General features: G+C 46.2%; 54 protein-coding genes, 1 pseudogene and 1 other annotated feature (1 of these 56 cut by a window edge). Of the genes and pseudogenes, 8 read left to right on the forward strand and 47 right to left on the reverse strand.

Going from position 1 to position 57,671, the window contains the following annotated elements:
* From Psch_RS07100 to Psch_RS07160, 13 genes are all read right to left on the reverse strand, one after another.
* Nucleotides 1–419, reverse strand: the 5' portion of a protein-coding gene (locus Psch_RS07100) for a Pvc16 family protein (RefSeq protein ID WP_190239660.1). The gene continues 250 nt to the left of window position 1, outside the view; the window shows 419 of its 669 coding nt (coding positions 1–419); its start codon is at nt 417–419; the stop codon falls past the left edge of the window.
* Between the two features lie 68 nt (nt 420–487).
* Complete coding sequence (locus Psch_RS07105; protein WP_190239661.1) at nt 488–2,704, reverse strand: hypothetical protein; 2,217 nt, start codon at nt 2,702–2,704, stop codon at nt 488–490.
* A 21-nt stretch (nt 2,705–2,725) separates the two neighbouring features.
* Nucleotides 2,726–4,873 (reverse strand): AAA family ATPase, encoded by a 2,148-nt coding sequence (locus Psch_RS07110; protein WP_190239662.1) that lies wholly within the window; start codon nt 4,871–4,873, stop codon nt 2,726–2,728.
* A gap of 314 nt (nt 4,874–5,187) precedes the next feature.
* Nucleotides 5,188–6,387, reverse strand: coding sequence for an Acg family FMN-binding oxidoreductase (locus Psch_RS07115; protein WP_190239663.1), 1,200 nt, complete (start codon nt 6,385–6,387; stop codon nt 5,188–5,190).
* Nucleotides 6,384–7,052: a TetR/AcrR family transcriptional regulator gene (locus Psch_RS07120; RefSeq protein ID WP_190239664.1), complete on the reverse strand. Its 669-nt coding sequence runs from the start codon at nt 7,050–7,052 to the stop codon at nt 6,384–6,386. The genes Psch_RS07115 and Psch_RS07120 overlap by 4 nt, the downstream gene beginning before the upstream one ends.
* Before the next feature lie 265 nt (nt 7,053–7,317).
* Nucleotides 7,318–8,679, reverse strand: a complete 1,362-nt coding sequence (locus Psch_RS07125; RefSeq protein ID WP_243124041.1) for a VanW family protein — start codon at nt 8,677–8,679, stop codon at nt 7,318–7,320.
* Nucleotides 8,680–8,685: 6 nt separating this feature from the next.
* Entirely contained in the window at nt 8,686–9,486 is an 801-nt protein-coding gene (locus tag Psch_RS07130; protein WP_190239666.1) for a PRC-barrel domain-containing protein, read from the reverse strand.
* A gap of 16 nt (nt 9,487–9,502) precedes the next feature.
* On the reverse strand, nt 9,503–10,423 hold the full coding sequence (locus Psch_RS07135; protein WP_190239667.1) for a hypothetical protein: 921 nt from the start codon (nt 10,421–10,423) through the stop codon (nt 9,503–9,505).
* 458 nt (nt 10,424–10,881) lie between these two features.
* On the reverse strand, nt 10,882–11,478 hold the full coding sequence (locus tag Psch_RS07140) for a TetR/AcrR family transcriptional regulator (protein WP_190239668.1): 597 nt from the start codon (nt 11,476–11,478) through the stop codon (nt 10,882–10,884).
* 220 nt (nt 11,479–11,698) lie between these two features.
* Entirely contained in the window at nt 11,699–13,693 is a 1,995-nt protein-coding gene (locus tag Psch_RS07145; protein WP_190239669.1) for an oxidoreductase, read from the reverse strand.
* Between the two features lie 502 nt (nt 13,694–14,195).
* Nucleotides 14,196–16,727, reverse strand: coding sequence for an AMP-binding protein (locus tag Psch_RS07150; RefSeq protein ID WP_190239670.1), 2,532 nt, complete (start codon nt 16,725–16,727; stop codon nt 14,196–14,198).
* A 48-nt stretch (nt 16,728–16,775) separates the two neighbouring features.
* Nucleotides 16,776–17,050 (reverse strand) — a binding site (T-box leader).
* A gap of 131 nt (nt 17,051–17,181) precedes the next feature.
* On the reverse strand, nt 17,182–17,628 hold the full coding sequence (locus Psch_RS07155; protein ID WP_190239671.1) for a hypothetical protein: 447 nt from the start codon (nt 17,626–17,628) through the stop codon (nt 17,182–17,184).
* 243 nt (nt 17,629–17,871) lie between these two features.
* Complete coding sequence (locus Psch_RS07160) at nt 17,872–18,762, reverse strand: LCP family protein (RefSeq protein WP_190239672.1); 891 nt, start codon at nt 18,760–18,762, stop codon at nt 17,872–17,874.
* A 61-nt stretch (nt 18,763–18,823) separates the two neighbouring features.
* Here Psch_RS07160 and Psch_RS07165 point away from each other — a divergent pair, with 61 nt between their 5' ends.
* On the forward strand, nt 18,824–19,693 hold the full coding sequence (locus tag Psch_RS07165; protein WP_190239673.1) for a DegV family protein: 870 nt from the start codon (nt 18,824–18,826) through the stop codon (nt 19,691–19,693).
* Between the two features lie 182 nt (nt 19,694–19,875).
* Here Psch_RS07165 and Psch_RS07170 read toward each other — a convergent pair whose 3' ends face one another.
* The 6 genes from Psch_RS07170 to istA all read right to left on the reverse strand — a co-directional run bounded on the left by Psch_RS07170 (nt 19,876) and on the right by istA (nt 26,694).
* Nucleotides 19,876–20,457: a PadR family transcriptional regulator gene (locus Psch_RS07170; protein ID WP_243123970.1), complete on the reverse strand. Its 582-nt coding sequence runs from the start codon at nt 20,455–20,457 to the stop codon at nt 19,876–19,878.
* Nucleotides 20,458–20,712: 255 nt separating this feature from the next.
* Complete coding sequence (gene tnpC, locus Psch_RS07175) at nt 20,713–22,344, reverse strand: IS66 family transposase (RefSeq protein ID WP_190239674.1); 1,632 nt, start codon at nt 22,342–22,344, stop codon at nt 20,713–20,715.
* A 119-nt stretch (nt 22,345–22,463) separates the two neighbouring features.
* Nucleotides 22,464–22,820 carry an IS66 family insertion sequence element accessory protein TnpB gene (gene tnpB, locus Psch_RS21380; protein WP_282432438.1) on the reverse strand — a complete coding sequence of 119 codons (357 nt, stop codon included), beginning with the start codon at nt 22,818–22,820 and terminating at the stop codon, nt 22,464–22,466.
* Nucleotides 22,811–23,122 (reverse strand): IS66 family insertion sequence element accessory protein TnpA, encoded by a 312-nt coding sequence (tnpA, locus tag Psch_RS07185; protein ID WP_190239676.1) that lies wholly within the window; start codon nt 23,120–23,122, stop codon nt 22,811–22,813. The genes tnpB and tnpA overlap by 10 nt, the downstream gene beginning before the upstream one ends.
* A 1,293-nt stretch (nt 23,123–24,415) precedes the next feature.
* Nucleotides 24,416–25,162, reverse strand: a complete 747-nt coding sequence (gene istB, locus Psch_RS07190; protein WP_134220419.1) for an IS21-like element helper ATPase IstB — start codon at nt 25,160–25,162, stop codon at nt 24,416–24,418.
* Complete coding sequence (gene istA / locus Psch_RS07195) at nt 25,156–26,694, reverse strand: IS21 family transposase (RefSeq protein ID WP_134220420.1); 1,539 nt, start codon at nt 26,692–26,694, stop codon at nt 25,156–25,158. The genes istB and istA overlap by 7 nt, the downstream gene beginning before the upstream one ends.
* Nucleotides 26,695–26,767: 73 nt before the next feature.
* Between istA and Psch_RS07200 the strand changes: the two genes are divergently transcribed.
* Together Psch_RS07200 and Psch_RS07205 are read left to right on the forward strand one after the other, a co-directional pair.
* Nucleotides 26,768–28,114, forward strand: coding sequence for a radical SAM/SPASM domain-containing protein (locus Psch_RS07200; RefSeq protein WP_243123971.1), 1,347 nt, complete (start codon nt 26,768–26,770; stop codon nt 28,112–28,114).
* A 107-nt stretch (nt 28,115–28,221) separates the two neighbouring features.
* Nucleotides 28,222–28,875, forward strand: a complete 654-nt coding sequence (locus Psch_RS07205; RefSeq protein ID WP_243123972.1) for a cell wall hydrolase — start codon at nt 28,222–28,224, stop codon at nt 28,873–28,875.
* Between the two features lie 100 nt (nt 28,876–28,975).
* On the opposite strand, the gene Psch_RS07210 is transcribed toward Psch_RS07205, so the two are convergent.
* From Psch_RS07210 to Psch_RS07280, 15 genes are all read right to left on the reverse strand, one after another.
* The gene (locus Psch_RS07210; protein WP_190239678.1) at nt 28,976–29,101 is read right to left on the reverse strand and encodes a class I SAM-dependent methyltransferase; all 126 of its coding nucleotides are present in this window, start codon (nt 29,099–29,101) and stop codon (nt 28,976–28,978) included.
* Between the two features lie 111 nt (nt 29,102–29,212).
* On the reverse strand, nt 29,213–29,629 hold the full coding sequence (locus tag Psch_RS07215; protein WP_190239679.1) for a PIN domain-containing protein: 417 nt from the start codon (nt 29,627–29,629) through the stop codon (nt 29,213–29,215).
* Nucleotides 29,616–29,912, reverse strand: coding sequence for an AbrB/MazE/SpoVT family DNA-binding domain-containing protein (locus Psch_RS07220; RefSeq protein ID WP_190239680.1), 297 nt, complete (start codon nt 29,910–29,912; stop codon nt 29,616–29,618). The genes Psch_RS07215 and Psch_RS07220 overlap by 14 nt, the downstream gene beginning before the upstream one ends.
* Before the next feature lie 63 nt (nt 29,913–29,975).
* Nucleotides 29,976–30,128, reverse strand: a complete 153-nt coding sequence (locus Psch_RS07225) for a hypothetical protein (protein WP_190239681.1) — start codon at nt 30,126–30,128, stop codon at nt 29,976–29,978.
* 184 nt (nt 30,129–30,312) lie between these two features.
* Nucleotides 30,313–32,358 carry a (Fe-S)-binding protein gene (locus Psch_RS07230; protein ID WP_190239682.1) on the reverse strand — a complete coding sequence of 682 codons (2,046 nt, stop codon included), beginning with the start codon at nt 32,356–32,358 and terminating at the stop codon, nt 30,313–30,315.
* Nucleotides 32,359–32,416: 58 nt separating this feature from the next.
* Nucleotides 32,417–33,622 (reverse strand): electron transfer flavoprotein subunit alpha, encoded by a 1,206-nt coding sequence (locus Psch_RS07235; protein ID WP_190239683.1) that lies wholly within the window; start codon nt 33,620–33,622, stop codon nt 32,417–32,419.
* Nucleotides 33,623–33,636: 14 nt separating this feature from the next.
* Nucleotides 33,637–34,422, reverse strand: coding sequence for an electron transfer flavoprotein subunit beta/FixA family protein (locus tag Psch_RS07240; RefSeq protein WP_190239684.1), 786 nt, complete (start codon nt 34,420–34,422; stop codon nt 33,637–33,639).
* 138 nt (nt 34,423–34,560) lie between these two features.
* Entirely contained in the window at nt 34,561–34,704 is a 144-nt protein-coding gene (locus tag Psch_RS07245; RefSeq protein ID WP_190239685.1) for a hypothetical protein, read from the reverse strand.
* 694 nt (nt 34,705–35,398) lie between these two features.
* Complete coding sequence (locus Psch_RS07250) at nt 35,399–36,307, reverse strand: bifunctional cobalt-precorrin-7 (C(5))-methyltransferase/cobalt-precorrin-6B (C(15))-methyltransferase (RefSeq protein ID WP_190239686.1); 909 nt, start codon at nt 36,305–36,307, stop codon at nt 35,399–35,401.
* Between the two features lie 68 nt (nt 36,308–36,375).
* The gene (locus tag Psch_RS07255) at nt 36,376–37,314 is read right to left on the reverse strand and encodes a thiamine pyrophosphate-dependent enzyme (protein WP_190239687.1); all 939 of its coding nucleotides are present in this window, start codon (nt 37,312–37,314) and stop codon (nt 36,376–36,378) included.
* Nucleotides 37,311–38,501: a pyruvate ferredoxin oxidoreductase gene (gene porA / locus Psch_RS07260; RefSeq protein WP_190239688.1), complete on the reverse strand. Its 1,191-nt coding sequence runs from the start codon at nt 38,499–38,501 to the stop codon at nt 37,311–37,313. Before porA ends, Psch_RS07255 begins: the two co-directional genes overlap by 4 nt.
* Nucleotides 38,498–38,806: a 4Fe-4S binding protein gene (locus tag Psch_RS07265; protein ID WP_190239689.1), complete on the reverse strand. Its 309-nt coding sequence runs from the start codon at nt 38,804–38,806 to the stop codon at nt 38,498–38,500. Before Psch_RS07265 ends, porA begins: the two co-directional genes overlap by 4 nt.
* Nucleotides 38,803–39,387, reverse strand: a complete 585-nt coding sequence (locus Psch_RS07270; protein ID WP_190239690.1) for a 2-oxoacid:acceptor oxidoreductase subunit gamma family protein — start codon at nt 39,385–39,387, stop codon at nt 38,803–38,805. The genes Psch_RS07265 and Psch_RS07270 overlap by 4 nt, the downstream gene beginning before the upstream one ends.
* A gap of 425 nt (nt 39,388–39,812) precedes the next feature.
* Nucleotides 39,813–40,508 (reverse strand): zinc-binding dehydrogenase, encoded by a 696-nt coding sequence (locus Psch_RS07275; protein ID WP_190239691.1) that lies wholly within the window; start codon nt 40,506–40,508, stop codon nt 39,813–39,815.
* Complete coding sequence (locus Psch_RS07280) at nt 40,509–40,721, reverse strand: hypothetical protein (protein WP_190239692.1); 213 nt, start codon at nt 40,719–40,721, stop codon at nt 40,509–40,511.
* 128 nt (nt 40,722–40,849) lie between these two features.
* Here Psch_RS07280 and Psch_RS07285 point away from each other — a divergent pair, with 128 nt between their 5' ends.
* The 4 genes from Psch_RS07285 to Psch_RS07300 all read left to right on the forward strand — a co-directional run bounded on the left by Psch_RS07285 (nt 40,850) and on the right by Psch_RS07300 (nt 44,384).
* Nucleotides 40,850–41,341 (forward strand): MarR family winged helix-turn-helix transcriptional regulator, encoded by a 492-nt coding sequence (locus tag Psch_RS07285; protein WP_190239693.1) that lies wholly within the window; start codon nt 40,850–40,852, stop codon nt 41,339–41,341.
* Between the two features lie 110 nt (nt 41,342–41,451).
* Nucleotides 41,452–42,624: an ArsA family ATPase gene (locus tag Psch_RS07290; RefSeq protein ID WP_190239694.1), complete on the forward strand. Its 1,173-nt coding sequence runs from the start codon at nt 41,452–41,454 to the stop codon at nt 42,622–42,624.
* A complete protein-coding gene (locus Psch_RS07295) occupies nt 42,621–42,851 on the forward strand; it encodes a hypothetical protein (protein WP_190239695.1) in 231 nt (76 codons plus the stop codon). Before Psch_RS07290 ends, Psch_RS07295 begins: the two co-directional genes overlap by 4 nt.
* A gap of 63 nt (nt 42,852–42,914) precedes the next feature.
* Nucleotides 42,915–44,384 (forward strand): DUF4153 domain-containing protein, encoded by a 1,470-nt coding sequence (locus tag Psch_RS07300; protein WP_190239696.1) that lies wholly within the window; start codon nt 42,915–42,917, stop codon nt 44,382–44,384.
* 302 nt (nt 44,385–44,686) lie between these two features.
* Here Psch_RS07300 and Psch_RS07305 read toward each other — a convergent pair whose 3' ends face one another.
* The 13 genes and pseudogenes from Psch_RS07305 to Psch_RS07365 form a co-directional block, all read right to left on the reverse strand.
* Entirely contained in the window at nt 44,687–45,196 is a 510-nt protein-coding gene (locus Psch_RS07305; protein ID WP_190239697.1) for a VapA/VapB family virulence-associated protein, read from the reverse strand.
* A gap of 324 nt (nt 45,197–45,520) precedes the next feature.
* On the reverse strand, nt 45,521–45,823 hold the full coding sequence (locus Psch_RS07310) for a hypothetical protein (RefSeq protein ID WP_190239698.1): 303 nt from the start codon (nt 45,821–45,823) through the stop codon (nt 45,521–45,523).
* A complete protein-coding gene (locus Psch_RS07315) occupies nt 45,820–47,205 on the reverse strand; it encodes an S-layer homology domain-containing protein (RefSeq protein ID WP_190239699.1) in 1,386 nt (461 codons plus the stop codon). The genes Psch_RS07310 and Psch_RS07315 overlap by 4 nt, the downstream gene beginning before the upstream one ends.
* Before the next feature lie 361 nt (nt 47,206–47,566).
* The gene (locus Psch_RS07320) at nt 47,567–48,397 is read right to left on the reverse strand and encodes an endonuclease VIII (protein ID WP_190239700.1); all 831 of its coding nucleotides are present in this window, start codon (nt 48,395–48,397) and stop codon (nt 47,567–47,569) included.
* A gap of 85 nt (nt 48,398–48,482) precedes the next feature.
* A complete protein-coding gene (locus tag Psch_RS21645; RefSeq protein WP_427910077.1) occupies nt 48,483–48,695 on the reverse strand; it encodes a GNAT family N-acetyltransferase in 213 nt (70 codons plus the stop codon).
* 34 nt (nt 48,696–48,729) lie between these two features.
* Complete coding sequence (locus Psch_RS07330) at nt 48,730–49,053, reverse strand: cupin domain-containing protein (RefSeq protein WP_190239702.1); 324 nt, start codon at nt 49,051–49,053, stop codon at nt 48,730–48,732.
* A 92-nt stretch (nt 49,054–49,145) separates the two neighbouring features.
* Nucleotides 49,146–49,652, reverse strand: coding sequence for a hypothetical protein (locus Psch_RS07335; protein ID WP_190239703.1), 507 nt, complete (start codon nt 49,650–49,652; stop codon nt 49,146–49,148).
* 120 nt (nt 49,653–49,772) lie between these two features.
* Nucleotides 49,773–50,114 (reverse strand): hypothetical protein, encoded by a 342-nt coding sequence (locus tag Psch_RS07340; RefSeq protein WP_190239704.1) that lies wholly within the window; start codon nt 50,112–50,114, stop codon nt 49,773–49,775.
* A gap of 54 nt (nt 50,115–50,168) precedes the next feature.
* Nucleotides 50,169–50,369, reverse strand: a pseudogene (locus Psch_RS07345) (IS110 family RNA-guided transposase); the annotation flags it as partial.
* A 374-nt stretch (nt 50,370–50,743) separates the two neighbouring features.
* The gene (locus Psch_RS07350; RefSeq protein WP_190239705.1) at nt 50,744–53,158 is read right to left on the reverse strand and encodes an ABC transporter permease; all 2,415 of its coding nucleotides are present in this window, start codon (nt 53,156–53,158) and stop codon (nt 50,744–50,746) included.
* Nucleotides 53,155–53,838 (reverse strand): ABC transporter ATP-binding protein, encoded by a 684-nt coding sequence (locus Psch_RS07355; RefSeq protein ID WP_190239706.1) that lies wholly within the window; start codon nt 53,836–53,838, stop codon nt 53,155–53,157. The genes Psch_RS07350 and Psch_RS07355 overlap by 4 nt, the downstream gene beginning before the upstream one ends.
* 69 nt (nt 53,839–53,907) lie before the next feature.
* The gene (locus Psch_RS07360) at nt 53,908–55,164 is read right to left on the reverse strand and encodes a sensor histidine kinase (RefSeq protein ID WP_190239707.1); all 1,257 of its coding nucleotides are present in this window, start codon (nt 55,162–55,164) and stop codon (nt 53,908–53,910) included.
* Nucleotides 55,146–55,832 carry a response regulator transcription factor gene (locus tag Psch_RS07365; protein ID WP_190239708.1) on the reverse strand — a complete coding sequence of 229 codons (687 nt, stop codon included), beginning with the start codon at nt 55,830–55,832 and terminating at the stop codon, nt 55,146–55,148. The genes Psch_RS07360 and Psch_RS07365 overlap by 19 nt, the downstream gene beginning before the upstream one ends.
* Nucleotides 55,833–56,046: 214 nt before the next feature.
* Here Psch_RS07365 and Psch_RS07370 point away from each other — a divergent pair, with 214 nt between their 5' ends.
* Complete coding sequence (locus Psch_RS07370) at nt 56,047–57,438, forward strand: hypothetical protein (protein ID WP_243123973.1); 1,392 nt, start codon at nt 56,047–56,049, stop codon at nt 57,436–57,438.
* Nucleotides 57,439–57,671 lie beyond the last annotated feature (233 nt).

Below are 57,671 nucleotides of genomic sequence, written 5' to 3' on the forward strand. Positions count from 1 at the left end.
TCCGCGGGCACTGGGTCCGGATCGTAAACCTGGCGCGGCGTCAGCGACTCCGTCTCCAGGGCCGGCAGAAGGCCTGTCACCTCATATAACATGGTGTGCTCCTCCAGCGTCGGCTCCACCCCGTGAGCAATGTCAGGAGAGGTAAGGTCCCAGGCCGTGATCAGATAATGACAATCCACCCAACGCGGCGCCGGGATCTCGCTGACAACCCCGTTCCTGACCTCACGCAGGCCTTCGTTCGTCCGTTTGCCGTGATTTTCACGCAAATCCACCAGGTAGATATTGAGCGCGCGTTTATGTATGCCGCTCACATAATTGCGCCAGTTTTCGTCGGGCGGCTCGAAGCCGATCTGCTCCGTCTCCAGCTTGAGCTGTTTCTCGAATAATTTGCGTAGATATAGATTGAAATGGCGGATCACGCAATGTCCCTCTTTCTCCTGGTCTATAGCATCGATCGGATTGAGAGGCCGGTTTCTTCATCAGAGCCTCACCATGACGGCAACCCTAGACGGAGCCTCCATTCCTTGGTCATCTGCAGGCGGAGCAACTCGTCAATCCGGGCCTGGATGATTTGCATTATCTGTTTTTCCTTAGCTATTTGCTGCGCTAAATAAGCAGGATCCGCCTTGCCACCGCTTTCGGATTTGGCCCACTCCTCGTAGGATAAATCTCCGCGTGACTTATTGACCTTTTCACTTACCAACTCAAGGTTCTCAGGCATATTTTCGATTTCAAATTTGGCAGTTTCGCTATTGAGTTTTGCGAACCCCGGCAAGTCACGAATTTTACGAATAGGGAAGATATGATCTTCATTGATACTGGTAACGGTTTCGCCGGGAAACGCCGGATCAGGATCATCAACCTTGAGACTATTCTTTGTCAATGACGGCATGGCGCGGCGTCTAAAGGCGTCAGAATTCTCCCGGTGCGCCTTCCAATCTTTTTGCTCCCTCAGGTCGTGCATCTGCTCTTCCCGGCCGGGGGGCCTCTGCTTGCCGGGAGGATTGTATGGTTCATAAGCCGTATTCTCGACTTCTCCCGACTTGATCATTGCGCCGGCGGCAACTCGTTTCTTTGTAGCGAGTCCTGTTTGTTCGAGTTCGGCCTTCCTGGGCGTGCCCTTAACTTCGCCCTTTTTTGATCCGGGTTTTCTAAAATCACCTGCCGCCTTAGGCTCGATCTCAGGCTGGCCCGGGCCGGGCTTAGGTGTTCCAACTTCTAATTGTTTAAGCGCCGTCCACTGCTGACTTGCTTCTTGACTTGTTTGGAATGAAGTCGCTGCAGGCGCCTCAGGGATAGCCTCAGAATAAGCGGTTGATTCTTTTGGCGATGTGAATGATGATTTCGTCTGTGCCTGGACTTCAGCAATCCATTCCTGGTGTGACTGGAGCGGCATCTCAGCGGGCGCATCAGGGAGCGCCTCAGAGTGAGCGATTGGCTCTTTTGGTGATTTAAATGATGATTTCGTCTGCGCCTGAACTTCAGCAATCCTCTCCTGGTGTGACTGGAGCGGCATCTTGGCAGGCGCCTCAGGTAAGGATACAGGTTCCCGCCCCCTGCCGGGCTTTGCCTTGCCACGTGTCAAAAAACCCAAGAAAAGCTGGAGCAGGCCTCCTTTGATTGCATTATCCACAACCGTCTTCACAAATGATTCTTGCGACGGCTGTCCGGTGAGGTTGTTGAGGGTGACCTCGACTGCCGTTGTAATTGGAGTTGTTGCAACACCACCAGCGAAGAATTCTATGAGGAATTGCTGTCCTTTACTAAGGAAAACTTGCGGGGTCAGATCAATGGCGTCGACACCCAAACGTTCAGCAAGATTGGCAATCTGGTCCTTAGACATACGCGACACAGCGATACGGCCAAAGTACCTGGCCGCATATTTTGTAAACACCCCGCCAGTAAAAGCACTGACAAAACCATTTACAGCATCCTTACCGCCACGGATGAGGACTGCCCTATCAAAGTCGCCCACCTTGCGTGACCCGGCAAACATCTCACCAGTTTGGCTTGCGGTTTCCTGAACCAGTCCATACGTGCCGGCGCCAACACCAACAACCGCGGAAGTACCCAAAACAGTAAGTCCGGCGCCTGCGGCAGCGCCACCAGTGGCAATAGTGGCAGCAATAGCGCCGGCTGCGGCAGCGACCTTCAGACCAGTCGTCGAAATTTCGGCGCCGCCGGTAACCCCTTCGAGGTATTCATTGAGCTCCGTGTCCGCTTTGGTGAACTCACCGGCGAGGTTCTGGAGCGTATGTGCGGCTCGCATTACGTCGCCCGATGTGAGCCAGTGCCGGACCTCTTTGAGCAGCCGCTCCGAAGTGTTCCAAATAGTCTTCTCAGGGATATTTAAGCGACGCAACCCCTTACCTTGAAACACCCCCGCCGCACTGCCGACCTGCTCCGAAAACCACGATACAGCCCATTGATCCCGGTTAATTTTCTCCTGTTCGTCACGCCGCGCTTTTGCCGCTTCCAGTTGATAAGCCAGTTGGTTGGCTGCTTGGCGGATCTGTTCCAGCGCTGCATTCACATCCGCTTCCAACAACCGGCTCACCGCCCTATTGCCGGCCATATGCTGCAAGTCCATAATATCCGCATAAGGCTCGAGCGACTCAAGTCGACGAAACGGTTCCGGGGCGCGTCCCGCAACCTTCCCATCGTTTTTTTCTTTTTCCGGTTTCGCGAAAACAGGTCCTGCCATAGTAACTAACTCCCGTTGCCGTTATTGCAGTGATTTCCGCTCGCCATAAAGCTCGGTCTCAGACAGAGTCTTGCCCATCTTCTGGTACTCACGCTGCGTGGCCCGGAAAAGGTGTTCCATAGCTACTGCGCTGCCATCGGCGGCAGCCAGGAAGGAAGCCGCCAGGGCGATGTTCTTGATATTCCCGCCGCTCAGCTTGAATTGCCGGGCCAGGAATTCCAGGTCTACATCGACGGCTAGCGGAGCTGCCGCCGGCCAGACGCCGGTCCAGATACGCCGGCGGCTTTCTTCATCGGGAAACGGAAAATGGATGGTAAAGGACATCCGCCGTACAAAGGCGTCGTCCAGGTTCTGGCGCAGGTTGGTGGCCAGAATGGTTATACCCTCGTATTGCTCCATCTTTTGCAGCAGGTACGATATTTCGATATTCGCATAGCGGTCATGGGCGTCCCGCACCTCGGAGCGCTTGCCGAACAGCGCGTCCGCCTCGTCAAAGAAGAGTATTGCGTTGGCGCTTTCCGCACCGGTGTAGATCCGGTCAAGGTTCTTCTCCGTCTCTCCGATATATTTGCTCACCACGCCGGACAAATCGATCTTGTAAAGGTCAAGTCCAAGCGCATTGGCGATGATCTCGGCGGCCATGGTTTTACCCGTGCCGGACGGGCCGGAAAACATGGCGTTTACACCCTTGCCCAGCGACAGTTTCCGATCGAAGCCCCACTCGCCCAGCACCCGGTGACGGTATGCGACCCGCCGGCACATCTCGCGCAGTTGGGTCATGGTATCCTGAGGCAGCACGATGTCATCCCAGGTATACCTGGTGTCAACCTTTGGAGCCAGCGCTGCCAGCTCGTGTCCGGACTGGGCGCGCGCCGCGGTGAAAATATCCCTTAAGGCCGGCTTGTCGTTGATAATGTCCTTGTGATCGCCTGCCGTCACTGCGGCGGCATTCCACCGGGCGCGTTTCTTGGCGGACGTCACCGCGGACATTATTTGGCGCCGCGTCAGCCTGAAGCGATCCGCCAGAGCATCGAGTTCGCTTTCATCCAATAAAATATTTTCTGCCGTGAGGCATTCGTTCCAGCAATTGCGCCGGCGGCCGAAATCTGAGATGGTGAAAGGCACCGTTATCACCCCTCCCGGCCCGAACCCGTGCTGTACCCATGGTTTTGTTCCGGTGAGGACAGTGACGCCTGAGTCCCCTGCCAGCGATTTAAGCAAAAACCTGCAAGCCGCCGCATTTTCATCGCTGAATAATGCGTCCGTTTCATCCAGGCAGAGTATGGCATCCTTGAACCATGCCTCGCGAAACAGTATCCTGAGCAGCTTCCCGAAGCTGGTCTCCCTGTACGGAATAGTGTACAGGTCGGCGACCAGCAGGGACTTGCCTGTTTCAAAGGCCAGCGCTTCCGCGGTCATCCTTTTGCCTGCGCCCCGGGGCCCCTGGAAATAGAGGTGTAATTGCTGCCGTTTCTGAAGGGCATGGGCCGTAAGAGAAAGCAAAGCGCGTTTCGACTCGCCGGCCAAAGGCGTATTATCCATCCCGCAAGCCGGGTATATCAATTCACAGAAAGGAGCTAACCGTGAATCCAATCCATCCTGGAAGAGAAGCAGATTTATGATTTGCTCGTCGAGTGTGATGTAATGTGACAGGAGGGACGGCTGGAGATGATTGGGTTCCGCTATCAGGTGAATCAGGTTCTTTCCGACAAGGGGAGAATCAGGCGCAAAATGGGCGCGTCTCTCGATCTTCTCCTCCGCTGTGGTACACAGCAGGTTGAGCGCCAGATCGACGCTTGCCTTACGGCGGGCCACATTATCCTGGAGATAGGCGTAGAGGCGCTCATAACGCGCGTCCAGCTCGGGCGCGAGCGCGATGATGATAATATCCAGGTCAAAATGGGTAAGTCCGAAGGCTTCTTTCAGCCACGCCATACGAGAACCTTCCATAAACGACTGGGGTTGAGAACCCCCGATATGTTCATCCCCGCACCAAAGCAGCGGCGCTCCCGGCTCACGGTCAAGCAGACGCCTTACTTCATCCCGGTTGATGTAAAGTCCCCGGTAGGGATCGGCGGCCGCCTGGGGTCCATAAGCAGCCTGAGCCAGGTCTGCTGCTTTCTCGATCACCCGATCGAGCCTGCGTAAAGGTGTCAGAAGTCCTCTCATGCCCGACTTATCTCCTTGAAAATCACTTCCATAAAATATTACCGGCAAGAGTTAAAATATTTCATAATATTCTACAAAGAATAAAATTTTCCTCTTTATCTACATTTGACAAGAGCTAAATACGACACTCATAAAACATTTGTTCTCCATCATCCGAAGTGATATGATAAAATTATTAATAGGAGCCCCTGAGCTTTTCCTAATAAAGCCCTGATTTATTCCGAGGTCACAGGCAGCGATCATTGCCCCATTGGGCTTGAGCTTTCCATATGAAGCGCCGGTGATCAAGTGCCTCACCGGCGTCTTTGCCAACTTTATTCTCCGGCTATCAAATCCATCACATTGCGTCGCATGCTTTGCGGGACTTCTTTGGTGGGCTTGCCTAAACGAACGAGCATCTGAATGGCGCCTCCCCCCGCAGCATAGTCGCGGTGGATACTGCTGTATGGCTCTTTCATTTCGGGGTATTCCTCCAGGACCTGACTGAGCGGCTGCATAACAAAACCCAAACGGTGCGCTGTAAGTATCAATCTACTGTAAAGCATACCGCTTTTGACCTGGCTTGAACGGGTATTGTCACCCGTAATAATCATGGCATAAGCCGGTGTGTTGTCCACCGATGTCCGGGTAGACCGAATAAAGAGATCCGATGCAGCTTTCCCGCTGTTCATCGAAGGAAAGAGCGTGACCAAACCCTGTATGAGGTGCCGCATGATGCCTGAAGTACCCTGCCCTTCGACAGAAAAGCCATAACGATATTTATTTTTTTGGTACTCGTTGGCGCGAAAGATAGTTTGCGATTCCTGCATAACACGATTCACGTCCGCTTCGATGGTTGCCCCCTTCATTGCATAGCTTCCCAATTTATCTACGTTTTCTTCATCCTGAAAAATCTTTATCGACATATTGGCGTCGGCATTGATGGTTTCCAACTGATTTATCTGCTCAGAGGTTAACTTGGTTGACTGGTACGCCGCCCTGTTTGTGTCCGGCAAAAACATGGAATCATAAAGAGGATTATTTCGAGGCTTGTCTTTCGTAAGCATGATTTTTGCCACCGGTTTGGTTTTCATGCTCTCCGGCAGTTTTTGTTCATTATAGCCGCCCTCTGGAAATAACTCCACCGCAATTTGATAACCTAATTCATCTCCAGCGATATTGACATACTCCAAAAAGGCGCCTTGGGTAATCATCATTTGCCGTGCAAAAGGATCTACCTCGTTTGTTAAGCGGTCGCTGTCGGCGTATAAGTAAAATACCATGGGATCCTCCTTGTCGAGCCGGATTTTCCATGGCTGCATGTTGTGGCCATTTGCAGACAAGATACCGTGCGCTATAAGACGTATTCTTGGATCATCAAATTTTTGTGAGTAGGTCTTTTGCCAAGGTTCCCAATACTTTGGCGACTCAAAAATCCCACTTATGATCAATAGAGATGCAAAAGCTATGACTAATAACGCGCCAATACATGAAAGAATAACGGCCATTGTTTTCTTCACCGTCCTCTTGCTCATCTATGATTTCCTCCATTTTCAGCTTGTATTGACCTGACGATAAGTTGAAAAGCTGCTGATATCAATTCCTCCGGTGTCGTCCTGTGATAGTTCTTAATATAGTTCTCCTTTTTCTTTGCGGTATTAAACACGCCAATCATGCAAGCCCACAAAACAAGAGCTGTTTTTACAACATCCAAATCACTGCGGATGGAACCTTCTGCAATGCCCTTTTCCAGCGTTCCGGTCAAATGCCCCAGTATTTCCTCTCCAAGAGCATAGCACTCTTCTCTTGATTGATCCGGAATCCCTTTTTGAAAATCGAGTTCACCATTTTCATACTCCATAATTGCCTTAAAATATTCTGGATAATCCTTGCTGAACCGATAGAGGGTCAAAGAAATCTGTCTTATTTCCTCAATCGCATTACAGGCCTTTTCTCTTTGTAAATCATCCTTCAGCATACCGATTAACAGCTTATATCCCCTTGTCATAATTTTAAAATAGATCTGCTCTTTACTATTGAAATAGACATACACTGTTCTCTTGCTGAACTCAGCCTCTTTCGCCACATCGTCCATCGTGGCATGATCATATCCCTTTGTAAAAAAGATTCTTTCCGCTGCTTCAATAATATCGTTTCTGCGGATTTCCTTTTCTTTTTCCTTACGCTCATTGATTCCCAACAGTTGCTACCTCGCAAGTTCACTTTAGTGTTTTAAAGTAAACTATTAGTTTACTTTAATGTATGACATATTCTGTTTTATGTCAATACATCTTTTATCCAGGATTTTTTACAAAATTAACGGGAGCTTAATGGTATCCTACAGAGATATCAACCGGCATGAAAAAATCTTTATTGAGGTAAAGAATGGGAGAACGGAACAACACAATCGTAGTAAGCGGCGGATAACAATTATATGCTTTTTCTGGCTGTGTGAACAGCCTCTTTTACTTTTCAGTTCCTTCAGGTTTTGGACCGACTAAAAGGACTGTATCACTCGGCTTGAAATAATCGCTGGAAATCAAGGTTCTGGTTTTAATCTCCCCGTCCACAACTACCTCCCGGTAAACTTTTACCGTGTACCCGGTTTTTCCCTGGTTCATCACCCTGGTTTCACCTGCCGGCAGACTGGGGTCATTTTGCAGCACAACCTTAGGTTGTATGACCGATTTATCAGTAGTAATGCGGACTTCCCTTTGTTCGGTAATCTTCGTCCCAAATATGCGAATTGTCAGTGTTCCGCTTTCAATATTGCTGGAGATATAAACCGGGGCGCCGGTGTTGTTCAGGAATTTCAGGTCCAGATAATCTCCGGCAATGGTGGCGTCGCGACCAAGTGACACGTAGTTAACCGGGAGGGGATGGGAGTATCTTTCCACAATGCCCAGGTTGGCGAGAAGAGCAGCATTGTACAGGGTGGTAGCCACCTGGCAGATACCGCCTCCGAAATCAAGGGCAAGTTGTGACTGAATAAATATAGGCGCCTTTAAATAGCCGTTTTCCGCTCCGCGGGGTCCGAGGCGCTGGTTGAGTGAAAAGATCTCCCCCGGCTTGACCAGGGAGCCGTTGATGGTAGCGCTTGCCAGCGCGATATTGTGGGACCTGTTCCCGTCATTTTCGTCAAAGATGGTGACGTACTCGGCCAGCAGCGCGTCAAGTGTACTTAAATCAGCGGTTTTTACGTCCGGTTCCAGTAATTGACCGGTCGCTTGCACCTGTAACTTACCCTCGGACAACGCCAGCCGTACCTGTTCAAAAGTCCCGTCAAAGTCAAGTATGTAGCCGCCTTTTTCGTCGGTTATTTCTATTTTATTATTTGACAAACTGAGGTTGGCGTTTTTGGGCGGGCTGTCCCAATTCGTTTTGAGGGTTTGAATTATTGTCGCTAATTTGTCCTCAGAAAAGACGATCTTTGCGGGAACGTCGGCAGGCTCCGCCCTGCGCTTTAACAAGGACGTCAACTGAATAACATATTTATCGTTTATCCCGTACTTGAAAGCTGTTACAGCCATAGAGCGGTAATCATACTTTGCGTCAATATCGGACAATTTCAAAGAGAAACTTTTACCGCCGTCTTGGAGCTCAAAGGTGCTTTCGGCCGGGAGAGGCAAGCTGCGCTCAAGCTTTTCAGCAGCTTCAACCGTACTTAGGCCGCCAACCTGAATGCCTGCCACACTTACACCTTGCTGTATTATCCCATTGTATTTGTTATCCAGGACAACAGCAGTTCCCAGAATACCTGCAACAGATTGGAGCAACAGCAGGGAAGCAAGAAACAAGGTATTTTTTAGGAGCGATATTGTTTTCATCAAGTTTTATTCACGTACGTTCAGAGTAAGTTGGACATATTTGTTGGCAGCTAAGGCTTTCTCGATCATTTCAACGGTGATGCTCTGGCCTTCTTCTGCTATAATATCGCCATCATCGGCAAGGATGCGCATGGTCACCTTTTTCCCCAGGAGGTACTGGCGCTGCTGGTCTTCAAAATGTTTGAGCGCTTTGACTGGCTGCTTGTCGTCGTCCTGTTTGTCAGCAGACGCAGATTTCGTCTTGGGCGCTTCCGTTGTATCTTCTGTTTCTACCCGTTTATAGCCGGCGGGAGGTGCAGCTTCAACGGTTACTTCCAATTCAGACACCAGCTTGCTTTCAACGCCGTCCTCAACCACCAGATAATCAAGACCGAAGGACAGGATGTACTTTCTGGGAATTATGCCGGCCGGGCTTTCGCTATCATTGGGAATTATTTGGCATCCTGTGATGTTCCCGGTGGTTTCGTCAAAGTAGTATTCGCTAATGGCGCCCAGGATTTTACCCTTGTTGGAGATCACTTTCAGGCCGTTCAAATGGAAGCCCTTTTCAAGCAATTCAACTGCCTGGCTGTTGTCTTGTACCGGAATAAGAGTTGAACTTGCAGCGACGGTCAGGGCATTTTCACCGAAGCCCTGCACTGTGTTGAAAGGTACGGTTTTTAAACCGAGATACCACATTCTGTCTTTTATCAGAAGAAAATCAACGGCGCCACGCTGGTTTAGAACCAGATGATTTGCTTCCCCGATTTGGAGCCCTTCTTCGATGCTCATAACTGGTAATCCTAGAATCTGCCGGCTGCTTTTCACTTAAATACCTCCTTGGTTATTTCTTTTGTCTTTCGGCAGTGTCAATATTTGCTTTTAATTTAACTAAATTAGGTACCTTGGAATAAGGAGTGTTTTTTGGTATCCTGGCAGCTTGTAATAGTTCGGTGAAGGTTTCAAGATACAGCAAACGTTCTTCAAGCTGTTGCCGGATAGGTGCGACATTGAGATGCTCCTGCTCAAGAAGTGACTTAATAAACAGCTTAGACTGGGGATAGTGGCCAAGTTCCAGGTAAACATTGCTTATTTCCACGGCAAGAGCCACAGCTGCATGAGGCTCCCGGTTAAGGCTGAAAGCATTCATAAAACTGGTCAGCGCAGAGACCATGTCGCCACTTGCTTTAGCCGAAAAACCGGCCGAAATGTTTTCGTTGACGGTCTCCGGAGGTAACTCCGGTTTTGCATGGCTTAAGGCAGGTGTGGTGATACCGCACTCCTGGACAGGATCAGGTGTGATTCCATCCGGCAAGTCTGCCGCCGAGGTTTCAGTTGGTATGTGTGCAGGTTGATCTGCACCAGGCGCATTACAGTCAAGAGCAGCGCAGGCTTGGGCGAAGGCGGTTTTTTCGTTGAATTCAAAGGCGGTAGAAGTGATGGGAGCAGGCTCTGCTATTTCGTTTCCAGGTTCCGTTGTTATTACCGGGTTGGCGGGACTGTGCGCAGATATTTTCATGTCGCAGTAACTAAACGCAAAAGCAAAAAGAGTGATCACGCCGAGGTATATAAGCAACACCGCGGGCAAGGCAAAAGCAGCAAGCGCCCAGGGGAAGAAGGCCCCCAGAAGCAAGGAAACGCCTGTCGTCGCAAAAACTGTTCTGGCACGCAAGCGGATTCTGCTTTTGAAGAAGCTGTGAATAACGACAAGAACAAGGCTCAGAAGCAATAATATAACTATTAGCAAGACCAGATATTCCTGCATTGTTTACCTCGACCTTTTTCTATATTATCGGCATAAATCCCCATTCAATTTAGTATCAATGAAGTACCTCCACTCAGGTCCGGCAAATAAAAACCAAAAATCCAGTTAACATCCGGCTTGGGACTCAAATATTTCGTATAAAAATTTGACGAATGAGAGGAGCCTCACTCTGGCCGAAAATGTAGTAATTTACTATAATACCGATACCGGCAAGCCCAAATATAGCCACCTTATGCCGTTTATGTTAAAACATAAATAAAGATGCGCCCTACTAATGGTTTTTTGCCCAAATTGGAACAGTATTCGCATTTACAAAAAAACACCATCCTGCAGGAAGGTGTTTTGGGAACAATTTTATTGTTGTGTGAACAGTTTTATCTATATAACTATTTTTACCTCATTATCTTTGACAGAGAACTTATGATATCGAGATTTATATTGAACTTCTTACTACCCGATTAACAACGTTCTTTTTTAAACATAAAACCATCTACCATATTGGATATAATATTCTTCATTTCATTCTTCAAATCCGTTTCTCCATCATGGAGACACCAATCAAACACTACACCACGCGCTGCTATAAAAAGCATGCGGGTAATCTCGGCCGCAGATTTATGTTTGGGAATCTGCGCCTTAACCTGCCACTCCTCAATAATTGACTGCAGTATGGTTTGCATGGCACGGCCCTTGGTAAGAAACATTTTATTTTCCGAAGTATAAAGCTTTTTGATCATTTCAATCCCATCCGCATAATTGAGATCGACATATTTTTCGAAATACTCCACAATCTGACCTTTACAATCGTCCGCCTTCAATTGACCGGCAACGTCAGTTACAAAATAATCATCCGCTCTCTTAAATATTTCTCTGAAAAGCTCATATTTAGATGCAAAATAGTAATAATACGTTCCTACTGAAACTCCTGCTTCTTTTGCAATCTGCTCCACTGTAACCTGATCGAAACCATGCTTACGGACAAGCTTCACTCCACACTCATAAATCTTGTTTTTAGTAATTTCGGCTTGTTTTGCCCGGCTCGTTATTTTGGCCATATCCGCCCCTCTTCTTAACAGCCTACCGGCGTAGATTTATATATACATATTTATTACATATCCATTTTAACCCATATGCCAATAGTATAATAATATAGATTCCCTGTTACTTAATCAACCCTTTGGACACAAGTATAAAACAGGAGCCAAAATCCATTTGGCTCCTGTTTTTAATTCATCTAATAATAATTATTTTTTTTGATATCTTTCTAATCCATAGCTATAGGTTAGCAGCAACCTCATAAGCATCCCATACAGCATACATTATATTCGCAACGTTGCGTGCGTCACCTATCAGGTGAATGTCGGCAAGTTCGTATTTAAGCGCCTCATAAAGATCATTTACAGAGTTATAGCCAACAGCCAAAACAATACTATCCGCCTTAATTTCACGCTCTTTACCGTTTACATCCACCAATACACCTTTTTCAGTGGTCTTGATAACTTTAGATGATGTCAGCACTTCAATTCCATTGTAAGGTATCAATCTTTCCAGCATCTCTGAATTAGCATGGCAGAGCGGGCCATTCAAGGCTAATAATCTATCCAGTATTTCAACTATGGTTACTTTTTTATTTTTACGGGCCAGCCAAAGAGCAAGCTCGCAGCCAACCAATCCACCTCCAACGACGACTACCTCGCTTCCCGCATCTGCATTACCCAACAAAACCTCTGCTGCCGTAAAGACCTTGCTGTTATCACCCAAATTAAAGAGCTTGGGCTTAGAACCCGTTGCAATAATTACAGTATCAGCGCCATTTTCTTTTACCAGAGCCGGTGTAACTTCGGTATTGAATTTTATTTCAACATCCAATTCCTTGAGTGTATGCTCATACCAGGCGACCAATGCCAGATCGTCCTCCTTAAAATCAGGTACTCCCGCGGCTAAGAGATTTCCACCCAGGCGTCCACTCTTTTCATAAATTACCGGTTTGTGTCCACGCAACGCTAAAACCCTTGCAGCTTCACAACCGGCGACGCCTCCACCAACAATGAGTACTTTTTTGCTTTTAAGCGCTGGAATCAGCGCTGCTTCTCTCTCTCTGGATGTTGCGGGATTGACTGCACAGTTTATTGCTGAATATTCCTGGATACGTCCCATGCAACCTTCTTGACAAGACAAACAGGGCCGGATAGAAGCGATATTCCCGGAGCGAAGTTTGTTCACATAATCCGGATCGGCCAGAAGTGGGCGTCCCATGCTGACAATATCACATGCTCCTTCTTCAACCGCACTTAAAGCCAGGTCAGGATTGTCCATACGGCCTGCGCACAGAATGGGAACATCAACAACTTCTTTTATTATTTTCGCATATGGAATATAGAGGCCTTTTTCCTGGTACATGGGGGGATGGCTCCACCACCAGGCATCGTAGGATCCAACGTCGATATCCAGCGCGTCATAGCCATAGGCTACGAGTAATTTTGCTGCTTCTATACCTTCCGGGATATCTCTGCCCTTTTCTTCAAAAACTTCACCGGGTAAAGCTCCTTCACGCCAATCCTTGATAAAGCTTTTTGGACTGTATCTTAATGCAACAGGAAAATCCTTACCGCACCTTTCCTTAATCTCTTCTACGACTTCCCTGGCAAATCTTAAACGGTTTTCAAGGGATCCACCATATTCATCGGTTCGTTGATTGAAAAATGAAATTGCAAATTGGTCAAGGAGGTAGCCTTCATGAACTGCATGGATTTGAACGCCGTCAAAACCTGCACGCTTTGCATGGAAGGCGCCCTCTCCAAACTTTTTGACAATGGAGCGAATCTCTTCCTTGGTTAATTCCCGGCAGGTTTTGTCAAGCCAGCGGTGTTGAATCGGGGAAGGCGCCACAGGCGGGTACTCTCCCAAGTTAGTAGGAATAGTTACCCTGCCGAAGCCCCCACTGAGCTGGAGAAATATTTTACTGTTATAGGCATGGATACGTTCCGTCATTTCGCGGCTGGTACGGATAAAATGGACAGGATTATGGGTGGAACAGGGACAGTTAGGCATTCCATGCTCTTCAACTTCATTATCTACAAATGTAACACCTGTAATGATTAGTCCGGTGCCTCCACGAGCGCGAGCTGTATAATAGTCTATACCCCGCTGGTTAAAACCTCCTTCGGCATCCGCTAATCCCAATGGTCCCATGGGCGCCATGGCAAAACGGTTCTTCAGTTCTAGAGAGCCAATTTTTACTGGTTCAAACAACCTTTTGTACTTTTGCATCGCACCAGTGCCTCCCTTTTTTTGCAAAATTCATCTAATGGATTCACTGAATCCGTTTGGTTAATGATATTAAACAAAACGTAATATGTCAAGCAATATGTTTTATGTATTCAATATTTAACCAATAGAATTAACGTGCGTAATCATAGGGACAATCCATATATTGTCAATACATCTAAGCACTCATACACCCTGCACTTTGCGTTTGCATGTTTTCCCACCGATAGTGCTCAAGTATACCTTGCTTGCTATGGACGGATCCAAGGCAGCCGTATGTTCATCAAGCTATAACAGCTTCGGCTTGACGATGGTAGGAGAAGCGTATAAATATAAAAATCGCCAGCCCTCAAGCTGACGATGTAAGGATAACGGTGTATTTTATTTTTCTTCGTTTTCATATGAATAATGGAAGGCTCTCTTTAACTTATATGAATGGTCAGTATTTAACCTCACAAGTTCTGGTTAGAGAATTACCTATTTAGTTAACTGATCAGATGGCGTCTCATGCGGTAACAATGCGGCTGTCTGCCTGTAAGCCAAGTTTCTCAACAGCGTGCTCCCGCATCTTATATTTCATAATTTTCCCGGCGGCATTCATCGGGAAGTCGTTGACGAAATTGACGTAGCGTGGAGTTTTGTGCTTGGCCATGTGTGAACGGATGTAATCCTTAAGTTCATCGGCAGTCATTGTTTCATTATCCTTGAGTATCACGCACGCCATAATCTCCTCGCCGTACTGTTTGTCGGGCACACCAATCACCTGAACGTCCTTGACTTTAGGATGTGTATAGATAAAATCCTCAATTTCCTTGGGATAGATATTCTCGCCGCCCCGAATGATCATATCCTTGATACGGCCGGTAATTTTGTAGTACCCATTTTCATCACGCCTTGCCAGATCGCCGGTGTGAAGCCACCCGTTTTCATCAATGGCGTTTTTCGTCGCCTCAGGCATTTTGTAGTAACCCTTCATGATGTTGTAGCCGCGCGCCACTAATTCACCATCAACATTATCGGGCAAATCCTCGCCGGTCTCGGGATCAACAATCTTGCATTCAACACCGGGCAGCGCACGTCCTACAGTATTGACGCGCAGCTCAATGGAATCATCCACGCGGCTCTGGGTGCAGCCTGGGGAAGATTCAGTCTGGCCGAACACAATGGTAATTTCCTTCATGTTCATTTTGTCCACCACATCCTGCATAACCTTGACCGGACAGGGGCTGCCTGCCATAATGCCGGTCCTCATATAGGAGAAGTCTGTCTTTGGAAAATCCTCATGTTCAAGCATCGCGATAAACATGGTTGGGACACCATGGAAGGCGGTAATCTTCTCCTTGTTTATGCATTCAAGCGACAGCTTAGGTGAGAAATAGGGCATTGGGGACATTGTCACGCCATGCGTCATTGCGGCCGTCATGGCCAGCACCATGCCAAAACAGTGGAACATAGGTACTTGAATCATCAAGCGGTCAGCAGTGGAAAAATCCATGCAGTCACCGATATTTTTGCCGTTATTCACCACATTATAGTGGGTAAGCATAACGCCCTTTGGAAAACCGGTGGTTCCCGAAGTATACTGCATGTTGCAGACGTCATGCCGGTTGATGGAAAGCGCGCGGCGGTAAACATCCTCAACCGGCACTCTCTCAGACATGGCCATGGCCTCCTCCCACGTCAGGCAGCCCTTCTGTCTGGAATCAATGGTAATGATATTGCGCAGGAAAGGCAGGCGTTTTATATGCAGCGGTTTTCCTGCCTCGGCAGTTTCCAACTCAGGGCAAAGTTCCTTCATAATGCTTACATAATCGGAGTCCTTGTAACCGTCGATCATAACCAGCGTATGCGTATCCGACTGGCGCAAGAGATACTCCGCCTCATAAATCTTGTAGGCAGTGTTTACGGTGACCAGAACCGCCCCTATCTTGGTGGTCGCCCAGAAGGTGATGTACCACTGGGGAACATTGGTTGCCCAGATCGCTACATGGTCACCCGGCCTGACACCCATGGCAATCAACGAGCGAGCGAATGTATCGACATCGTCCCGAAACTCGGAATAAGTCCTGGTATAATCCAGTGTGGTATATCGAAACGCATACTGGTCAGGAAACTCTTCAACCATACGGTCAAGCACCTGAGGAAAGGTCAGGTCAATTAGTGTATCCTTCTGCCAGACATATTTCCCTGTGCGCGCGTTATTTTCGAACAGATGGCCCTTTACCAGACTTATTTCAGTGTAACGGCTCATATAGTTCGCGAAATTCGGGAAGACAACTCCCGCGTCATCAAGCTCATCCGCCCAGCGCTTGACCCATTCGAGGGACACATAACCGTCGTAGTTAATCGAGCGCAGCGCCAGCATCATGTCGTCAACCGGCAAATCCCCCTCGCCCATCATACGATACCGTATGGAGCCATTCTCCACAACGGAATCTTTGATATGTACATATTTAATATAGGCGCCGAGATTCTGCACCGTCTTTCCGGGGCTCTCACCTGCGAACCGGTAGGGATGATGCATATCCCACAGGGCGCCCACCGCGTCACTTGCCACCTGATCAAGCAGCCTGCACAGCCGGGCAGTGTCGGTATAGACACCATTGGTTTCCACCAGCAGGGTCACGCCCTTCTCTTCGGCAACCAGTACCAGGCGCTGCAGGGCGGCAAGAACAACCCCGTCATCCACCTCACCGGTGGTATGCGGCTCAAGGTCCGCAAGTATGCGGATGTACGGTGTGCCAAGCCTGGAGGCCAGCATAATATACTGCACAATCTCAGCATGGTTTTTCTCGGCATTTTCAGCAAACTTCAAGCAGCAGCCGGATGTGAGGCACGGGATTTCAAGGCGCAGCTCGAAAAGCTTTTTTAATGTTTGCGGGAGCTGTGCTTCGGTGAAAGGCTGTGCCCGGACCGCGGATATTTCATTGCCCAGCCCGCGAACTTCGATGCCTTTAAAGCCAAGGTCCTTCGCCATGGAACAGATCTCGCTCCAACTGAAGTTGGGGCAGCCGAGTGTTGAAAATGCAAGTTTCATAGTTATTTCCTCCTTAAATTAAAAAGCGCTTTCGTCCATAGCATTTCTGCTAGAGACGAAAGCGCCAAACTTCCGCGGTACCACTCTTTTTGGTATGAAACATACCCACTCTAAAGGCATCGGTCAAAATGACGAATACCCTCTCGTTGTAACGGCGAGAAACCCGGTGGCGCCTACTTGCTTTTAGTCACCATGATGGCTTCCGAAAGCTTTCAGCTAACTGCTCAAGGGGGAGTCACAATTGCTCTGCGCGCTGTTTTTCAGCATCCAACAGCTCTCTGTAGCGACATACCGCAAAGTGTTTTCCCTGTCATCGCATTTAAATAATTTTTCCGCTATGTTATCAAACTTTAGGCTGGCTGTCAAGCATAATTATACAGAATCGCATCTTGGGATCTCATTCGATAAGCTTAGATTTTTGCGGTTTAAACCTTTAATGTTAGATTTCCTGTATTTATTTGTTATTATCAGTAGTTTCGTTAACTTCTTCTACAGTTTCTGCCAGCTCAGTGACTCCCATGTTTTCCTCGATAGCATTTTCTTCAAAAACCTTTTCTTCAGGAGTATTATTGCCAACTTCATCTTTAGTTAACAATATTAAGCATTTTGAAAATCTATAATTAATGATGCCAGCACCTAATAAAATGAATGCGATGCCCCCATAAACAGCGATTGGTTCAAATATTCCTGGAAGCAATTGTGCTGGTATTAATTCCTCCATAACCTTAGCAGCAGGATATCCTTGAGCTACATAATTTGCAACAGTATTGTTGAAATACATAATATTATTAATCAATGATGCAACCGCAATAAGAGCTACAACTAAAAAAGCAATATACAGAGCAATAGAACTAGCAGGGATTTTAAGTTTTTTAGGCACATTTGTTTCTTTAAGATCCATAATAATTTGTCTCCATTTCCGCCATCAAGGGCTATACTATCAATACGAAATTTTGATTTATTATGTAGTTTAGCACCTTCAACTTAAAATATCCTGAAATTTAACTTAAAATCTCATGAGATTGCTTCACAGCAGAACAAACCTTTTGATACCATCATTCCAAAATTCTGGGATAATCAGCTTATGCTTTAAAATCAACTTGTGCAAAAAATCATGTGCATATCAAAGTAATATATTGTCTCTTTACGTCTGCCCTGAGCCGGTTTCTGTTGTTCCTGGAATCCCGGGGTTATATCCTTTGTTGTCGTCCTGGGTAGCGTCCTGACCAGTCCCACCCGCACCGGTACCCGCCCGGGCGCCGCTGCCCCCTGTTTTACCCGTAGTTGTACCCGTCCCTGTCTCATCAACCGGCGTGATGATCACCGTACCATTTAAACCGGAAGAAGTGCCGGAGGTGCCGCTTTTAGTCTCCTGCCCCGGTTCGGACGGTGTCTGCTTGGACCCGCTTTGGTTCTGCTGGGTTGCAGAAGATTGTTGAGTACGGTCAGCCTGGCTGGAAGACCCGGTGCTTACAGGCTGGCCGCTCAACGGACTGGTCAGTACGACATCGGTCACTGTCTCCCCGTTAAAGAGCTTGGCTGCCATCTGCTTCGCTTCAGCCGGGTCAACTCCCCAGTAGCTGTCCCCGCCAATATCCAATGGCCGCCCCGGCAGGGTCTGCGCCACAATACTACCGTCTTCCAATTTCTTACCGGCTGAAGCCAGGGTCACCATATCATTGACGCTCAGGTTGGTTTTCACATGCTTGTTTATTTCTGGAACCAGCGACGGCAATTTAAGAATTGTGCCGGGCTGCAGCATCTCCTTGGCCAGGGTTACCAGAAACTTCTGCTGGTGCGCGGTCCGTTCAATGTCACCCATTGGATAATCCCGGAAGCGAACATACTGCAACGCCTTATCACCATCCAGACGCTGGACGCCCTTTTTCAGGTTGATTTCATAAACGCCGCCATCAGTTTCGTCCTCGTGGTTCATGTCTTGATCAACATCGAGAGTAACTCCGCCGAGCGCGTCCACAATATTCTTAAAGCCGTTAAAATTGGCCTGTACATAATACTTGACCGGTATCCCCAAAAATCAATATTATATATTACAGCGTGTTTTAGAACATTAAAATTAAAGAGGAATCGAAAAAATGAGTAAAACGATATGTCAAGTAGTTGACTCTTCAGGGAACCTACCGCGGGAATTCATCAAACAGTACAACATCATCGAAGTTCCATTCTATTTCACATTTGATAACACAAATTACTACTGTGAGAATGTTAATTATAAAATAACTGAGTTTTATAAACATATGGTAGAATATCCTGACGAGGTTCCCAAAACATCTGCTCCCAATATTCTTGATTGGTTAACCGTATTTGAGGAGCAGTATGCCGGAGGCGCTAAAAAGTATATTGTGACGACGATTTCTCCCAAATTATCTTCCAGCTTTCAAACGGCTATTTCTGCAAAAAAAATTTTTGAAGAGAGAAATAAAGATGTCGAAATTAAAGTAATTAGTTCAGATACTTGTGCTTGTGGGCAGGCCGCATTGGAAATAGGAATCGCTAAAATGATTGATAGTGGTATAGACTATGTGGATATCGTTGAGATAATACATAAGATGGTTTCGAATATAAGCACGCTTTTTGTGGTTAACAGCCTGACATATATGAAGGCTGGAGGCAGAATCGGAGGAGCGGCCGCCTTCCTGGGAAAACTAATCAACATTAAGCCATTATGTGAGTTTATTGATGGCATGGTACATCCAATCAAAGCCATACGTGGAAGAAAAAATTCGCTTAAAACCATGATAGATGTAGCAGTTTCAAGGATTATTGATATTAATAAAATGATAATCATTATCCAACATGCAGAATGCCAGGAAGATGCAGACTATATATGTAATTATCTAAAAGAGAAAGTAAATTATAGTGGTCATGTATTTAATAGCGGTCTAGGGATTATAGTAGGAGCACATTCAGGTCCGGGTACAATAGGTATTGGTTTTGTGGAATAATCCTGTCTAAAGCTATTGCAAACTCTTCATACAAGTTTTTTTCGGCTTTTTTCATAATTTCTTTATCTGTATCATTAATATCCTTTTCTTAGATAATATCTATAATTTTATATACTCCCGTTAAGTTGTATGCCACATAATCAGTAACTTTGAACATAAACATTCCTCCTTGAATCATAGTTTTACTCATCAATACCAACAGACATTTCCCGTAGAACTTCTTGCAAGAAGGCTTCTTCTGATTCACGTAAAAAAGTTAGATTTTTAATAATGGCTTTTTTCTTAAATCGCGCCTCTCTATCGGATATACTGATTTCCTTCACTCTATTTATATTTGTTTTAACTTTAGCAAGTCTTTTTGTTAAACATTGAGCCATTTCCCTTGGCGTTAGCGCATTAGAAGCTTCCAACCCAACGTTTAAATCCAGGTAAAACCACTCTAGATTGGATAAAAGCCTTTTTGAAGTTTCAGTAAGCGCTGTCTTGCCGGAATCTGTTATATAGTATCTTTTTCGGTCCGGCATTCGCCCGTCTCTCTCATTATGTGAAATGACCAACCCGTTTTCCTCTAACCTCTTTAATACCTGGTAAATAGAAGCTACTCCGACCCTAACCCACATCCTTAAATTCCGGTACTCAATCACTTTATTAATTTCGTATGCGTAGGAAGGTTTTTCTCTTACAATACTAAGTAAAATTGCTTCTATATTTGACAGTATTATTTTATTCACAGCAAACCCATCCTCCGTTTCATAGGCTCTCATTCAGATACCTTCCGAGGGACCTTACGAACAACCAAGATAAGAGAAAAACGTCCGGTTAACTGGACTTACGTTCCGTCAGAACCGCACGTTATACACATATTTTACCATGTCTTCAATTGCGCATGTAAGTAAATTATTTATTTTTTTGCTTCTGCTTTTCCAGTATCAGGAAACGTCCTGGTAAGCTCTATGTAATTGTCAAATTCAAAGCACATGAGTAAAGAAAAATCCAACCTTGAGGTTGGACAGGGATCTCTATTCTTTAGTTTTGTAGCAGTTAGCCGGAAGCTTTTTCGACCAAGGAACAAACTTTTCAATCAGTTCCGGATATCGGTTAAAATCGGTATTCGGCATCTGTTTCAATAAATAGACCAGATATTCATAAACTTTCAGGCCATTGGCCAGCGCGGTCTGTACGATGCTATATACAATGGAACTGTCGTGTGCACCGCGATCCGTTTTCATGGTCACCCAATTTTTCCGTCCGATTGTAAACGGACGTATGCTTCGTTCGACCAAATTATTGGTTAGCTCCAGCCGGCCGTCTAAAAGGATGTTTTCAAAATACGGCCACTGGTTCAGCGCATAATTTACAGCCTCATAAGCTTGGGATTTAGGAACCGTAAGTGGTTTCGTCTCTTTAAGCCATGACAAAAAGGCATCCATCACCGGCTTTAACAGGGCGAGGCGCTTTTTATGACGCTCTTCAGGTTCTGCATCCTTGTATTTCTTTTCAATATGAAACAGGTAATCACAGTACTCCTGCCCTTTAAAGCAGACAGTCTTCTTTTGCTCCTCCGGACTTAATGCTTTAATGGCATCTGTGAATTTGCGCTTTATATGGGCGAGGCATCCAACAACCGTAATTCCGGGGTCCAGACGATGATAAACTTCATATCCGTCCGTATGCAAGTAGCCGGTATAGTCCTTAAGAAACTCTTTGGCCGATTCCGAAGCCCGGCTTTCATGAAATTCATAGTAAATAATCGGCTCATCATGCGCTCCGCTGCAGTAAACCCAGATATAGCATTTTTTCTTGGATTCCCTGCCGTTCTGCTGCACAACTTTTGTCCAGGTTTCATCTGCATGTAAGACTTCCTTGCTCAGCAGGGTACCTCTCATATGGGTATAGATCCTTGAAAAGTATTCTTCCGCACAGTGGAGTATCCAGTTGCTCATGTTTTGCCTGGAGATTCGGACACTGTCCATCCGGTCAAACTCTTGCTCGATCCGGGCAAGGGGCACCGCATTGGTATATTTAGTATTGATGATACCGGCGATCAATTCCGGTGTTGCAAAACTTCCGGGAATCGGCAAGTTAGGCATATCCGCACGGACAAAGGGAATTTTATCACCTTCACTTTGAGTCTTTTCACACGCCCGGCAGGTATAAACATGACGGCGGTGCTCTTCAATTTCGAAATGAGCCGGTACAAGCTTCAGGGTCTTTGTAACCTCAACTTTCATGTCGTGCAGAGGACTGTCGCAGACCGGACAGACCTGCTGTTCGGCTGGAAGCTCATGTTCAATGACGGTAACTTTTAAATCTTTGAAGTCTTGTTCACGCTTGCCCTTTTGTTTGGGCTTCCTGGGAGTCTTCGCTGTCACTTCTTCGAAGGTGGGTTCAGGTCTCCCTTGCCGGGCAGCCGCTTCGACTTCGTTAAAAAAGTTAAGCTGCTCCATGCCGTCAGGATAGGATACTGAATCACCGCTAGCACCGTACTTCCGATGATTATTCAAACGGATCATCTCGATGAGACGATTCAAGTTCCGAGTCAGTTCGGCAATGGTCTGTTCCTGTTTCTCACAGCATACAGCCAACTCAGCCTGTGACATTTCCCTGTAATTGAGTTGTGGTTTTTGAGATGATTTTGTCTCGCAAGCCATATCCTTATTATATACTGAACCAGCGGGAAATCACAGGATAATAGCGGTAAAAAGCCCTGAAACAGCCGAAAATCAGCCGTTTTTTATCAAATTTCGTTTAATAATTTTCAAGAGACTTATTAAAGAATAATCCGTTGATTAACCGGTTTGTGTGCCGATGGCTGCTCCATCGATAAACCATCCAAAAGCCATCTAAACTGCCTTTCGGAAACCTCAAGAACCTGCTTGTTTTGGTAAAACTTCCATCGGAAGACGCCGCGGCTTAATTTGCGGTAGTACAACCACCAGCCATTATTCGACCAATGAAGGATTTTGCATTTATCACAGGTTCGGTTACAGAACACATAGAGGCAGTTGTCAAAAGGGTCCATTTGTAACTGAGTCTGCACCAGGGCTGCAAGTCCATCGATGCTTTTTCGCATATCACAAGGTTTGCATGAAAGCAATATTCTGTGACCGTCAGAGTTTATGCCCATAAGGAACGAATAGCAGTAATGGCCTCGCGCAAAGTTTCTCCCTGAAAGCCTGAATACAGCTCAATGGAAACCGCCCCAATTTTAACAATGACCGGAACTTCATTCACGGATGATTGCTTCAACTCAATAAAGGTTTCTTGCTTAAGGCCGGCTTTGGCTTCGCGGCTGCACTTAGTCAACCAGTATCGGAGTGTATGGATGTTTAGGTTGTTTTCTGAGCACCATTCGGCAGCGGTTTTACCGGAAGCACGGTAATCGCTTACTTGCCGGCGTCTGATCATGGACTGCTCGTCAATAGTCATGGACATTTCCTCCCCATATAGTCTTGAGGTTATTATCTCAATTCTAAAAGGGAGTTGCTATGTGCAAAGTTTTTGACAATTACAGCTCTATCAAATCTTTACCTTTCGGGGGATGTCAATGGACTGTGAAAATGTCACCCTCCCTTAATAAACTTCGATTATCTTTAAATATCTTCTCCTTTTGTTATTTCACTACGCAAATTTTTTGTGTCAAATAATACACCGTAAATACTCTTTCCAACCCCTGCATGTCTGACAAGCCTTAAACCATTTTTTAGAACTCAACCCACTTTGTCTGGAGTTGTATGATGTCAAGATAAGGTATAAGAGCAAATTCTATGCCAATTATTATATTTTGGGCTAAAACATCCCTGACAAGATAGTAAGCTTTCATACTGTAAACCCTTATAGGGCAAGTTCTTTCTATTTTTGAGTCTATACCTGGATGATATTAATTTTGTCTCCTTATCCTAATAAATGGGTTAATTAACAAATAATTTAATAATAACCTATTTCTATTAAGAATAGATTGTTTTATATTTAGACAAATAATTTTAAGTTGAAAATTAAAACATTTGATTAGTCCTATGCTTTAGCAAGAACAGTAAATTTTGAATAAATACGCCATAGCGTATATTAAATATCGTGATGCAAAATGTGTCATGGAAAAACAGTATCCGTCTTTAATTATTCTCTTGGGTTAAATTAGGGAACTTCTTGACTATGGGCATATAAAACTTATATATTTGATTTGGTTTTTTATATCACTAGAGGGGTTTCAATTTTTTTAACAGACAGGCTACAAAAAAATAAGCAGACAAGTGGAGGACATCAAGTTGAGTGTTTGTGAACCGCGGAAAAATCTGTCATTAAGCTCCGATCCCGTGAAGGATGCGGCCTTAGGTGGGTTAATGAGTTGGTTAAGCCAGCAGCAGAAGGATGAAGTGGTATTTAATCAGACAGAACTTAAATGTATATTCCGCTAAGAAAAAACACCTAGACCGCCGAAGTTGAACACTAAGACCGTTTAAATTGAACAATCATTCCGTAGTGGCTGTACATTGATAACTAAAGGATCACATGGTATACTCAAACTGCTTTTACTTTTAAGCAGGATAGGGCAACACTGAGGAGTGACCCGAGCGGCTTAAGAGTTTTGCGGGGAGAGTGATGCCGGTGAGCGTCGCTCTTTTTTTGTTAAAAGCAACATAACATCACTCTCTTTGGAAAACTAAGCGATAAACCTCGGGAGTTTGAGGGCAGAGCCCTCAATAGCCGTAAGGCTGTTTTGAATTATCTGTTGGCAATACCCTTGCGCTCCCGCATAGAGTTTTTACCGTCGATAAAAATGGTGTAGGAATCATGCACAATGCGATCTGAAATGGCATCGGCCAGTGTCGGTTCGCCAATTTTATGATACCAACCGCCGATCTCAAACTGGGAACAGAATATGGTAGAAGCTTTTTTGTAACGAGATTCTACGATCTCAAGCAGATCGCGGGCTTCGCTTTCCTTGAGCGGAAACAGAAGCCATTCATCCAAAATGAGCAGCTTTACCTGTTTGTAAGCTTTGATGACCTTGCGGTATGTCCCCTCACCGCGTGCAATGGCCAATTCACCCAGCAGATCGGGAAGCCGTACATATTTAACCGTGTAAAAGTTTCGGCTGGCAGCCATGCCAAAAGCATTTGAGAGGTAGGTTTTTCCGCTACCCGTGGCTCCAAGGATTATGATGTTATGGGCTTCTTGGATGTAGTTACAGCTAGCCAAGCGGATGATTTGAGCTTTGTCGAGTTTGCGATCGTCATGATACTCAATGTTCTCAATACAAGCGTCATTGAAGGCAAAACCCGCGTTTTTGATCAAGCGCGACAGCCGATTGTTTTTACGGGCTGCCCATTCGGCATCGATCAGCAGACCGAAGCGTTCTTCAAAAGCCATGTCAGACAAGTTTGCGTTTTTGAGCTGTTCCCGGAATGCTGCAGCCATGACACTAAGCTTCATTTCGTGAAGCTTGGCTACGGTTGAATCGTTTAGCATTTTCCATCCCTCCTGCTGTAGTAATCGGCTCCTCGTGTGAGTCCAAACTCAGAGGAGGAATGGCCCGGGGTTTCTTTCGGCAGCTTGTCCTGACCGGATTTTAAGATGGCCTGAACGCTCTTCAAGCTAGGCTGTACAGTGTAGGACAATGCTTTGGTGCAGGCCGATTCAAGGCGCTCCACCGAATATTTGTCGGCCAGTTTCAAAAGAGCCATACAAGCCTTGTAGCCCTGCTGCTCGACTTTGTGACTTCCTAAAAACAGGTTAATGACAGCGCTTGTATTCTCACCGATTTTGGCTGCCCAGGATTTAAAGCGGTCGCCGTTCCAAGACACATATTTTTGATGATCTGGTGGCATATGGGCTTCCAGGGTGCTGTATTGATTGCTCCTACCATAGAGCCGGGGATGAGAACAAATGCGATTGCCTTGGAAGAAGACCTCAATCACATTGCGGGTAATCCTGACATCAACTTTCTGCTTGATGTATTCAAACGGCACCGAATACTTCTGGGTCTCCACACTGATATGGTAATTGTATTGAACAGTGGCAATCTTCCAGGTCGCCAATTCAAATGGCTTTAAGGGCAACGGCAGCAAGAAGGGTTTTTCCTCATCGAACAAGGTGGCTCTGCTCCCGTTCTTCTTCTGAAAAGGTTTCTCTAGAAAAACCATTAGCTTTTCCCGAATGGCAGCATTCAGCTCTCGTAACGATAAAAACTGCTGATTACGCAGAGCAGCGAGTATCCATGTTGAGATGATGCCGACCGATCCTTCTACCGTGGGTTTATCTTTGGGAGCCCTAACTCTGCATGGAATAACCGCTGTACCATAATGTTCAGCCATCTCCTGATAGGTCTTGTTAATAACTGCTTCGCCTTTCGTCACCTTCTCCACGCCGGTTTTTAAGTTGTCCGGTACCATAATGCGAGTGATTCCACCGAAGAAGCGATAGGCGTTGATATGGGCGGTAATCCAGCTCTCCTGATTTTGTGAAAGGAAGGCTTCCACATAGGCATAGCCGCTGTATGGCAGGGCAGCCACAAACACATAGGCTTGGATAATCTCTCCCGTGTCTGTGTCGATGATCCTGGCGGTTTGTCCCGCCGAGTCTACCTCCATGATTTCCCCAGGCTTACGGTGAATGTGCATGGTTGCCTTGGTGCTTTTCACATAGTCAGCGTAATATTTGTTGAACTGGGTCGACTTGTACGGTACTTGCCCGGATTCGCGACACTGGTCGCAGTATTCAAGCCATAACAGAGTTAAGGTCACACCGCTTTTCGCCATCTCACGATGGATGTAGTCGTAATTCGGCATTTTGTACGCGGGCTTAGCGCTCTCCGAAGAAAAAAGGCGCTGTGACAACTCCTTGTCGGACATTTCGGCCACTGTCTGCCAACTTAGCCCTTGATCCTTTGCTCTTTGAAGCACGTTAATAACCGTGGTTCGAGAGCATCCGCATCCAGACGCAATGCGGCTGTTGTTGATTCCGAGGCTATGTAGCCGCAGAATCTCTTTGTAACTGGTCATCTCTATGACCCTCCTTGAATTTATTTGCACCTTTCAGATGCATAAATTCAATTTAGCAGAAAGGTCATATCCGGTGTTCAACTTTGCCGGAAAGGGTGTCCAGTTTCAAACGGAGACACTGTTCAATCTCAGCGGTCAAACTGTTCAGTTTGACCCGGCATATTCACTTAAAGCGCAAAACGAAACCCTGATTAGTGGCAACCAAAAACAATTATTTCTAACTGATGAGTTGGCGAAACTCCTCGGTGCCGAGGATACAACTACCTTCCGGGTCGTCAAGCGTCAAAACAAGATCGAAATCTACCCCAATATTCACAGCCTGGCAAAGGTTTATATCGAGCCAACAACCCTATGCAACCTGAATTGCCGCACCTGCATCCGGAAAACCTGGCATGAGCCTTTGGGCAGTATGAAACTGGAAGTGTTTGACGGCCTGCTCGAACAGCTTAAAGAGTTCAAAAGCCTGCAAACCGTGATGTTTGGCGGTTTCGGTGAACCCACCTTCCATAAAGACATTCTCTATATGATCGGGAAAGTCAAAGCACTGGGCCTTAAGGCGGAGATGGTAACCAACGGCACCCTGCTCAATGAAGCTATGCTGCAAGGTATGCTGGATAACGGCCTGGATACGCTATGGGTATCCTTTGACGGAACGAGTGAGGACAGTTTTGATGATATCCGGGCGGGAGCCAGTTTTATTGAGGTGGTGCAAAACCTGAGACGACTAAAGGAACTGAATCAACAGACTACGCACAAAATCAAAGTTGGAATCGCGTTTGTAGTCATGAAAAGGAATATCAAGGAATTAAGAAAGCTGGGAACACTGGCCCAAACGGTGGGCGCGGAGATGGTCTCTGTCAGCAATGTGATCCCCTACAGCAGCGACATGCTCGATCAGATGGTCTGTGCAAGGATCCTCTGGGCTAATAGCATCTCGTATTACTCGAGATCCCTGCCAATCAATTTACCATTTATCGATAGAACGGAAACCACCAAACAGACCTTGTTCGAGCTATTCCGGGATTATAACAATATCAGTATCATGCGGAACCATATTGACACGGAAGCAGGCAGCTGCCGGTTTGTTAAGGAACGCTGCACCTTCATTAAATGGGACGGCACCGTAAGTTCCTGCATGGGCCTTTTACATTCCTATAAGACTTATTTCACCACAGGACGGGCAGAAAGGGAAGTTACAGCCTATGTTTTGGGAGATACCCGCAAAAACAGCTTGAAGGAGATATGGGACGGACAGGAATATCATGATTTCAGGGAAAAAGTTGATGAATTTGATTTTTCACCTTGCTTGCAGTGCGGTCCCTGTGACCTTGCCGAAAAAAACGAGGAAGACTGTTTTGGTAACAAATTTCCTACCTGTGGAGGTTGTTTATGGGCACAGGGTGTGATACAGTGTCCCTGATTTTTGCCTAAAATACCCATAGAGAGTATTTTTTTGATTATTCTTGTAAATAATAAATTGATATGGATATATTTAGATGCATATTAAGGGTTGTGACCATACCGGTTGTGTTAATAATATCTATACTTTTGATAGTTAGCACGGCGGCTTCAGCTAACGAGGCTTCCCAGAATACAAATACTCAATCTTTAGAAAAAAACGGTCCCATTAAGGTAACCTATACTGTTAAAGAAGGAGATAATCTTTGCAGTATCGCCTATAAACACCAGGTTATGCTCCGGGAATTGATGAGAGTTAATAACCTCAGCGACAGCCTGATCCGGCCGGGGGAGGTCCTGCAAATCCCCGAGAGCCTACCTTACAGGAGCGGATTGTCCCGCGGGGATGTACCCAGGGACGAGTTAATGCTTCTGGCCAGATTGATTCACGCTGAAGCAAGGGGCGAAAGCTTCGAGGGCCAGGTGGCCGTCGGCGCTGTTATCTTGAACAGGATTAACAGCCCTTATTTCCCCAAAACAATACCGGAAGTGATTTTGCAAAAAAACAGCAGGGTCTACCAGTTCTCACCAGTAGAAGATGGGTCCATCAACCTGGAACCTGACGAGAAAGCAGTTAGCGCAGCTGAGCAGGCTCTCTCGGGGAAGGATCCCACAGGTGGGGCGCTGTTCTTTTACAACCCGGATCTCAGCAAGGATACTTGGATTCTGACCTTACCGGTTGTAACCAAAATCGGCAACCATGTTTTTGCAACCTGCACATAAATTGAGGCTGTAACAAAAGTCAATGGCAAAACACTAAATCCCATAATAGATTCAAAAAGAGTAATCCCGTATCACTATCAAAGTGGTATGGGATTGCTAATTAAATCATTATTATTTCAAACGGATCGGTAAAATCGACCTCTTCGATATCAGCACAAATCAGGTTGATACGCGGGTGCGCGAATTTTGCCGCAGCCCGGTCAATCATCCCTTGGGATATATCCACTCCAGTATTGCCCCGCCTTGATTCTTCAAGGCTTATGTCGTTTCTTACGACATCTTGTTTATTATATTGTTGAATACACGCATTTGTCAATTCATGGTTTCTTAACGCAATTTATAATTTCTTCAGGAAATTTCCCGGCGAACAAATTACAAAGTCCAATTTTTCTTTTCCGTCTATATTTAGGAAATGCTTATCCAGGCTTAATAACCAATCCACACTTCCCGATATTGCAGACGCCAGTATCGGAGCATCCTTCTCATTTATTAATCCTTTAGCGTACTCCATGTCCTTTTCTGAAGCATCCAAAATCTTAAAGGGCAAGGTTTTAAAAAGAGCATAGTAATGCGCCAAGCTATTGGGCAGTTTTTTTTGCACGTTTCGCAGAACCTCGCTTACAACATCTTCAGAGATACAAGGAATTACAATTCCCAATTCAGAAAGAACCAGCACTTCATATGCTCCACCCTTTTTTGATGCAAGTCCTGCAATGATCACGCTGCTGTCCAGGAAAACTTTACTCCGTTTCATAGGAGTGAGAGCCCTCCCTTAGCTCTGCTAACAATGCATCTATGTCAATCTGGTTTTTCTCCATATCTTTTTGTACGCTACCGGCAAGTTCCTTAACCTTAATATTTTCCGGAGTTGCAACAATTGCTTTTCCTATTTGGAATACCTCCAGAATAGTGTCTTCACTTATCCCGAGGTGTTCCCGTATTTCAGCCGGAATCGTAAATTGACCCTTCCCCCACACCCGCACTTTTCTTATCCCATGAGGATAACTTCTTTTGGCCTTAAGCTCTATGTCTGACATTCTGCCTTTCCACCTTTCCTACTATTAGACTTACTATAAACCTAAAAGGTGAAAAATACAAGTTCAGAATAAGCGGATTGTTTCAAAAAAAGCGTCACAGATATTGTTGCCCCAATAGATGCCCTTTGGGGTTAGACGGTAGCCATCGGCTTCTGCTGTGACATAGCCTTCCGCCAGAAGCTGTTTCACAAGTTCCCGGATATTCACGCCAAACATGTCCTCACATTCTCTCTATTAATCAATTCTCTATAACCTTTTACCCATAATTTTTATATTAGGGCAAATACAACCAGTTTCAGCGCTTAAAACATAGCCTTCTTTGACAGTCCGCCTCTTTGCTGCATAAAAAAATGATACCCTATGGATATCATTTTTTTTATGCGGGGATTGATTTTATGATCTAGATCATTTTGGCAATAAGTTCTGCCGGATCGAGGACAGGGACATTTTGTTCAGGGTTAGTCTTGTCTTTGACGCCATCTTCCAGCATAGTGATACAGAATGGACAGTTGGCGCCAATTGCCTGCGGCTCTTTGGACAAAGCCTGTTCGACCCTCAGGTTGTTGATCCGGTCGCCGATATTTTCTTCCATCCACATCCTTGATCCGCCTGCGCCGCAGCAGAAGCTCTTTTCGTGGTTGCGGTCCATCTCAATAAGCTGTACACCCGGGACCATCTTGAACAATGCTCTCGGCGCGTCAAATTCTTGCTGATAACGTCCAAGGTAGCAGGAATCATGGTAGACGATCTTCTGTTCAGGCAGCTGGACATTCTTATTCAGTTTCAGCCTGCCATCTTTGATGAGCTGGTTGATTAGCTGGGTATGATGGATGACTTCAAAATTGCCGCCAAACTGCGGATATTCATTTTTCAGCGTATTGAAGCAGTGCGGGCAGTCCGTAATGATTTTCTTGACTTTATAGTTGTTTAAGATGCCGATATTTTCTTTGGCTATTAACTGGAAGAGATATTCATTACCGCCTCTGCGGACAAAGTCACCGCAACATTTTTCTTCTTTGCCCAGGATGGCGAAACCAACGCCGGCAGCTTTAAGGATTTTCGCTGTTGCGACAGACACTTTCTTGGCCCTGTTATCAAACGAACCTGCGCAGCCGACCCAGAAAAGGTATTCCGGATTTTCGGCTGTTTTCATGGTTTTTATATTGAGGTCCTTCGCCCAGGATGCCCGATCACTCCAGCTGATACCCCACGGATTGAATTTGCTTTCAATATTGCGGAATGCAAGCTGCAGCTCCTCCGGATAATTATTTTCATTCATGACTTCATACCGGCGCATATCAATGATCTTATTGACATGTTCGTTGGATACGGGGCAATTGGTTTGACAAGCTCTGCACGTGGTGCAGGCCCACAGTTCATCACGGGTAAAGATGTCTCCAATCAATTCTTTCTGGAGGATCTGAGCCGCTTCACGGTCCGTTTTCGTCAGTTCGGCCAAGCCCTTAGCGCTAAGATCATCAGCGTGTCTGATGCCCAGCTTATTCAGCACGGCGCCCTTTTCCAAGAGATGTTCTTTTAACGTCCTGCTGAGCAGTTGTTTAGGATTTAAGGGTTTCCCGGAAATATTGGCCGGACAGTTGTCCATACAACGGCCGCATTCCCCACAGGAAAAGCTGTCGAGCAGCTGCTTCCAGGTGAAGTTCTCAATTTTTCCGACACCATACTCTGTCAGCGATCTATCTTCCAGATCCATGGGCGCGATTTGAGCGCCGGCTGGTATCAGGGTCGCGAAATAGCTATTAAACGGCGAAGCCAGCAGGTGCAGGTGTTTGGAATTTGGAATATATACCAAAAATCCGAAAAGTATCAGGACGTGCATCCACCAAAATATTTCGCTAATGGCGCCTACGGTCTCAGGGCTGTATCCCTGGTATAGTCCGGCAAACATATTATAGACAAACGCCAGGCTGTAAGCAGGGTTTGCGTGCAGGGCAACTTTGGCGCCACTGGTTAGCCATTCTGTGATGATGACTCCTAAGATTAAAATAACAACAATGGCAGCTTCCGCGGTCCGGTAAAGGCGTTTCGGCCTGACGATCCATCTCCGGATAATGCCGATGATTAAGCCGATAAATACGAGTGATGCCAGAATATCTTTTACTAAAAAGAAGTAAGGATTTGTTCCCAAGAAAGGTACTTGAACAGAAGGAAACAGCCCTTCGATCACAAATGGAATTTCTCCTAAACAAATAAAGATGAATCCCCAAAAGATAAATAAGTGGATATACCCATAATATTCTTTCAGCAATTTTCCCTGCAGCAATACGTTCACAACAAAATTCTTAAATCGCTCGCCCGGGTGGTCAAACCTGTCTTCTTCTGCTCCCAGAGCCAGAATGCCTATTTTTTTATTCAGGGCATATGCAAAAGCGCTAATAGAAAGAACAGCAATTATCAAAAATATAATTAATTTTAAAGAAAGCAAACCAATACCTCCCTTTGCTTTAATAATCCTCTCTGAACTGTATGGTATATCTTATCGTTTACGCCGTTGCCTTAAGTTCCTTAACTTTTTGGGTCAACAGCGGTACAACTTTATGGAGATCACCGACTATGCCATAGGTGGCAATACTGAATATCGGGGCTTCGGGGTCAGTATTGATCGCAACAATAATTTCAGAGGTTTTCATCCCGGCTTGATGCTGGATAGCTCCTGAAATACCACAGGCTACATAGAGCTTCGGTGATACGGTCTTACCCGTTTGCCCAACCTGGCGTTCATGCGGAACCCACCCGGAATCAACTGCTACACGGGATGCGCCGGCTACGCCGCCAAGGGCTTCGGCCAATTCCATAATTAAATGGTAATGTTCCGGACCGCCGATCCCTCTGCCTCCGGATACAACGATTTCAGCATCCTGCAGGTTCACACTATTGCCGAGGTTTTTCACGATATCCATAATTTTGGTGGTAACATCTTCTTCCTTAACGGAGGTTTGACAAGGGATGATTTCTCCGGTGCGGGTATAATCCGGCTCAGCCATTTTCATGACTTTTGGACGGACAGTCGCCATTTGCGGCCGGTGGTTTTGGCACAAAATCGTGGCCATAACGTTGCCTCCGAAGGCCGGCCGGGTCTGTCTCAAAAGCCGTGTTACCGGATCAATGTCAAGCTGGGTGCAATCTGCCGTTAGACCGGTCGTAATCCTTACACCAATCCGCGCTGCAAAGTCACGTCCGTTATTGGTGGCTCCGAACAGGACGATTTCCGGTTTGTAGATGTTGATTATTTCACAAATCGCAGTGGTATAGGAATCAGTACGGTAATCTTTAAATACCGGTGCGTCAATTAAATAAACTTTTTCGGCGCCATAAGCAAAACATTCTTTTGCTAAGTGGCCGACATTTTCGCCAAGCAGCACGCCGGCCAGTTCTACCTCCAGATCATTCGCAAGTTTGCGTCCCTCGCTCAAAAGTTCGAGAGCTACAGTATCAATCTTCCCGTTGCGTTGTTCAATAAAGACCCAAACACCTTTGTATCCATCAAGCTTATTTTCTGATGTTTTTGGTTTTGCTTTTCTGGTTACTTCGATGGCGTTATTCGGACAGGCTTTACCGCATGCGCCACAGCCGGTGCAATTATCTTTGAACTTCGCAATACCGGCTACGATTTCAACGGCGCCAAAAGGGCATTTATCTACACAGGCACCGCAGCCGTTACATAAATTATCGAGTATCTTTACGCTCATTTACTGCTCCTCCTTTACAATATTTCTCTTTCCTTGAATTTACCGATGAGCAAATTGCATAATTCTTCTTCATTTTTACCCTTCAGCATCTCACTTGTGAATTTGACTTCAGGGTTAAAAACCTGCGCGACCTGTGTGGTGGAACCATTCAGTCCGGTCTTTTCGGGAGAAGCATTTATGTCTTTAGCATTCCAGGTCTTTATCTCGGCTCTTGATGCCTTTATTGAACCCTTGACACTGGGATACCGGGGCTCAATACTTTTATCGACAGTGATAACCGCCGGCAATTTGACTTTAATCACTTCAAACCCGCCTTCATAAGCACGTTCAACGACGAGATAATCATCATGGACTTCTCTGATCTTTTGGACATATGTCGTCTGGGGAAGTCCTAAATGCTCGGCAATACCTGGTCCTACCTGGCCAGTATCCCCGTCAATCGCCTGTTTCCCGCAGAAAATAATGTCCGGTTTGCCAACGTGCTCAATCGCTTTGGCTAAAGAATATGAGGTAGCCCAGGTATCGGCGCCTGCAAACGCAAAGTCACTGATCAGTACCGCTTCATCCGCACCCATCGCCAGGCATTTGCGCAGCGCGGTTGCTGCCATTGGCGGTCCCATCGCCAGGACGGTAACTTTACCGCCGTATTGTTCTTTGACTCTAATAGCAGCTTCGGCGGCGCATTCGTCTGTAGGATTAACAATACTCGGCACACCGTCACGGATCAAAGTGTTTTTTACCGGGTCGATTTTCACTTCAGTAGTATCTGGTACTTGTTTAACGCAAACAACTATTTCCACTTTTTCCATCCTTTCCAACGAGAATATATTCCAGTTAATAACTCATTTAGTTAATATTATTTTGGTTTATATTATTATAGCCTATAATAGTGTAGCAAAAAAAATTTCTCCTAATTTACAAATTGTTTTAAATTTATATCATCCGACACAATCGCCGTCTAAGGCTACTAATTCTTTAGCTAACTCTCCGGCAGCATCTTCATCGGTATCCAAAATTGCCTGGCTTAGTCTGGTATAAATATCTGTAATGATCCTACCTCCTTTTAATTTATAGGCTTTCAATGTAAATAGCGTCCACCTCCTTGGCGATAATCACCCTGGGGTTATTGGAACACTGCAGCGCTTGACAGCCCCCGGACGGATGAGTTCCAGCACCTCCCCCTCATCGCGGAATACCTTCCCGCTGTATGGCAGCTACCACTTTTCCTATGAATAAAAAAGCAAGATCCGTACCACTGCGGTAATGACCTTGTCAAGAGCATCTTTTTTGCATTACGGTTCTTATCTAATCCTTTGATAATACAGCATCTTTGCCGGCCGGCTTCAATTATGCCAGCCATTTGCAAGACAGAACAGAATGTTGAATTTTGTCTAAATTGTAGAACCAATTATGACTTATCCATGAGACAAACGGTGTTTCTTAATTTTATAATGGTTTCTAATAATTATAATTAGGCGGCTTAATCTGGCCATAGGATTCCTCCCAGCAGCCTGAATTTTGAATTCCACGATAATGCCTCCTAAATTTCTGGATTAGTTTCTGGTTGATGTCCTTGTTATACTGGTCGAAGAGTAATCGGTAGGCAGGGAGATGACCTCAACGAGCTATGCATAATGCAAAAAAACACCTTCCACAGGAAGGTGTTTGAGAACGATTTTATTTTTGTATCAACAAATCTATCTAATAACTATTTTTACCTGCAGCTTTTAACAAAGACCCAAACCAATTTACTATTTTATATACCAAACGTTATTACTATCCTTTAACGCTTCTGCCAGAGATCAGCCAAGGAGCTGGAAATGGCTCCGTCATGTTTTTGCTGTTGACTCGCGATACCTCTATATGGATTGCTTCAGTGCGCTCCAAGCCGTTTTCCCGGAACAAAGCAGGAAGAGACGTTAGAATTTCGAAGTCCAAGGTGTAGATCACAAAATTCATGGCGGGATTAATGGAGAGCAAACTCTTTATTTCACTGCCGATCCTCGGAGAACCCACTATAAACGCTGTGTCCGGCGCCGGCAGCTGATCCAGGACACCGTCTTCCAGAGACTCAACGATTATTACGTTGCTCAGACCAAATTTGTCAACATTACATTTCATGGTTTTCCGATCCCTGCGATCATATTCCACAGCAATGACACTACCCTCAGCAGCAATCATGGCGGCCTCCACCGCGATGCTCTCACCTGAGATTATACATATATTATCCCGGTCGCCCAGATTGAGCTTATTCATTATAACAGCCCGAACTTCCCGGCACACATACTGAACAGAGCCGTAGGAGAAACGGCTGTTCTCCATACCTATATGATAATTTGTTGCAGCGTTAGGATTTAGAATCAACATAGCTGCAGAGGCGTTGATCCCGCGGTTGATCATGTCTGAGACCTTGTCGTGCTTGATCTCGCCGGATGGATCTGAACCCTCATTGTACCAGATATCGCAGTCGCCCAGTTCCGCATTCCACATGTCGTAGAAGATATCCGGATGTCCGGCATCGGTAAAGACCAGCACTGCCCGGTTGCTCATAACGCTCGGAATCAGGTTCTTGCTCTTCCCTGTGATGTCCAGCATTTTCAGTTTTGCCAGGTTGATCTCAACGTTCTCTGAAAAATACCGGAGCCAGGATAAAATGACCTCATTAGTGAACATTGTCTGTTCCACAGGCAAAACCTCCTTTGTTAACGATATCATACCATATTTTTTGGATTTATGCCCAGTATCAGCTAAGTTTAAGCGCCGGTGCGCTCCAGCAGGCGTTCCCATTTTTGATCCACAGAGGCTTGCGCTTCTTCAATCATCCACTCGTTGCCTTTCTGGAACATATGGCGGAATCTACCCTGGGGGCGAAGAAAGTCTACCACGGGCAGCTTTTTCTTCGGTGTATAGCTCAGACGCCACACCCCCTCCTCTACTTCGAAAAGGGGCCAGACGCAGGTATCCACCGCCAGCTTTATGATCTCCGCAAGCCTGGCCGCGGGGTAATCCCATCCGCGAGGACATGGGGACAATACGTTCAAAAAGCAAGGGCCCTCAGTATAAATGGCATTATAAGCCCTGGTGTGCAGATCCTTGAAATTGCCGATAGGAGCGGTCTGCGCTACATAAGGGATATGATGAGCAACCAAAATCTCCGTCAGATCTTTTTTATTCTGTTTCTTGCCCTGCCCAACAGAACCTACAGGCGTGGTGGTCGTGCGAGCAAAAGGAGGCGTTGCAGATGAACGCTGGATTCCGGTATTCATATAAGCTTCGTTGTCATAGCAGACGTAGACCATGTCATGACCGCGTTCCATGGCGCCTGACAGGGATTGCAGCCCTATATCATAGGTGCCGCCGTCCCCTGCAAAAGTAATGAACTTGACGGTTCCTTCCACCTTGCCGCGGCGTTTCAAAGCGTTATATGCCGCTTCCACTCCGGAACAGGTAGCCGCGGAGTTTTCAAAGGCAGAATGAATATAGCTGTCCATATAGGCAGTGTAAGGATACATAAAGGTGGAGACCTCCAGACAGCTGGTAGCATTAACCACTACTGCCCTGTCCTCTTTATCCAGGGCGCGCAGAACCCCTGACACAACGATCCCGGCGCCGCAGCCGGCGCAGAGTCGATGCCCTCCGGTGAGACGTTCCGGCTTTTCTACTTCCTGTTTCAGGTTATATACCGTGCTCACGCTATCTCCTCCTTTGACCTCTGCCCCATATGGGTATATACCGGCCCAGTCTCGCCGGTCACAGCAATATCGGCCAGCCGGCCGAACACTTTTTCAAAATCCTCGACTTTTATGTCGCGGCCGCCCAGACCGTAAACGATATCAATCAGATACGGGCGTTCCTTCAGATCGTACAAAGCGCTGCGGGTCTCGGCAAATAAAGGACCTCCGTTTGCCGAAAAGCCCTCGGACTTATCCATGACGGCTACGGCCCTGGTATTGGCCAGAGCCAGGGCCAGTTCCTCGCCCGGGAAAGGACGGAATACCCTGATTTTGACAAGCCCTGCCTTTATCCCATCCTCCCGCAGTTTGTCGACAGCCGCTTTAGCAGTTCCGGCACTGGAGCCGATTAGGACCAGAGCAAGTTGTGCATCCTCCATCCTGTATTCTTCAAACAGGCCATAGCGCCGGCCGGAAATATTTGCAAACTCTGCGGCTACCTCCAGTATGCGGGCCTTGGCCGCCTTCATGGCCTCAGCCTCCTGGACCTTGTGTTCCATGTAATAGGGACTCACATCGTACGGTCCGACCGCCAGCGGATTTTCTTTTTTGAGCAAATAGTTTTCAGGGTTATATTCCCCGATAAACTTGCGCACAACATCCGTCTCCAAAAGGTCTATATTCTCTACGGCATGACTGGTAATGAAGCCGTCCATACAGGTCATCACCGGCAGGCGAACGCTTGGGGTCTCGCCGATAGGCATGGCCATGAGAAAATTATCGTAGGCCTCCTGATTATTTTCGGCATAGATTTGGATCCAGCCGGTATCACGGGCTCCCATCGAGTCGGAGTGGTCGTTGTTTATGTTAATTGGCCCCGAAAGGGCCCGGTTGACGCAAGCCAGGGTAACAGGCAGACGGCATGAAGCCGCCACGTACAAAAGCTCGTACATCAGCGCCAGCCCGCAGGATGAAGTCGCACAGACGGATCTGGCTCCTGCAGCTTGCGCCGCAAGGCATACGGACATTGAACTGTGCTCAGACTCCACGGTTACATATTCAGTGTTTACCTCGCCGTTGGCCACATAACTGGCGAAGTATTCAGGAATTTCCGTGGATGGAGTGATCGGGAACGCTCCCATGACATCAGGATTTACCTGCTTCATGGCATAAGCTACAGCCTCGTTGCCGGTCAGGCGGTTGCTCATCTGGCCACACCTCCACTCACCATGGTAATCGCCGGGAAGGGGCACACGTTCTCACAGATGCCGCAGCCCTTGCAGTGCATATAATTGAAGTCCAGACGTTTCCCGTCCTTTACCGGAATAGCATTGTCCGGGCAGAATGGAACACAAAGCATACAGTGTTTACACGTTTCCGGGTGAAAAACAGGCGTGTGGGTCCGCCAAGCACCCGTATTGAAGGCCCGTGCGGTTCCCGGTTCGTAGATCTCCCCGCCGGGGGTCAGATCCTGCCAGGGGGTACGTTCGTTGATATCCTTCGCACAAATCATCCTACCTGCACCTCATCCATGGATTTTTTTAGTGTTGCCATATTCCCCTCGATAACCTGGGGCTTGGAAGCAAATTTATGTTTAAAGGATTCTTCCATATCCGCTAAAAAACGCCCGGTTTCCAAAACGCCGCTCACCTTAACCGCAGCGGCCAGCATAGGGGTATTCGGGAAGTTTGCGCCCAGATTCTCTTCCGAAATGCGGCGGGCATCTATGGTACAGACTTTTCCGGTCCATCCCGCGAGCCTCTCGCGCATCTCCCGGGGAGAGCTGGGAGTGTTAATAATGATCGCGCCGCCCTCTTTCAGCCCTCCGGTAACGTCGACGCTCTCCAGCAAAGTTTCATCCACCACGACCACATAGTCGGGATAGTAAATGTTGGAATGGACAGTACACCGTTTTTCACTGATGCGATTATAAGCCGTAATAGGGGCTCCCATACGTTCCGGTCCATACTCCGGGAATCCCTGCACGAATTTTCCTTCTAAACCGGCTACATCCGCCAGCAGCAGGCAGGCCGACTTGGCTCCCTGTCCGCCCCGGCCGTGCCAGCGAATTTCTACCATATCGTTGGTTGCCATTAATTTTTCTCCTCCAGTCATATAATTGATGAAATTAAAAAAGCTCTCGTCCCGTAAAGGGACGAAAGCCTTAAAAGGCATCCGCTATACCACCCATTCATACAAGCATACCATCATATGCGTTCCCTGTGACGGGGGAAAACCGTCGGAGCCTACTGGATTCCTCGTTCGGTCCGCAGCTCAGGAGTGATTTTCGGGTTCAGACTACTGGTACCGGGCTTGCACCGTCCCCGGTTCGCTGAAACGTTCAGCTGAAACGTACTATCTCCGTCAATGCCTTTGAAATTTTGAATTATAAATAAATATACCCGCTTTACCGTCTTCTGTCAATCACTTTGTCAAATTTTCACGTTAATTGTCAAATCAGATAACCAACCCGATTTGTAAAATCCATAGGGTTCACACCCCTATGCCATAGGTTTTCGTTATTCTGGAATTGCAACTACAATCTTTCCATTTGCCATATTGCTTTCCATCAAGAGATGCGCATCGGCTATCTCACCCATTGAAAAAATCTTGCTTATTGGCGGCTTTAAGCGATATTGGCGAATATGATTGAAAATCTTGTTCATCTGTTCCTGCGTCGGGTAATTACTGTGAAACGAACACAAATAAACTCCATTGGGAATAACCTTGATGGGGTCAAAATTTTCAAGGGTCCCTTTATGACCCAAAATTCCCGTTGAACATATGATGCCGTGGTGGGAAAGAAATTTCATTGACTGTTCCAATGTGGCAGGACCTACTAATTCCAACACTTCGGTCACGCCATCAGGGTAAAGAGAATACAATTGTTTTGCTAATGTTCCATCATCGAGCAATGCAAAATCCGCCCCATGTTTTTTTAGCAAATCTATTTTACCTGCATTTCTTGTCGTTGCCAAAACAGTGCTTCCGATACTTTTTGCCAGCTGTATGGATACCAGCCCCAGCGCACTTGTTCCTCCGCGGATAAATAATGTATCGGAAGATGTTAGTTGCAGGCAGTCAAATAAGGAACCGTATGCCGTAAAATATGTTTCTGGAATGGCGGGAAGCTCTTCCCAGCCGCAAAAACCAAAAACTATTTCAATAAAGGAATACCCCGGTTCGGTAAAAATTGAACCAAACCGGGGACACATTTAGAAGTTCTTACTTGTCACCGGAGCCGCAGGCAGAACCGCAAGCAGTTGTTTTGGAGCGGGCTTACTGTCATCACTGGCGCCACAAGCAGAGCCAAAAGCGTCGCTGCGAACCATTGCTACTTGTTTTGTTCCAAAGTAGCTTTGAGCACTTCTTCTTGTGAAAAACTGACTGTTTTCTTTCCAAGCATCCAACATTCCAAGCTTATTCATCTCAACATCTCCTTGTTTGGTATTTGGGCTTGATTTTTTTAGTCTCTGATATTATGGTAATTCCAGACTTGACAATAATTTTTTAGTATGATATTTTGTGCTTAGGATATTTCGAGGAATGAAATAATATGCGGGGTGCCGTATTGTACAGCAACGATGAATTATACGAATATATACTGGATAACATTCAAAAAGTGGTTTTCCCCGAGGAACTTATCAGATTGAGATTATCGCTGTCCGTCTTTGAGCTTTTAGCCTTAATGATGTCCGAGAAATATCAAGCCGTTACCATGAGCAGCCTGGCCCAGGGCATGTCTGTACCGATGAGCACGGCCACGGGAATTGTCGACCGCCTGGTTAAAAAAGGGCTCCTGGATAGAGGCAGAAGCGAGGAAGACCGCAGGGTTGTCACTGTATCTCTTACCGAAAGCGGTAAAGAAGTGATTCAGGACTTAAAGGGATATCTATATTCTAATCTGGACAGGGTAAGGGCTATTCTGACCGCTGAAGAGTTCGAAACGGCTCTGGATCTACTGCGCAAATTAATTCTGGGGTTCCGGAAAGAAGAACATGCCTCTGCAGAAACGGTACGGGAGAGAAGGATTATTGAAATTGAGTAATGAGAAAGGAGATAAAAATTTTTGTCAATATTATTTCGATGAACGAAATATTGGTTAACAGGAAATTATGTTGAGCGTAATAGTTTAACAGACCTGGAAGGAGTGTTAAAATGAGGGTTATCCTTTACACCGGCAAAGGGGGCGTCGGCAAAACCAGCCTGGCTGCCGCAACTGCTGTGGCTTCTGCCGCCGCGGGTAAAAAGACTATTGTTGTGAGCACGGATGCCGCCCACAGCCTGGGGGACTCTTTCGACATCAGACTAAAAAATGAACCTGACAAAATACGTGAAAACCTGTGGGCACAGGAAATAAGCACTCTGCTCAGCGCTGAAAAGAGATGGGGTAAGGTACAGGATTACTTATCCGCCCTGCTCATATCACAGAAAATAAATGATATAACCGCTGAAGAGTTGGTCGTTTTCCCGGGGCTGGAGGAGCTTTTCAACATGCTGGAAATCCTTAACCACTGTAAAAAGGGCGATTATGATGTCGTAATTGTTGACTGTGCCCCTACGGGTGAGACATTAAGGCTCCTCAGCTTCCCTACAGTCCTCAGCTGGTGGTTGGAAAAGTTGTTTCCGGTTCAAAAAGCGCTTATCAAGTTTGCACGGCCTATATCCAAGCCGCTGCTAGGAGTGCCCCTGCCCGGTGACGACACGCTTGACAGTATTGCGGAGCTGTTTCAGAAACTTGGTGAAATGCACGTACTTTTAACGGATCAGGAGGTTACTTCCGTCAGGCTAGTGGTAAATCCCGAGAAGATGGTGATCCGGGAAGCCGAAAGGAGCTTTATGTATTTAAATCTGTATGGCTTCAGCACTGACGCCGTGATTGTTAACCGGCTGCTGCCCGATGTGGAGCTGGGGCGATATTTTGAAAAATGGGGGGAACTGCAGCACTCCTACCTGCAGTATATCAAGGACCAGTTCAGTCCTATACCTGTTTTCACCGTTCCGTTATTCCGCCAGGAAGTCGTAGGTTTTACAGACCTTGAAAAAATCGCCGGCGAGTGTTTCGGGGAAAATCCTCCCGGACAATTTTTCTACCGCGGGCAGTCACAGAAAATCAGCCAGATGGGCGAGGGGTATATTTTGGACATGGCCCTGCCCTTTGCGGAAAAAGGAGATATCACACTTTCCCAGAGAGGAGACGAACTGACCGTCAGGGTAGGAGATTACAAGCGCAATATCTTTTTGCCCCGCATACTCCTGGGACGGGATGCGCTGGGCGCTAAACTGGAGTCAGGTGTGTTGAAAATTCAATTCGGAGGTGTAAACAAATGACAGCCAGAGCATGTGATGAATGCCCCGTCAAGGAGCTGCAAAAAATCCAACAGTTACTTGAAAAAAGAGCCCTTGCAAGAATACCGGAAGAAGTTCGCGAACCGCTGCTTGAGGCAAAGAAACAAATGAGGTTGGCGGTGCGGGGTTTTGTCGGGTACGCGCTGAGGGAAGAAAACCCCGGTGATAAAAAGTGCCTGGCAAAATCGCGGCATATAAAACTGGAATAGATCCATAGAAAGGACTTTTTGTAAGCTTGCTATCGTTCCAAACACGCACAGGGGGGCTTAAACATGGAAGTGATAGAAGGACAGAAAAGAGAGAAGCTGCTAATACTATCTGCTCTCGCAGCGGGCATAATCTTTGATTACTTATTTTATGGAAAAGAATTCGGAATATCATATCCTGTTTATGTTCTTGTGTTACTTGGCCTTTTCTGGGGCAGTATGCGTAAAACCATATCGGTGAATAAGGGTTTTGGCTGGTTTGTTTTAGTCCCGGTATTTCTGCTGGCCGCGACATTTGCCGTTTATTCCAACCCGGTGCTGCAGCTTATTAATTTCTTATTGATACCGGTGCTGCTTGTCGTACATACTATTTTAGCCGCCAACAACAATTTGTCCTGGTCTGGCTTGAGCATAATAGGGCACATGATCAGGCGGGTTATACCCCTGACTTTCGAAAACTTCCCCAAACCTTTTTTGTTTATCGAGAAACAATTTAAGTCGAAGGAAAGCGGCAGGGACATGCTGACTGTAAAGAAGATTGCCGCCGGCTTATTGATTTGTGTGCCGGTTTTATTGATTGTGCTGCCCCTGCTTTCTTCCGCCGACATGGTATTTAATCACTACCTGCTCAATTTTTCAAGGATATGGGAGTATGTTGATATCGGACCTGCCGTCGGGCATGGGTTGATCATACTGTTTGTTTTTGTTTACCTGTACGGTTACATCTGGAGTTTTTACAGCAAGCCTCCCGCAATTGAAATTGAGAAACCGGCAAAACAGTTTTTCCTGGACCCTGTAACTATACTCACTGTTTTATTTGTTATTAATCTTGTTTATTTCTTTTTTTCAATAATCCAGTTTTCTTATTTATACGGCGGCCAAAGCCATACGCTTCCCGCCGGTTTTACCTATGCCGAATACGCCCGCAGAGGCTTTTTTGAGCTGGTCGCCGTAGCTATAATAAATCTGATCATCCAGCTAAGCAGTATGAGATATGCTGAAAAGAAAGCCCAAGTCGTCAACATAGCAGTCCGCTGCTGCCTTAGTCTCCTGGTGTTTTTTTCACTGATCATGCTTTTTTCCGCGCATTTCAAGATGTCCTTGTATGAGGAAGCCTGCGGCCTCACCTATTTGCGTGTCTTTGTGCATTACTTCATGTGCCTGTTATTTGTATTATTTATGATTGCGCTTGGCCACGCCTGGTATCGCAAAATACCTGTAATTAAGGCCTATATTGTAATTGCCCTCATATTCTATACCGTTCTCAATTTTATTAACGTGGATAAAATAATCGCCCGCAGCAACATTGACAGGTATTTCAGAACCGGCGAGATCGATATCAACTACATGCAGACGCTGTCCTATGATGCCATACCGGATATGCTGATTTTGGCTAACGATAGCAACCAGGAAATCTCCCGGCAGGTTAAGGATTATATGTTGCTGAAAAAACAGCGCCTGTCAAAAGGCGCACCATGGCAATCTTTCAATTATTCACGCTATAGAGCAAAAGCAGCGCTGGATGGAGATTTATGAAGTTGATTACTATGTGCCCCAATATGATTAGCCTGCGCAACTCTTTGAAGATAGCCCGTTAACGACTCTTCCTGAAAAGGCCGGGGTCTATTAATGCACCTTTTACCCGCTGTTAGATAGCCGGGTATGTTCCTCTGGCTTTTCAATGGCATAATAAAAGACCCTTAGACTGTCTGAAAAAAGGCGTTGCGCCAATAGACACTGGCGCAACACCTTGACTGTCAAGAACTCAAACATTACCGGGGTTTACAGGTTAAGCGTATGTTAGGCAGTTTTGACCCCGGAGCAGAATAGACGGCCGTCTACAGGGGGCCATCCTTCCACTCGCCTTTGCCGCCCATTACCCCAATAACCGTGCCGGCCCCAGCGCCCCACAGCCATCCAAGCAGATTGCTATGCTTGTCAAAGAAGCGGATGAAACATGTGATTGACTCAGCATCAACCTCAATGGCTTCTTGCTTATTAAAAATATCTTCAAAGGTGTACGGGTCGCAAGTGTGCAGCTCGCAGGACTGGAAGAAGGAATCACCCGGAAAGGCAATCCCGCCGCAATGACCCACGAAAGACTTTTTAAAACGCGGAGGGGTGTCCGTGAAACAGTTTATCCGCACATTAATATAGAATAAAGCACTAACCAGGTTGGCCTTGTAATAAGGCGCTACCTCTTCACCAACACGATTTGTTTGCGTACTACGAATGGCCGTGCAGATGGCTTCGATTTGCTCGTCTGAAAGGCCTTTCCCCGTATGCGTTTCTTTGAATCTCTTAGCATGTTCTTCCGGTGTGGGATGTGTAACAGTTTCAGTTGTCATGATATTTAGCTCCTTTCATGTTTCTATGGTATGACTTTACTTTTTCCCTGCTCTTTCCCGTGAGGTTTTATAAATTAACAGTTCAACTGGCAGCCAAACTCTTTTGGCTCACCGGTTAATATTTTCGGTGTTAAATTAAAAGCGCTTATTGATTATTTGATAATTGATAAAGAGCATTCCATTTTTACTGAATCCAGGCCCTTTTCTGAAATAAAGCCATATCAATGTCCATACTTCCAATATGTCTTTCCTGGCTTTGAGGAAGCAGAAGCTCCGGCCCCCCCACAAGCACGATATCTTCCCGGTATTGACCAAGCAGGTGGGTTAGTTTCTTTTATACCCATAGCCCAGCGCGTCAAGGCGTGCCTGCTCCTTTTCAATATAGGCCGCCTTATAGCCGGTCATGTTGTCTGCCGACCAGCCAGCCTCCGTTCCCGGTCGCCCTGCTTCATAGTCGAGGACGCGGATAACCGGTCCGCTTTCTTCATGGAGTAGCGCGTAGATGTAGACGTTGAAGTGTCCCATGCCCACGCCCTGTTCGCTGTAAAACCGCAGTTCGGAGTTTACAGTGTAGATTCCGGCGATGTCAATGCCGTGAGGCAGGTCGTTTCCGAGAAGAGTTTTCACGCTTCCGTCTCCATTAAGCAACATAATGTTGTTACCGCTGAAGCCATTTGCGGTATAGACACGCTCACCGGCGCGTGGGTCAGGATAACCCATCCTTCATTTGTGGCGGCGGCTGACAGCACCGGGCGGCCGGTGAGTTGATCCAGCCTGCCGTCAAAAAATTCGTACAGCCCGGCCTCGCCGTAAAAGTGGCTATAATCATGAAGCGAAATCGTCCGCTGCCCAGCATTTCCCTCCATGTCGGGCAGAACGGTATATTCGTCGAGCGTCGCGCCCGTTTGGGCGTCGATACAGCTTATCACGGTTTTTTCGGAAGTCACGCGCTGCGCGACAAGACTGCCTTCAGCACTCAGTGCAAAAAGCTGCGTGCCTGCAGGATAAGGGCTTTGTTTCATGCCGTCCTGCATGAAATAGAACAGAGTGTCTTTCCCTGCAACGAGCAGGTTCCCATTTGTGAAGGTCTGCCGATAACCCCGGCAGCTTTCAATCCTGCCCGCGCCCTCGTTATAAGCGTACGCGGAGTTTGCATTGGAAGGTTCTCCTTCCTGCCACAGCTCGTTACGGGTAATTACGCGGCTGAGCTTTTTCCCGTTCCAGCATAAGATATCGCCGACACCCAATGAGCCGCCGTTTTCATCCGCGCGTTCCTCGACAAGATAGTCCGAGCCGCCAAAAACCGAGCCGATATAGGTAAGCTGACTGACGCTCCCGTCCGTTTGACAGCGGTCCGAGGCCAGGATATCCAGCGTTTTAGCGTCCAGGATAAAAAACTCAACCGTGCCGTCCGGCAAAATGCGCGAGGCGGGCAGGTAATTCATTTTACTGTACTCCGTGCCGCCTGCCAGAGTAAGCCCATCTTCTATGCACCGGGCCACCGGCACCTCGGCCACATAACGGGTTATATATTTCTTTCCCCCCTCCTCAACAGGGGGATAGTAGGTTGAAGGCAGCACCTCCCGAGATGCATCATCAAACTGCTCTGCCGTAAACATACCACGGTTTACCATAAGCTGCGCCATGGTCATGGGGTTGCCGTAGGCCGTGTATCTGAGGCTTAGCGCGCGCACGGACAGGCCCCCTGCGGCATCGCGGTTAAAACAACCGTTTGATTCGCATAGCTTTGCCTCGTCCTCGGTGGCGCAGTAGGTCCAGGAATCCTCCGCTGCGTCGGGGCCAAGCAGCGCGCGGGCAAGAAGCCCGGCGTACTGCCTGATCGTCACCGCCTGCTGCGCGCCGTATTTTGTAGCCGACACGCCCTTTGTAAGCCCGCTCTGATAGAGCCAGCCTATATATTTGTCCGCCCATTCAGGCACATCACGAAACGGATGCTTCCAAGTGCCAGCAAGTACCTTTTCCTCCGCGCCGAGAAACTGGACGAACATGACCGCAGCCTCGGCGCGTGTCATCGGCCGTTCAAGTTCGAAACCCTTGTCCGTACCGCGCAGAAGCCAGAGCTTCTTCAGCATTTCCGCCTGCGTCTGCGGATCATTGTTGAAGCCGTCGGTTTGTACGTTTATGTAATATGCACCTGTGCCCGGACTGGTTGCTTCCGCGGACAGGGCGAAAATCCCCAAAAAGAGGATCACCGCAAGCAAAAGCGTTGGTTTTTTCATTATGCTCAAACCTTTCTCATTGACAGCGCAAAGCTAAGTACCGCCAGCAGCCTGATAATGGACGATATCACTCTGATTCTTTTATTCATGTCTTGTCTCCAATATCGCGGCTTCCCGGAAATGTCTCCCGTTATTCTGTAAGCGGCTGGCAAACCGGGCACCAGTAGACCGCGCCGCCCATGTAGGCGGCCTTTTGTATTTCCGCGCCACAGACAGAGCAGGGTTTCCCAACTGTGTTTTTACTGAGAATGGTCTTGTATCCGCCCGAATTGCCGAACAAATCCTTTTCGGTGTCGCGCCCGCGCAGACTTGTCATTTCCGCAAGTATATCCTTTACCGCGTGGAACATCCTGTCAAGCTCTTTCTCCGAAAGCGTTCCCATCTTGCGTTTTGGATGAATGCCGGCATAGAACAGGATATCCTGCAGCACACCGTTGCCGAGGCCAGGGATGCGCTGCCCAGTGGCAAGAAACGCCTTGCTTGATAGCTTTTCCGCTCCGCCGGTGTACAGTGCGTCAAAGTACGAGCTGTCAAAGGCATCGGTCAGAGGCTGGGGCTTTTCTTTGGCAACTAGGTAATATTTATTATCATACTCACCATCCATAAATGCCAGAACCGAGCCGTACATCTGTACAGAGCAGACTAGCGCACTCCTGTCATCAAGCTCAATCAAAAGCTGGTGCTTCGACGGCGCTTTGGTCGAATCATCATAATAACGTAAGTTAGCACCGTCACCGAGGACGATGCGGCGGTTGCCGGCGGCGATTTCCACCATCGCCCCGATACCGAAACTGTCTCCGACTACCTGTCCGGTAAGGAGCGCATCATAATCCGCCGGGTCGCCGTGATAAAACGCGAACTTGTGGGGTGAAGCACTGGCGACGACCCTGCGGATTGTTTTCCCACGCACCGTTTCATTCAGCTGTCTGGCGATAGTCGTACTCTCTGGTATTTCGAGCATATATTGAACCTCCCAGATAATGATGACGCGACAGTGCCCAGCATTCATTGTCACATGTTTCCATTATATAGCTTTTCGGCTAGCTTCAGAGTTCCTTCATAGGTAAAGCCGCTTTTTTAAAGTGTACACGCTTTGAGCGGACATTGTGTGGATAGCAGTAGGCGGATAGCAAATCAAGGTCGAGTGTGTCAAAGCCGTATCGTACGATTGTCTGCACCACTTCTGTCATATAATCTTGTCCCTCGTAAATACTACAAATGGAGAACGATTTACCGCACTTACTTCGCGAATACTGCAAATATTTTAACTTCGCCTAATAGACACTTACAATATTACGGAAGATAATCCTCCCGCACCGGGGCAAAGACTTCCACCGCTACGGAATCTTTAATTATTTTCGCGGAATGTTCCGCATCACCAGGAATAACCCAACTGTCCCCTGGATTAACCTCAAATTCCTCACCTGCAATAAAGAGAACTGTCTTTCCAGAAACCAAGTAGCCTGTTTGTTCCTGCGGGTGGCTGTGATTAGGTAAGATTTTCCCTTTTTTCAAAATAAATTCGGTCATCAAGGTCTGTTCACCATGAACAAGGGTTTTTCTTTTAATCCCGTCAAAAACAGCAATATATCCTTGGTCTCTTTTAACCTTAAACATCAATATACTAACTCCTTCCTTACTCCTAAAAATGGGAAGACGTTCTGGTTTAATTAGGGAGGCCGAACTTACTTTACATATTCATCCAATTATTAATAAAACCACTTAGTTGGCAACAAGTATGTCCATGGAATTGTGACTATGGCAATGGTAATTGCCACATTTAATCTTATTTTTCTTTCTAATATCAGATTTCGCAAAGTTATTCTATAGTTAAATAAAAATATAAAGAATGATGATACCAGCATGGCAAATATTGTTATAATAACTGCCCCTGTATGATTAAATGGATCATAACTTATTGCTGAAATCAATCTATGCGATAACCCAAAATAGTCACCTAGAAATCCTGTCGCAAACAATATTGCAGCTCCTATTATATCTGCTAAAAAACCCAATATCCAAACTTTAAATATGCTTTTCATGTAGAATGTTTTTAGACTACTTTGACTATCAGCTAACTTGAACACATAAAAGCAGACTACTATTACTAGCGAATCAATAATAAAGTTACCTGCAAGAGTTACAACTATTACTGGTGGAAAAAACATCAAAAACCAAATGGGGAAAATTACATTATATAACTTTATTTCTTTCACATCTTTTGCTCCTTAAGTATTATGTATGAACATCAATTGCAGTCCACAGTTAATTCATATCCACTTGTAATGATGTTTAACTATCCATAGAATTGTTTTTTATGTTAAAATGTTACACAGTCAAGTTTTACTTTTAATAAGATCTGCCGGAAGTGGCTTGTCTTCTCTAATGTAATCAAACATTAACTTCCACTGCCCATCAACGCCATTATACGGGCAATTACTCCATTCAGGCTCACAGCGGTGGTTCCCATAATAGTGAGCCCACCTAATTAATATTTTGTATTGGTCGGCACTAATTGGTTTAATCTTATTAAACCATTCTCCATTAAAATACTCTGCTTTGGGATCATATTTACCAGGAAGAATCAGATAATTTACGGCATAAGGTGTTGAGAGAAATATAAATAAAATAATTGCTGTAATAATAAATATTCTCAATTTTGAGTTTATGTATTCCACTTCGAAACCTTCTTTCCGATTAATCACATATATAATTTAGATTTGAATGGGTCATTAGGCTGCCACGTACACCTCTTTTACTCTGGCATAGTAGATACGCAGGAACTTATTTAGCGCAGCGATTTTGGCAACTTTTTTGGGCTTCCCTTCAGTTTCTTTCTTGAGCATATACTGGTAAATGGCATTATCTTTAGACGGCTTACTAATCTTTATGTATCTCATGATTTCATATCCTGTTTTACGTAAAGAAGCAGTATGATTTTATCACAGTTCTCAATCTATTTTGAAGAGCGGCTAAAAGGACCTATAAAGTAATCCTTTAGAATAAAGGAGTTTACATAAAAATGTTAACAGACCCTACCTGTTTTTACTTTTTACCACGTTTTCAAGCCTCCAATTTAACCTCAATATTTGCTACAGTTGGTTTATACTCCGGATCCACAATCTGACCCAAAACAATGTGTTTTATAGGTGATATAGTAGCTGCCCTTGTTAACGGTGGGAAACTACCTATAAGTATAGGCACGCAAATAAGATTAGGCCGATAACCATTCTTATCGGCCTAATCTTATTGTGTTAACTTGGTAAAAGCACAAGCTATGTTTAAGGGTGGCCCTGACTTGTTTAAGTTATTGCAGCGATCCGATGTTTTCGGAAATGCTCTTTGTCTTGATCTTTTTGAGCGGCCCGATGATGGAAAACCGTGTCACAAGAAACGCGGAGGCAAAAACGCAGACGATTTGCACAAGAGGGAATACCCACACTATTTTGATCGCCGTCAGAAACTGTGTAATAAGCGCCTTTTGCAGCAGCATGCCGAGGACACACCCGACGACGGTACCCGTAATGCAGTATGCCGAAGCCTCCGCTGCGATCATCCTGTTAAGTTGCTTTCCCGACATGCCGACCGCCCGCAGGACACCCAGATACCTCATTTTTGAGGTGATGCTGGTATTCATCGTGCTGACGATATTGAGGATGCTGATGAGCGCAATAACCACTACAAAACCGTATACGAAAACCGCCATGGTCAAGAAGGTCTGGTTCATCTCACTGTTTTTCTGTCGCAAATCAAGATAGGTGATATTATTCCCGATCATGCGCTTGATTTCGGAAACTGTTTCCTCCTGGTCATTCTTTTTCAGCTGAATATCAATGATCTTAAGCGTGGAGTCTCCCGTTATTTTAGTATACTGCTTTTCCGTCGTAATGAAGGTCGCCAGATTCAAATTGCTGTCGGCAAACGGCACGGAACGAAGGACGGCCATAACAGTATACGGCTTTTCCCCGGATACGGTATCGATATAAACCTTGTCCCCTGCATGAAGCTCCGCTGTCCGGACCGAGACACCCTTTCGCGTATTCAGCAAAACGGCGATAATACCGTCCTGTGCGTTGAGTGTATCTTCAGATAACTCGCCTTCCACGAGGTCCGTTTTTGCCCACTTCAATTGATTTTGGTCATAGGAGATAAGCCAGGATTTTTCAGGAGTCTCAAAGAGGCCGTCGGCGTTGACCTCAATACTCCCCCCGGCCTCCTCCATATACGCTTCGGTAAGCCGGGACGCGTCGAAGGTCGCGTTTACATAGCCGAACATCCTGCCGTATACATGCTTTATTCCCGGAAGATGCGTTATCTGCGCGTATAAATCGGGGCTTAAGCCTTCCTTTGACGTCAGGGAAATATCGGGCGTATACGGTTTCGTTGTCTTCAGGCTTGTATGCAAGAAATCAACAAACACGTTGAAGCCAAGAAACATCATGATGCTTAATGCAATGGAGGCCGACATCAGGATCAGCGTTTTTTTCCGGGCGGCCGCGCTCCCAATCCCCATCGCCGACTCAATAGGCAGCAGCTTTGTCAGGATTCCTTCTTTTTGGGCTTTTCGCATCCTGATTTCGCTGTTTCCCGTCACGGCGTTGACAGGAGACACCCTTGATGCCTTTTTTGCCGGCAGCAAAGTCGCAATCGTGACAGTCAGAACGCCAACGGCTGCACCAGCTAGGATACCTGCGGGGCTTATTGTAAACAGGGGAATATCGGAAAACAGATAGCTGTTATAGAATTTAAGGAGCGCACAGCAAAAGAGCGTGGCGGCAATCCCCAAAAGCACGCCGCCCGGAATCGCCCACCGCAGCAGCAAAAACCCTTCTTTTTTCACAAGCTTCCTGATCTGCGCTTTCGAAGCCCCGACGCACCGCAGAAGGCCGAACGAGCGCATCCTATCCGTGACCGATATATTGAAGGTGTTGTAGATCATTACGACGCCCGCAATCAGGACGATAAAAAACAGAATCGCTCCCACCTGGTACAGCCCGACCGCCGCTTTGTGATCACTTTGCCCGATAACAGCAAGCAGGCGATCGTTCCGCCCGATGCGGTCTTCGGATATCCGAAGGCTTTCCATGATCTGCTGCTCTGCATTTTTCATATTTGCCCGTTCTTTGAACTCAATCAGAAACAAACTGGTTTTTTCCACGTTTGCCTTTTCGGCTGCTTTCATGGAAATTGCCACGCCCGGCTCGCCAGATGCCTTGGTGCCCGCGTAATCGGCAAATATCCCGCTGATCACAAACGGCCTTTCCGTTTTATCTTCAAAGGCGAAGGAAACCGTGTCGCCGGTGCCTACGCCCAGCTTTTCAGCCACCCAATTTTCGATCATCAGCTCATTTTCGGCTTCCGGATAAGTTCCCGTAAGCAGGTTCATGTTCATATTGGTGGCAAAATTATCGTTTAATGCCACAATATCGCATTGATTGCTGTTGAGGCTGCCGCTCTTGAAGGATATCCATGTGCCGGTGTTTTTTACGTCGATCCGGCTTGAGATCGCTTCTTTTTCCTCGTCTGTCGCATTATTGACCAATAGGTGATAATTTCCGTAATCATGAATGACCTGAACTTTTTCAAATTTCAAAAGCACATCCAGCATGGAAAATATCCCCACGACAAGCGCCACTGACAGGACAATGCTGAATATCGAAAGTCTCGTTCTCTTTTTATGGGCGGCAAGATATTTATACCCCAAGTCAAGATATCCGTTCATCTTATGCTACCCCCAAGCCCGGTAACAACGCCGTCTTCCACCCCGAGAACCCTGTCCGCGAAAGACGCATAGTTCTGATTATGGGTAATCATGATCAGCGTCTGGCTGTATCTCTCGACAGACAGCTTAAGCAGATTGATGACATCCCTGCTGTTCTTGCTGTCAAGGTTGCCGGTGGGCTCGTCGGCAAGAATAATAGCTGGTTTGGTCGCGAGTGCCCGCCCGATAGCTACACGCTGCTGCTGTCCTCCGGAAAGCTGGCCGGGCATATGATGCTTTCGTTCTGTCAGCCCCAAAATGCCGAGCAATTCATCAATGTAGCGTTTGTCAGGCTTTTTATAATCGAGCAAGATCGGCAGTTCAATGTTTTCTTCCACGTTCAGCTCCGGCACAAGATTATATGCCTGAAATATAAAGCCGATGTTACGCCTTCGGAAGACAGAGAGTTCCTCTTCCTTAATCGCAAAAACATCCCTGCCGTCGATATTGACCTTGCCCGACGTCGGATAATCCAGCGCTCCGATCATATTGAGCAGCGTGCTTTTCCCGGAACCGGACGGCCCAATAACAGAGACAAATTCGCCCTTTGATACGGTAAACGACACGTTTTTCAACGCCTCGACCTTTGTGTCCCCCGCGCCATATGTCTTACATAAATCCTGCACGGTTAGTATATTCAATGTTCTCACCTCACATTTTTTGATGTGATGATGATAGCAAGCCCGCCTTACTTTCCGGTGAATTTTGTCTTACAGATTCGTAAGCTTGGGGAATATCAGATGGAATTCTGCCCCCTGACCCAGTTCGCTGCGGACGGTGATGGTGCCCTCGTGCTTTTCGACGATGGCCTTTGAGAGCGCTAGCCCGATGCCGACGCCCTGCTTGTCCTTTGAAAAACGGCTGCGGTAGAAACGCTTGAAAATATGATAGATGTCCTCGGGATGAATGCCCGCGCCGTTGTCACGGATGATGATTTCTGTCACTGCCATTGCTTCTTCGCAGGATATTTCAATGCTGTCTCCGGAGCCCGTATGGTCAAGTGCGTTTTTTATGATGTTGCCAACCGCTTCACCGAGCCATGTTTCATCAAAGCACAGCATGACGGAATCATTGCATTGCAGGCTGATGCTTTTCCCCTCCTGTTTTGCACGGGTGGCAAAGGAACCGATAAACTTTTCCAAAAAACCATGAAGACTGGAAACGGTCTTTTCCAGCTCAATGGTTCCCGCATCGAGCCTGGCAAGCTTCAGGAGATTTTGAATCAGGCTTTCCATCCGCTCAAGCTCGCGCCGGCTTTTATCGGTAAAGCTCTCCACCACCTCGTTGCCGGTCTTTTCATCGCGAATAATCTCATTGTACATCTGCAGGGCAGCAAGCGGCGTTTTCAGCTGGTGGGATATGTCGGATATCGTATCCTTTAAAAACTGCCTGTTCTGCTTTTCCTTATCGATATGGGCGGTCAGTGACGTCACCATGGTGTTAGTGGCCGCGAAGAGCCTGGAAAGGCTGCCTTCTCCGCAGTCCGAAAGGCGGACGGCAGTGTCTCCGTCCATGAAGAGCCGGAGCTGTCCGGCAGCTGTTTCAAGTTGTTTGCCGCGGTATTGCTCGCCAAGGTAAAGTACGGCAAGAAAGGCAAGGGAAAACAGGACGGAGAATGAGAGCACGGTCAGAGCGAATTTTTGATGAAAACTTTCCACCACGGGCAGCAGGCTGTTTTGCATACTCTCCATGTACCCGGAAGAAGACAGCAGAGACGAGCCTATTTCAGTGTCCGCGCCGGTTTTATCGTGCGTAAAGGCCGTAACGATCCGGCTATTGTCCACTCCGCACCGGGACAGATACCCCGCGACAGCGTAGTCATGTTCAATCATGGCCTTTTTGTAGTCCTCCGCCATGCGCGCGACGATAAGCTGTCCTAAAAGGATTAACGCGAGCAAAATTATCACGGTCACGGCAACCTGACGCCGGACACTTTTATCGCTAAATATCACTTTACCACTTTCCATTTATATCCCACACCCCGCGCCGTTAATAAGTACATTGGATTTTCGGGATCGTCCTCTATCTTGCTCCGCAGCCGTCGCACATAGACTGATAGAGTATTGTCGTCAACAAAGCTGCCGCTCCCGTCCCAAAGCTTATCCAATATGACTGCTCTTGTCAGGACATTATTGGGATTTTGCATGAAAAGGCATAAGAGCCGGTACTCCACGACGGTAAGCTCGATCTCAAGTCCATCTTTCAGCACTCGATTTTCGTCAAGTCTAACAGTTATTCCGTTTGATTTCAGTTCTGTATGTAGAGCGTTCGAAATACCCGCGCGGCGCAGCAGTGCGTTGATTCTGGATATTAACTCGTTGAGCTTAAAGGGCTTGGTTATATAGTCGTCCCCGCCCATGTCAAGCCCCATGACAACATTTACTTCCTCGTCGGAGGCAGTCAGAAAAATAATTGGCACATTCGATGTTTGCCTCGCTTTTCTGCAGATTTCAAAGCCGCTGCCGTCAGGCAGCGTCAGATCAAGCAGCAGCAAATCATATTTTTGCGCCACAAGCTGTGACAGAGCTTCTTTGATGGTTCTGGCAACATCAACTTCAAAACCATTTTTTCGAAGAGAGAACTCCAAGCCGTCAATCAGGCTAAGATCGTCCTCAATAAGTAAAATTGTATGCATTTATGTCACTTCCGCAATTAATGTTACTGTATATGCAAATAATAACATAAGTTTATTACATCATCAAAAGCTGGTCATTTTTTCGGCATGAATCTTATCAAACGGGGATGGGAGCGTTGTCCTGGCCAGTGAAAAGTTATTTATGCTATAATATAATTAAGAATATTTTCGTTTATCCATTATGACGAGCGGACTGAAAACTACAGGATTCACAATGTTTTCAGCAGCTATTTTATTAATTTGCTTAAAGAGCTGTACAGGCGCTGGTATTATTATTAAGTTAAGAGGAGTTTTAATTGGTATGCATGCATCTAAAATTCAAATGATGAAATCAACAGAATCAACTTTGGGAATAAATAAGAACGAATGTATCCAATTTGGGATAGGTTTTGCTACCGGAAGAAAAAGTTTCCAGAAAGTTTTAAAAGCCTATCTTTATAATTGGAAAGAAGCCCGTCAGCAGGAAAAAGAAAATATTAACCTCCATTTATTGGTGGCATATGATTTAAAATATTCCAATACAAAATCTACGGATTATACCAATCTCAATCAAGACATTGTTGATATGATTGAACAATCATATTTTATTGACAGAAAATCACTGCTAAAAAATATTGAGGATTTAATGCAAGATAAGGTAATCTCTGAAAAAGAAATCACTTCTTTTTTTGGTAACGGTTATGCCGGAAAACGCAATGCCATTCTTTATACGGCAATAAGGAATAAAATTGATTATCTTGTTTTTCTTGACGACGATGAGTATCCAATGGCAGTTACCAAGAATCATAGTGCTGTGCTATGGAGTGGACAGCATATACTGACGAATCATCTCAAATTTATTAAGGAGGCAGATATAACAAACGGTTATCATTGCGGGTATATTTCTCCAATCCCTAATGTTAATTTCGATAATACTCTCTCCGAATCAGACTTCCGATTGTTCATTGAGGCTATCAGCAATGATATTGTTAATTGGAATTCCATCCGTAATATTATGAAAAACGGTGGTGTTACTTATGCCGATACCAATATACTGGTCAACGAGTTAGCGGAGGAAGTTGCAGAAGTCAATCATTGCAAGTTTATTACAGGCGCCAATTTATGTATAAACCTCACTAATCCCAATAAGGTATTGCCTTTTTACAACCCACCCGGAGCCCGTGGCGAGGACACTTTTTTAAGTACCTGCTTAAACAGCCATAAAGTAATCCGTATTCCTTGCTATGCCTTCCATGACGGATTTTCAGCTTACAATCATTTGTTGGACGGTGTTCTTCCTACAACCCTTGGCCATATCAGCACGAACTCCGAAAAGATAGTTAACCGTTTTTACCACGCTTGCATCGGATGGATACGCTATAAGCCTCTTTTACTGTATATCACTCAACGGGAGCACTATGAGGATAAAATCCGGGAAGTAGAGGAAAAGCTTGCCGTAACGTTGCCTAAAATTTGCGCATATTTCAACCGGAGTGATTTCATGAAAATCTCTTCCGAATTAGCTTTGTATAGCAGAAATGTCAAAAAACACTACAAGCATTTTCTTGACACACAAGCGATTTGGACTAGAATCCTTGAATATTTAAAAACAACAAATAAGTGCTGATATCGTATCAGCACTTATCATATAAAATATAAAAACACCAGAACACCCTTCTGCAGGAAGGCGTTCTGGTTGTTTTTATATTTGTATTTAGTTCCATCTATATAAATATTTAACCTAATAAATATTTTACCTATTCCATTATGAGGTGGTTGACATTACATTCTCATTTTTTTAGTGCCCATAAAATTAATTCTTCGATCCCTTTAGTTCTTTTTCTTTTTTGACTATTGCCA

This window comes from Pelotomaculum schinkii (assembly GCF_004369205.1).
Lineage (GTDB): Bacteria > Bacillota > Desulfotomaculia > Desulfotomaculales > Pelotomaculaceae > Pelotomaculum_C > Pelotomaculum_C schinkii.

Excerpts from the sequence above, each read along its gene's own strand:
- tnpC (WP_190239674.1), bottom strand. The coding sequence starts at position 22,344 with ATGGCTTGCGAGACAAAATCATCTCAAAAACCACAACTCAATTACAGG.
- Psch_RS07135 (WP_190239667.1), bottom strand. The coding sequence starts at position 10,423 with ATGCAGGAATATCTGGTCTTGCTAATAGTTATATTATTGCTTCTGAGC.
- Psch_RS07170 (WP_243123970.1), bottom strand. The coding sequence starts at position 20,457 with ATGAGAGCCTATGAAACGGAGGATGGGTTTGCTGTGAATAAAATAATA.
- Psch_RS07360 (WP_190239707.1), bottom strand. The coding sequence starts at position 55,164 with ATGGAAAGTGGTAAAGTGATATTTAGCGATAAAAGTGTCCGGCGTCAG.
- Psch_RS07320 (WP_190239700.1), bottom strand. The coding sequence starts at position 48,397 with ATGCTCGAAATACCAGAGAGTACGACTATCGCCAGACAGCTGAATGAA.
- Psch_RS07280 (WP_190239692.1), bottom strand. The coding sequence starts at position 40,721 with ATGAATAAGCTTGGAATGTTGGATGCTTGGAAAGAAAACAGTCAGTTT.
- Psch_RS07285 (WP_190239693.1), top strand. The coding sequence starts at position 40,850 with ATGCGGGGTGCCGTATTGTACAGCAACGATGAATTATACGAATATATA.
- Psch_RS07275 (WP_190239691.1), bottom strand. The coding sequence starts at position 40,508 with ATGTGTCCCCGGTTTGGTTCAATTTTTACCGAACCGGGGTATTCCTTT.
- istA (WP_134220420.1), bottom strand. The coding sequence starts at position 26,694 with ATGACCAGTTACAAAGAGATTCTGCGGCTACATAGCCTCGGAATCAAC.
- Psch_RS07155 (WP_190239671.1), bottom strand. The coding sequence starts at position 17,628 with ATGGATCTTAAAGAAACAAATGTGCCTAAAAAACTTAAAATCCCTGCT.
- Psch_RS07370 (WP_243123973.1), top strand. The coding sequence starts at position 56,047 with ATGTTTTCAGCAGCTATTTTATTAATTTGCTTAAAGAGCTGTACAGGC.
- Psch_RS07290 (WP_190239694.1), top strand. The coding sequence starts at position 41,452 with ATGAGGGTTATCCTTTACACCGGCAAAGGGGGCGTCGGCAAAACCAGC.
- Psch_RS07350 (WP_190239705.1), bottom strand. The coding sequence starts at position 53,158 with ATGAACGGATATCTTGACTTGGGGTATAAATATCTTGCCGCCCATAAA.
- Psch_RS07365 (WP_190239708.1), bottom strand. The coding sequence starts at position 55,832 with ATGCATACAATTTTACTTATTGAGGACGATCTTAGCCTGATTGACGGC.
- Psch_RS07315 (WP_190239699.1), bottom strand. The coding sequence starts at position 47,205 with ATGTTCGTCCAGTTTCTCGGCGCGGAGGAAAAGGTACTTGCTGGCACT.
- Psch_RS07265 (WP_190239689.1), bottom strand. The coding sequence starts at position 38,806 with ATGATTTGTGCGAAGGATATCAACGAACGTACCCCCTGGCAGGATCTG.
- Psch_RS07235 (WP_190239683.1), bottom strand. The coding sequence starts at position 33,622 with ATGAGCGTAAAGATACTCGATAATTTATGTAACGGCTGCGGTGCCTGT.
- tnpA (WP_190239676.1), bottom strand. The coding sequence starts at position 23,122 with ATGACTATTGACGAGCAGTCCATGATCAGACGCCGGCAAGTAAGCGAT.
- Psch_RS07140 (WP_190239668.1), bottom strand. The coding sequence starts at position 11,478 with ATGGCCAAAATAACGAGCCGGGCAAAACAAGCCGAAATTACTAAAAAC.
- Psch_RS07125 (WP_243124041.1), bottom strand. The coding sequence starts at position 8,679 with ATGAAAACAATATCGCTCCTAAAAAATACCTTGTTTCTTGCTTCCCTG.
- porA (WP_190239688.1), bottom strand. The coding sequence starts at position 38,501 with ATGAGCAACCGCCTGACCGGCAACGAGGCTGTAGCTTATGCCATGAAG.
- tnpB (WP_282432438.1), bottom strand. The coding sequence starts at position 22,820 with ATGGGCATAAACTCTGACGGTCACAGAATATTGCTTTCATGCAAACCT.
- Psch_RS07105 (WP_190239661.1), bottom strand. The coding sequence starts at position 2,704 with ATGGCAGGACCTGTTTTCGCGAAACCGGAAAAAGAAAAAAACGATGGG.
- Psch_RS07225 (WP_190239681.1), bottom strand. The coding sequence starts at position 30,128 with ATGTTTGGCGTGAATATCCGGGAACTTGTGAAACAGCTTCTGGCGGAA.
- Psch_RS07110 (WP_190239662.1), bottom strand. The coding sequence starts at position 4,873 with ATGAGAGGACTTCTGACACCTTTACGCAGGCTCGATCGGGTGATCGAG.
- istB (WP_134220419.1), bottom strand. The coding sequence starts at position 25,162 with ATGCTAAACGATTCAACCGTAGCCAAGCTTCACGAAATGAAGCTTAGT.
- Psch_RS07165 (WP_190239673.1), top strand. The coding sequence starts at position 18,824 with ATGAGTAAAACGATATGTCAAGTAGTTGACTCTTCAGGGAACCTACCG.
- Psch_RS07220 (WP_190239680.1), bottom strand. The coding sequence starts at position 29,912 with ATGTCAGACATAGAGCTTAAGGCCAAAAGAAGTTATCCTCATGGGATA.
- Psch_RS07305 (WP_190239697.1), bottom strand. The coding sequence starts at position 45,196 with ATGACAACTGAAACTGTTACACATCCCACACCGGAAGAACATGCTAAG.
- Psch_RS07295 (WP_190239695.1), top strand. The coding sequence starts at position 42,621 with ATGACAGCCAGAGCATGTGATGAATGCCCCGTCAAGGAGCTGCAAAAA.
- Psch_RS07145 (WP_190239669.1), bottom strand. The coding sequence starts at position 13,693 with ATGCAAAAGTACAAAAGGTTGTTTGAACCAGTAAAAATTGGCTCTCTA.
- Psch_RS07150 (WP_190239670.1), bottom strand. The coding sequence starts at position 16,727 with ATGAAACTTGCATTTTCAACACTCGGCTGCCCCAACTTCAGTTGGAGC.
- Psch_RS07215 (WP_190239679.1), bottom strand. The coding sequence starts at position 29,629 with ATGAAACGGAGTAAAGTTTTCCTGGACAGCAGCGTGATCATTGCAGGA.
- Psch_RS07115 (WP_190239663.1), bottom strand. The coding sequence starts at position 6,387 with ATGAGCAAGAGGACGGTGAAGAAAACAATGGCCGTTATTCTTTCATGT.
- Psch_RS07270 (WP_190239690.1), bottom strand. The coding sequence starts at position 39,387 with ATGGCAACCAACGATATGGTAGAAATTCGCTGGCACGGCCGGGGCGGA.
- Psch_RS07300 (WP_190239696.1), top strand. The coding sequence starts at position 42,915 with ATGGAAGTGATAGAAGGACAGAAAAGAGAGAAGCTGCTAATACTATCT.
- Psch_RS07330 (WP_190239702.1), bottom strand. The coding sequence starts at position 49,053 with ATGTTTAAGGTTAAAAGAGACCAAGGATATATTGCTGTTTTTGACGGG.